The 52,290-nt window shown below is 66.6% G+C and carries 48 protein-coding genes and 1 pseudogene; 28 read left to right on the top strand and 21 right to left on the bottom strand.

Annotated features, from left to right (window positions below; genetic code table 11):
• A pseudogene (locus LDO29_RS26635) lies at positions 1-138 on the bottom strand (2-methylcitrate synthase); the annotation flags it as partial.
• Between the two features lie 34 nt (positions 139-172).
• A complete protein-coding gene (prpB, locus tag LDO29_RS26630; protein WP_224082737.1) occupies positions 173-1,084 on the bottom strand; it encodes a methylisocitrate lyase in 912 nt (303 codons plus the stop codon).
• 256 nt (positions 1,085-1,340) lie between these two features.
• Here prpB and prpR point away from each other — a divergent pair, with 256 nt between their 5' ends.
• Entirely contained in the window at positions 1,341-3,329 is a 1,989-nt protein-coding gene (prpR, locus tag LDO29_RS26625) for a propionate catabolism operon regulatory protein PrpR (RefSeq protein WP_224082736.1), read from the top strand.
• 18 nt (positions 3,330-3,347) lie between these two features.
• Here prpR and LDO29_RS26620 read toward each other — a convergent pair whose 3' ends face one another.
• The 4 genes from LDO29_RS26620 to LDO29_RS26605 form a co-directional block, all read right to left on the bottom strand.
• Positions 3,348-3,785, bottom strand: a complete 438-nt coding sequence (locus LDO29_RS26620; protein ID WP_224082735.1) for a carboxymuconolactone decarboxylase family protein — start codon at positions 3,783-3,785, stop codon at positions 3,348-3,350.
• A 162-nt stretch (positions 3,786-3,947) separates the two neighbouring features.
• Positions 3,948-5,390 carry a MocR-like pyridoxine biosynthesis transcription factor PdxR gene (gene pdxR / locus LDO29_RS26615; RefSeq protein WP_224082734.1) on the bottom strand — a complete coding sequence of 481 codons (1,443 nt, stop codon included), beginning with the start codon at positions 5,388-5,390 and terminating at the stop codon, positions 3,948-3,950.
• A gap of 75 nt (positions 5,391-5,465) precedes the next feature.
• Positions 5,466-6,470, bottom strand: coding sequence for a cysteine synthase A (locus tag LDO29_RS26610; RefSeq protein ID WP_224082733.1), 1,005 nt, complete (start codon positions 6,468-6,470; stop codon positions 5,466-5,468).
• 104 nt (positions 6,471-6,574) lie between these two features.
• On the bottom strand, positions 6,575-6,868 hold the full coding sequence (locus tag LDO29_RS26605; protein ID WP_224082732.1) for a putative quinol monooxygenase: 294 nt from the start codon (positions 6,866-6,868) through the stop codon (positions 6,575-6,577).
• Between the two features lie 227 nt (positions 6,869-7,095).
• Between LDO29_RS26605 and LDO29_RS26600 the strand changes: the two genes are divergently transcribed.
• Positions 7,096-8,343: an HD-GYP domain-containing protein gene (locus LDO29_RS26600; protein ID WP_224082731.1), complete on the top strand. Its 1,248-nt coding sequence runs from the start codon at positions 7,096-7,098 to the stop codon at positions 8,341-8,343.
• Here LDO29_RS26600 and LDO29_RS26595 read toward each other — a convergent pair.
• Positions 8,276-9,211 (bottom strand): LysR family transcriptional regulator, encoded by a 936-nt coding sequence (locus tag LDO29_RS26595; protein ID WP_224082730.1) that lies wholly within the window; start codon positions 9,209-9,211, stop codon positions 8,276-8,278. The genes LDO29_RS26600 and LDO29_RS26595 overlap by 68 nt on opposite strands.
• A gap of 116 nt (positions 9,212-9,327) precedes the next feature.
• Here LDO29_RS26595 and LDO29_RS26590 point away from each other — a divergent pair, with 116 nt between their 5' ends.
• Together LDO29_RS26590 and LDO29_RS26585 are read left to right on the top strand one after the other, a co-directional pair.
• Positions 9,328-9,645 carry a DMT family transporter gene (locus tag LDO29_RS26590; RefSeq protein ID WP_224082729.1) on the top strand — a complete coding sequence of 106 codons (318 nt, stop codon included), beginning with the start codon at positions 9,328-9,330 and terminating at the stop codon, positions 9,643-9,645.
• Positions 9,646-9,712: 67 nt separating this feature from the next.
• Complete coding sequence (locus LDO29_RS26585) at positions 9,713-11,029, top strand: mechanosensitive ion channel family protein (protein WP_224082728.1); 1,317 nt, start codon at positions 9,713-9,715, stop codon at positions 11,027-11,029.
• Positions 11,030-11,032: 3 nt separating this feature from the next.
• Here LDO29_RS26585 and purT read toward each other — a convergent pair whose 3' ends face one another.
• On the bottom strand, positions 11,033-12,238 hold the full coding sequence (gene purT / locus LDO29_RS26580) for a formate-dependent phosphoribosylglycinamide formyltransferase (RefSeq protein ID WP_224082727.1): 1,206 nt from the start codon (positions 12,236-12,238) through the stop codon (positions 11,033-11,035).
• A gap of 262 nt (positions 12,239-12,500) precedes the next feature.
• Here purT and LDO29_RS26575 point away from each other — a divergent pair, with 262 nt between their 5' ends.
• Together LDO29_RS26575 and LDO29_RS26570 are read left to right on the top strand one after the other, a co-directional pair.
• On the top strand, positions 12,501-13,298 hold the full coding sequence (locus LDO29_RS26575) for a hypothetical protein (protein ID WP_224082726.1): 798 nt from the start codon (positions 12,501-12,503) through the stop codon (positions 13,296-13,298).
• A gap of 21 nt (positions 13,299-13,319) precedes the next feature.
• A complete protein-coding gene (locus LDO29_RS26570) occupies positions 13,320-14,507 on the top strand; it encodes a BamA/TamA family outer membrane protein (RefSeq protein WP_224082725.1) in 1,188 nt (395 codons plus the stop codon).
• A gap of 19 nt (positions 14,508-14,526) precedes the next feature.
• Here LDO29_RS26570 and LDO29_RS26565 read toward each other — a convergent pair whose 3' ends face one another.
• From LDO29_RS26565 to LDO29_RS26540, 6 genes are all read right to left on the bottom strand, one after another.
• Positions 14,527-15,981, bottom strand: coding sequence for a PQQ-dependent sugar dehydrogenase (locus LDO29_RS26565; RefSeq protein WP_224082724.1), 1,455 nt, complete (start codon positions 15,979-15,981; stop codon positions 14,527-14,529).
• Positions 15,982-16,057: 76 nt separating this feature from the next.
• Positions 16,058-17,227 carry an MFS transporter gene (locus LDO29_RS26560; RefSeq protein WP_224082723.1) on the bottom strand — a complete coding sequence of 390 codons (1,170 nt, stop codon included), beginning with the start codon at positions 17,225-17,227 and terminating at the stop codon, positions 16,058-16,060.
• A gap of 265 nt (positions 17,228-17,492) precedes the next feature.
• On the bottom strand, positions 17,493-18,494 hold the full coding sequence (locus LDO29_RS26555) for a Bug family tripartite tricarboxylate transporter substrate binding protein (protein WP_224082722.1): 1,002 nt from the start codon (positions 18,492-18,494) through the stop codon (positions 17,493-17,495).
• Positions 18,495-18,614: 120 nt separating this feature from the next.
• Positions 18,615-19,379 carry a crotonase/enoyl-CoA hydratase family protein gene (locus LDO29_RS26550; RefSeq protein WP_224082721.1) on the bottom strand — a complete coding sequence of 255 codons (765 nt, stop codon included), beginning with the start codon at positions 19,377-19,379 and terminating at the stop codon, positions 18,615-18,617.
• 37 nt (positions 19,380-19,416) lie between these two features.
• Positions 19,417-20,184 carry an SDR family NAD(P)-dependent oxidoreductase gene (locus tag LDO29_RS26545; protein ID WP_224082720.1) on the bottom strand — a complete coding sequence of 256 codons (768 nt, stop codon included), beginning with the start codon at positions 20,182-20,184 and terminating at the stop codon, positions 19,417-19,419.
• A gap of 85 nt (positions 20,185-20,269) precedes the next feature.
• Positions 20,270-21,448, bottom strand: a complete 1,179-nt coding sequence (locus tag LDO29_RS26540) for a thiolase family protein (protein ID WP_224082719.1) — start codon at positions 21,446-21,448, stop codon at positions 20,270-20,272.
• A 228-nt stretch (positions 21,449-21,676) separates the two neighbouring features.
• Between LDO29_RS26540 and LDO29_RS26535 the strand changes: the two genes are divergently transcribed.
• The gene (locus tag LDO29_RS26535) at positions 21,677-22,501 is read left to right on the top strand and encodes an IclR family transcriptional regulator (protein WP_224082718.1); all 825 of its coding nucleotides are present in this window, start codon (positions 21,677-21,679) and stop codon (positions 22,499-22,501) included.
• Between the two features lie 87 nt (positions 22,502-22,588).
• Here LDO29_RS26535 and LDO29_RS26530 read toward each other — a convergent pair whose 3' ends face one another.
• Entirely contained in the window at positions 22,589-23,386 is a 798-nt protein-coding gene (locus tag LDO29_RS26530) for a crotonase/enoyl-CoA hydratase family protein (RefSeq protein WP_224082717.1), read from the bottom strand.
• A gap of 37 nt (positions 23,387-23,423) precedes the next feature.
• Positions 23,424-24,404, bottom strand: a complete 981-nt coding sequence (locus LDO29_RS26525) for a Bug family tripartite tricarboxylate transporter substrate binding protein (RefSeq protein WP_224082716.1) — start codon at positions 24,402-24,404, stop codon at positions 23,424-23,426.
• A 229-nt stretch (positions 24,405-24,633) separates the two neighbouring features.
• Between LDO29_RS26525 and LDO29_RS26520 the strand changes: the two genes are divergently transcribed.
• Positions 24,634-25,854, top strand: a complete 1,221-nt coding sequence (locus LDO29_RS26520) for a CaiB/BaiF CoA transferase family protein (protein ID WP_224082715.1) — start codon at positions 24,634-24,636, stop codon at positions 25,852-25,854.
• A gap of 89 nt (positions 25,855-25,943) precedes the next feature.
• On the top strand, positions 25,944-26,888 hold the full coding sequence (locus LDO29_RS26515) for a Bug family tripartite tricarboxylate transporter substrate binding protein (protein WP_224082741.1): 945 nt from the start codon (positions 25,944-25,946) through the stop codon (positions 26,886-26,888).
• A gap of 354 nt (positions 26,889-27,242) precedes the next feature.
• On the opposite strand, the gene LDO29_RS26510 is transcribed toward LDO29_RS26515, so the two are convergent.
• Positions 27,243-28,232 carry a SphA family protein gene (locus tag LDO29_RS26510; protein WP_224082714.1) on the bottom strand — a complete coding sequence of 330 codons (990 nt, stop codon included), beginning with the start codon at positions 28,230-28,232 and terminating at the stop codon, positions 27,243-27,245.
• Between the two features lie 191 nt (positions 28,233-28,423).
• A complete protein-coding gene (locus tag LDO29_RS26505; protein WP_224082713.1) occupies positions 28,424-28,642 on the bottom strand; it encodes an EAL domain-containing protein in 219 nt (72 codons plus the stop codon).
• A gap of 272 nt (positions 28,643-28,914) precedes the next feature.
• On the opposite strand from LDO29_RS26505, the gene LDO29_RS26500 reads away from it, so the two are divergent.
• From LDO29_RS26500 to leuA, 9 genes are all read left to right on the top strand, one after another.
• Positions 28,915-31,734, top strand: a complete 2,820-nt coding sequence (locus tag LDO29_RS26500; RefSeq protein WP_224082712.1) for a monovalent cation/H+ antiporter subunit A — start codon at positions 28,915-28,917, stop codon at positions 31,732-31,734.
• A complete protein-coding gene (locus LDO29_RS26495) occupies positions 31,734-32,105 on the top strand; it encodes a Na+/H+ antiporter subunit C (protein ID WP_224082740.1) in 372 nt (123 codons plus the stop codon). The genes LDO29_RS26500 and LDO29_RS26495 overlap by 1 nt, the downstream gene beginning before the upstream one ends.
• Positions 32,102-33,643 carry a monovalent cation/H+ antiporter subunit D gene (locus LDO29_RS26490; protein ID WP_224082711.1) on the top strand — a complete coding sequence of 514 codons (1,542 nt, stop codon included), beginning with the start codon at positions 32,102-32,104 and terminating at the stop codon, positions 33,641-33,643. The genes LDO29_RS26495 and LDO29_RS26490 overlap by 4 nt, the downstream gene beginning before the upstream one ends.
• Before the next feature lie 4 nt (positions 33,644-33,647).
• Positions 33,648-34,151 (top strand): Na+/H+ antiporter subunit E, encoded by a 504-nt coding sequence (locus LDO29_RS26485; RefSeq protein WP_224082710.1) that lies wholly within the window; start codon positions 33,648-33,650, stop codon positions 34,149-34,151.
• Positions 34,136-34,408 carry a K+/H+ antiporter subunit F gene (locus tag LDO29_RS26480; protein ID WP_224082709.1) on the top strand — a complete coding sequence of 91 codons (273 nt, stop codon included), beginning with the start codon at positions 34,136-34,138 and terminating at the stop codon, positions 34,406-34,408. Before LDO29_RS26485 ends, LDO29_RS26480 begins: the two co-directional genes overlap by 16 nt.
• A 2-nt stretch (positions 34,409-34,410) precedes the next feature.
• The gene (locus LDO29_RS26475; protein WP_224082708.1) at positions 34,411-34,836 is read left to right on the top strand and encodes a Na+/H+ antiporter subunit G; all 426 of its coding nucleotides are present in this window, start codon (positions 34,411-34,413) and stop codon (positions 34,834-34,836) included.
• Positions 34,837-34,867: 31 nt separating this feature from the next.
• Entirely contained in the window at positions 34,868-35,749 is an 882-nt protein-coding gene (bla, locus tag LDO29_RS26470) for a class A beta-lactamase (RefSeq protein ID WP_224082707.1), read from the top strand.
• Between the two features lie 172 nt (positions 35,750-35,921).
• Entirely contained in the window at positions 35,922-37,028 is a 1,107-nt protein-coding gene (locus LDO29_RS26465; RefSeq protein ID WP_224082706.1) for a CapA family protein, read from the top strand.
• 368 nt (positions 37,029-37,396) lie between these two features.
• A complete protein-coding gene (gene leuA / locus LDO29_RS26460) occupies positions 37,397-39,064 on the top strand; it encodes a 2-isopropylmalate synthase (RefSeq protein WP_224082739.1) in 1,668 nt (555 codons plus the stop codon).
• Between the two features lie 21 nt (positions 39,065-39,085).
• On the opposite strand, the gene LDO29_RS26455 is transcribed toward leuA, so the two are convergent.
• Complete coding sequence (locus tag LDO29_RS26455) at positions 39,086-39,967, bottom strand: LysR family transcriptional regulator (RefSeq protein ID WP_224082705.1); 882 nt, start codon at positions 39,965-39,967, stop codon at positions 39,086-39,088.
• Positions 39,968-40,068: 101 nt separating this feature from the next.
• Here LDO29_RS26455 and LDO29_RS26450 point away from each other — a divergent pair, with 101 nt between their 5' ends.
• The 10 genes from LDO29_RS26450 to LDO29_RS26405 all read left to right on the top strand — a co-directional run bounded on the left by LDO29_RS26450 (position 40,069) and on the right by LDO29_RS26405 (position 50,566).
• Entirely contained in the window at positions 40,069-41,193 is a 1,125-nt protein-coding gene (locus LDO29_RS26450) for a muconate/chloromuconate family cycloisomerase (RefSeq protein WP_224082704.1), read from the top strand.
• Between the two features lie 26 nt (positions 41,194-41,219).
• Complete coding sequence (catC, locus tag LDO29_RS26445) at positions 41,220-41,498, top strand: muconolactone Delta-isomerase (protein WP_224082738.1); 279 nt, start codon at positions 41,220-41,222, stop codon at positions 41,496-41,498.
• 55 nt (positions 41,499-41,553) lie between these two features.
• Positions 41,554-42,549: a tripartite tricarboxylate transporter substrate binding protein gene (locus tag LDO29_RS26440; RefSeq protein WP_224082703.1), complete on the top strand. Its 996-nt coding sequence runs from the start codon at positions 41,554-41,556 to the stop codon at positions 42,547-42,549.
• Between the two features lie 35 nt (positions 42,550-42,584).
• Positions 42,585-43,394, top strand: coding sequence for a 3-oxoadipate enol-lactonase (pcaD, locus tag LDO29_RS26435; protein ID WP_224082702.1), 810 nt, complete (start codon positions 42,585-42,587; stop codon positions 43,392-43,394).
• Positions 43,395-43,856: 462 nt separating this feature from the next.
• Positions 43,857-44,501, top strand: a complete 645-nt coding sequence (locus tag LDO29_RS26430) for a response regulator transcription factor (protein ID WP_224082701.1) — start codon at positions 43,857-43,859, stop codon at positions 44,499-44,501.
• A 232-nt stretch (positions 44,502-44,733) separates the two neighbouring features.
• Positions 44,734-45,291 carry a fimbrial protein gene (locus LDO29_RS26425; RefSeq protein ID WP_224082700.1) on the top strand — a complete coding sequence of 186 codons (558 nt, stop codon included), beginning with the start codon at positions 44,734-44,736 and terminating at the stop codon, positions 45,289-45,291.
• A gap of 63 nt (positions 45,292-45,354) precedes the next feature.
• Entirely contained in the window at positions 45,355-46,128 is a 774-nt protein-coding gene (locus LDO29_RS26420) for a fimbria/pilus periplasmic chaperone (protein ID WP_224082699.1), read from the top strand.
• A gap of 95 nt (positions 46,129-46,223) precedes the next feature.
• Positions 46,224-48,857 (top strand): fimbria/pilus outer membrane usher protein, encoded by a 2,634-nt coding sequence (locus LDO29_RS26415; RefSeq protein ID WP_224082698.1) that lies wholly within the window; start codon positions 46,224-46,226, stop codon positions 48,855-48,857.
• Positions 48,841-49,875 carry a fimbrial protein gene (locus tag LDO29_RS26410; protein WP_224082697.1) on the top strand — a complete coding sequence of 345 codons (1,035 nt, stop codon included), beginning with the start codon at positions 48,841-48,843 and terminating at the stop codon, positions 49,873-49,875. The genes LDO29_RS26415 and LDO29_RS26410 overlap by 17 nt, the downstream gene beginning before the upstream one ends.
• 307 nt (positions 49,876-50,182) lie before the next feature.
• A complete protein-coding gene (locus LDO29_RS26405) occupies positions 50,183-50,566 on the top strand; it encodes a hypothetical protein (protein ID WP_224082696.1) in 384 nt (127 codons plus the stop codon).
• Positions 50,567-50,637: 71 nt separating this feature from the next.
• On the opposite strand, the gene LDO29_RS26400 is transcribed toward LDO29_RS26405, so the two are convergent.
• Positions 50,638-51,894, bottom strand: coding sequence for a hypothetical protein (locus LDO29_RS26400; protein WP_224082695.1), 1,257 nt, complete (start codon positions 51,892-51,894; stop codon positions 50,638-50,640).
• A 193-nt stretch (positions 51,895-52,087) separates the two neighbouring features.
• On the bottom strand, positions 52,088-52,290 hold a 203-nt coding region (locus LDO29_RS26395), incomplete at its 5' end, for a hypothetical protein (protein ID WP_224082694.1).

Below are 52,290 nucleotides of genomic sequence, written 5' to 3'. Positions count from 1 at the left end.
CAGGATGTCATAGCCGCGGTAGTGCAGGTCATTGCCGGTACGGCCGACCGTGCACAGCGCGGTATTGCCGGCGGTCACGCCCGACAGGGCAACGGATTTCTTGGGCTTCGGGGTGACGATCGCTTGTGCTTCGGACATCAGGTTCTCCTTGTGAGGTGCGGGTCGGCTGGCCTTACTTGGCCTTGCCCTGGGCAAACAGGGCGTCGAGTTTCTGTTCGTAGGCGTGGTAGCCGATGCTCTCATAGAGTTCGGCGCGAGTCTGCATGGTCTCGACCACGTTCTTCTGGGTGCCGTCGCGGCGGATGGCGGTGTAGACGTTCTCGGCGGCCTTGTTCATCGCGCGGAAGGCCGACAGCGGGTACAGGACCATCGACACGCCGGAGCCGGCCAGTTCGTCGGTGGTGAACAGCGGCGTGGCGCCGAATTCGGTGATGTTGGCCAGCACCGGCACCTTCACCGCGTCAACGAACTTGCGGTACATGGCCAGGTCCGTCATGGCTTCCGGGAAGATGGCATCGGCGCCAGCCTCGACGCACGCCACGGCGCGCTCGATGGCGCTTTCCAGGCCTTCCACGGCCAGCGCGTCGGTGCGCGCCATGATCACGAAGTTCTCGTCGGTACGGGCATCCACGGCGGCCTTGATGCGGTCCACCATCTCGGTCTGCGTGACGATTTCCTTGTTCGGGCGATGGCCGCAGCGCTTGGCGCCAACCTGGTCTTCGATGTGCATGGCGCCGGCGCCTGCCTTGATCAGCGAACGCGTAGTACGGGCCACGTTGAAGGCCGACGAGCCGAAGCCGGTGTCGACATCGACCAGTAGCGGCACATCGCACACATCGCTGATGCGGCGCACGTCGATCAGCACGTCTTCCAGGCCAGAGATGCCCAGGTCGGGCAGGCCCAGCGAGCCTGCGGCCACGCCGCCGCCCGAGAGGTAGATCGCACGGTAGCCGGCGCGCTTGGCCAGCAGGGCGTGGTTGGCGTTGATGGTGCCCACCACCTGCAGCGGGTGCTCTTCGGCCAGGGCCTGGCGGAAGCGGGCGCCGGCCGAGCGGGCCAGGTCGGAAGCGGAATAGGTCGTCATGATGGCGGTGTCTCGTTTTCAGGCAATTGAAAGAACGGGGCCATTACCGCAAAGGGTGTGCCAGCCAAGCTCCGTCTCCGGAAAAATGCGTTTAACCTATTGATATCATTGACTATCTCAATGCGATGGGTGGGCGACGACACGCATTTCAGCTTGCGTTATTCCATGATTGCATTGCGCGGGCGCAATTTGCATTTCATCATTGAAATTCAATCAGGTCACGCGCACAATAGCAGCACTTTACGCCTGAAGCACCATGCCACCCCCAGTAACCCCTCCCGGCCTGCCGCGCATCTGGGCGCTCGGCATCAGCCGCCTGCAGCGCGCTTTTGCCGAGCTGATCCCCGCCTATTCCCACCTTGCCGAGTTCCGCATCGTCGGGCGAGCCTACGATTCCGCGGCCGACGCCATCCGGCGCGAGGCGCGCGAAGGCAAGCTCGATGTCGTCGTGTCGGGCGGCTCCAACGGCGCCTACCTGCGCCAGCACGTGGATGTGCCGGTGGTGCTGGTCAAGGTGACGGGTTTCGACGTGATGAGCGCGCTGGCGACGGCTCGGCGTATTTCGCCCCATGTGGCGCTGGTGACGCATGCGTCCACATATGCGGAGGTGGACGAGTTCACGCGCGCGTTTTCGCTGTCGATTCCGGCCTACACCTACCTGACCGAGGACGATGCCACCGCACGCGTCCAGACGCTCAAGCAGGAGGGTGTGAAGGTGGTGGTAGGCCCGGGGCTGGTGACGGACCTGGCGGACCGCCTCGGCCTGATCGGCGTCTTCTTGTACTCCGGCAATTCCGTGCGGATGGCGCTCGAAGATGCGATCGAGGCGGCGCGCCTGCGGCGCATCGAGTCAGGGCGGCGCGACTATGTGAACAACATCCTCGCGCACCTCAACGAGGGCGTGGCGGCCGTCGACGGAGAAGGGCGCATCCAGTCGTTCAACCCGGCGATGGAGCGTTTCCTCGGCACGCCCGCCGCGAGCGCGGTCGGGCGCAAGCTGCAGGCGCTGTCACCGGGCCTGTCGCTGGACGACGTGATCCAGAGCGGCGCGAAGGAACTCGAAGCGATCCAGAAGGTGGGCGACCGCATGGTGGTGGTCAACCGTATCCCGCTGGTCAACGAGTCCGGCACGACGGGCGCGCTGCTGACGCTGCAGGACGCCACGGCGATCCAGCGCGTGGACCGCAACCTGCGCTCGCGCAGCCGCACGCGGCTGCCGGGCGTGCGCTACAGCCTGGAAGACCTGGCTGGCACCTCGGCCGCCATGACGCATCTGCGCGAACTGGCGCGCCGCTACGCGGCGGTCGATTCGACCGTGCTGATCGGTGGCGAGAGCGGTACCGGCAAGGAGGTGCTTGCCCAGGGCATGCACGACGCGAGTCCGCGCCGCGCGTTCCCGTTCGTGGCGGTCAATTGCGCGGCGTTCCCCGAGGCGCTGCTGGAAAGCGAACTGTTCGGCTACGAGGAGGGTGCCTTCACCGGCGCGCGGCGCGGCGGCAAGGCGGGCCTGTTCGAGTCGGCGCACAACGGGACACTGTTCCTGGACGAAGTCGGCGACATGCCGCCCGCGCTGCAGACACGCCTGCTGCGCGTGCTGCAGGAAAAGCAGGTGCTGCCGATCGGCGGGCTCGAGGCCGTGCCGGTCAATGTGCGCGTGATCGCCGCCACGCACCGGGACCTCGCGCAGCGCGTGCGCGAAGGCAGCTTCCGTCAGGATCTTTACTACCGCCTGAATATCCTGCGCATCGAGGTGCCGCCATTGCGCGAGCGCGCCGAAGACCTGCCGGAGCTGTCCGATCTGCTCTACCGGCGTGCGCTCGAACGATTGGGGCTCGAGCATCAGGAAGGCCTGCCTGAAGTGGCCCGCACCCGCCTGGCCGGCTACCACTGGCCAGGCAACATCCGGGAGCTGGAAAACGTGACCGAGCGCATTGCCGTGCTGGTGGCCGGCCGCCCGCTGGAGCCTGTCGAAATGTTGAGCGAACTGCACTCGGCGGTACCCGAATTGTTTGGCGATGAAGGCGAAGCGCCCGAGGCGCAAGTTGCCGTCGACGTACCGGCACAGGAGCCCGCGCGCGGTGGCCGGCAGCGCCGTGTCAGCCGTTCGCTGGCCGGCGTCGCGCAGGCGAGCGAGGCCGAGCATATCCGTCGCGTGCTGGCCGAGTGCGGTGGCGACCGCAACGCGGCGTGCCACATCCTGGGGATCAGCCCGACCACGCTGTGGCGCCGGCTCAGGGCCGCCTGAGGGCGTCCGGCCACCGCCTCAGGCCGGCGTCTTGCGGAACGCAATCGCGAAGCGGTTCCACGTGTTGATGGCGGCTATCAGCAGCGTGAGGTTGACCAGCTCGGCATCCTCGAAATGCGGGCGCACGGCTTCCCACACCACGTCCGGCACATGGTCCTGCGACACCAGCGTCACAGCCTCGGTCCACGCCAGCGCAGCACGCTCGCGGCCTGTGAAGAACAGGGTTTCGCGCCACACCGACAGGGTGGCCAGGCGGCGGTCGTCTTCGCCGCCCTTGCGCGCATCGCTCGTGTGCATGTCGATGCAGTAGGCGCAGCCGTTGATCTGCGAGGCGCGCAAGCGCACCAGTTCGACCAGCGGCTTTTCCAGCCCGCTCTTGCCGATCTGCTCTTCCAGCCCCATGACGGCCTTGATGGCGGCCGGGCTGGCCTTATAGAAATCCAGACGTTGTTGCATCGCTTCTTCCTGTTCGGTGTGTCGGTATCTGTTGCGCGGTGCCGCGCAGGGCGCCGCCACGGGAACAAGAGTAGGACGCGAGGTGGTTATCTGAAATGGCCGATTCTCAGGAATTTCTGGTAACCAGCGAATATGGGCTGCCAGCGATGCTACAGCGTACGTTCAGGCGGTACCCCGGTGCTGGCCGGCGAGGACGTTTGCCAGCCGGCCTAGTCCGGTATGGATCGCGGCGACGCCAATGCCGCCGTAGCCGAACAGCAGGCCCGGTCGCGGTGCCTCGCTCGCAAACATGCCGGCCGTGCCGTAAAGCCCGACTGACTCCGCCGCTGCCCGCCGGATCACATCGGCTTCGTCGTGCGGCGCCCGGAGCACCGCCACGAGATGAATGCCTGCCGCGCACGGAAGCGGCGTGAGCCACGGTGCCAGGTCGCCGCGCAGGTGTTCCAGCAGCGCGGTACGGCGCGCAGCGTACTCCTTGTGCATGCGCCGCAGGTGCTTGGCGAAATAGCCATCGAGCATGAACTTCGCCAATGCTGTCTGGGTCATGGTGCAGCTATGCCAGTCGCCCACCTGCTTGGCCCGGCGCAGCGCGAGGCCGAGCGGAGCCGGCGGAATGACATAGCCCACGCGAAGCTCCGGAAAAATGGTTTTGGAGAAGGTCCCCACGTAGGCCACCACGCCCGCCGTGTCCAGGCTCTTGAGCGACTCCATGGGCCGGCCTTCGAAGCGGAATTCGCTGTCGTAGTCGTCTTCTGCCACCAGCACGCCATGGCGTTGCGCCCATTCCAGCAGGGCCAGACGGCGTTCCAGACTCATGGGCATGCCCAGCGGAAACTGGTGTGATGGCGTGACGTAGACCATCCTGGCATTGGCCGGCAGCGCGTCGACAACCAGGCCTTCCTCATCCACGGGCACCGGCACCACCTGTGCGCCAAGCACCGCGAAAATGATGCGCGCCGGTGGATAGCCCGGGTCTTCCATGGCGATCACGTCGCCGGGGCGCAGGGCAATCCTTGCCAGCAGGTCCAGCGCCTGCTGCGCGCCTTGCGTGATGATGACATCCTGCCAGTCGCTGACCACGGCGCGGCTGAAGGCCAGGTAGCGCGCTACGGCCAGGCGCAACTCCTGTTCACCGGCCGGGTCGTGGTAGGCGCCGCGTCCGCGTGCCTGCACGCGCAGCGCGTGGCTCACGCAGCGGCGCCACTGGTCGAATGGAAACAGTCCCTTGTCGGTCACGCCGCCGACGAAGTCATAGGCCGGCGGCGTGACCGTCGGCGTCATCGGCAACGCGCCCTCCATTGCCTCCCAGATCGCCCCCATTGCCGGTGACGTGGCTGGCTTGGGCGGCGGCGGTGCCAGCCGCGTCATGGCATCTGCCACGAAGGTGCCATCGCCGGCGCGCGAGCGCAGGTAGCCCTCGGCGATCAGCTGCTCGAACACGTCGAGCGTGGTCTTGCGCGAGACGCCGAGCTGCAGTGCCAGTTTGCGCGTGGACGGCAGGCGCTGGCCGGGCGCGAGGCGGCCATCCATGACGCCAGCGCGCAGTTGGCGGTAAATCTGGCCGGCGAGGCCCTGGCGGCCGTGGATTGTGAGGTGGACATCCATGAGAGGTCTGGCATGCAGGCTGTTTGTGCAGGGCGCGAGCCGTGTAGCCGCCGGCGCGGGCGACGGGACGCCCGACTAGCCTGCATGCGATGCCGCGCGCGCGAACGGTGCAGGCACCAGCCCCTTTCCTGCCAGCCAATCCTGATTGAAGAGCCGTCCGAAGTAAAGGTCGCCGCGGTCGCAGAGCAGCGTGACAATGGTATGCCCTGGTCCCATTTCGCGCGCCAGCGCGACTGCCGCTGCGACGTTGATGCCCGTGGACCCGCCCAGGAACAGCCCCTCCTCGCGCAACAGGCGATAGACCATGTCGACGCAGGCCTGGTCGTCGACCCGCACGGCGTCGTCGATCATGGTGTCCTGCAGGTTCGCAGTGATGCGGCTGGAGCCGATGCCCTCGGTGATCGAATTGCCTTCCGACTTCAGTTCGTGGTGCTTGACGAAGTGGTACAGGCTGCTGCCATAAGGATCGGCCAGCACGATGCGCACATGCGGGCTGCGCTCCTTCAGGAAGCGCGAGACGCCCGCTAGCGAGCCGCCGGTGCCAGTGGCGCAGACGAACGCGTCGATACGGCCGGCGGTGTCGTGCCAGATTTCCGGCCCGGTGGTTTCGTAATGGGCCTGGCGGTTGGCGAGATTGTCGAACTGGTTGGCCCAGATGGCGTTTTCGGTCTGCTCCGCGAGCCGGCCGGCAATTTTCTGGTAGTTGTCGGGGTCGGCGTACGGCTTTGCCGGGACGGCCCGTACCTCGGCGCCCAGCATGCGCAGGCGCTCCATCTTCTCCGGGGACTGGGTATCGGGAATGACCACGATGCAGCGGTAGCCGCGCGCTGCGCAGATGTGCGCCAGGCCGATGCCGGTATTGCCGGCGGTGCCTTCGACGACCGTGCCGCCCGGCCGGAGCGTGCCGCGGCGTTCGGCGTCACGGATGATGTAGAGCGCCGCGCGGTCCTTGACCGAGCCGCCGGGATTCAGGAATTCCGCCTTGCCGTAGATGTCGCAGCCCGTCGCGGCGCTCAGGCCGCCGAGCCGGATCAGCGGCGTGTGTCCGACCGTGCCGACAAAACCATCCCTGACATCCATGGCGCACTCCTGCCACGCCCCGCTGGGGTTGGGGCGTCATCCAGAGTGATAGACCGGGCAGGGGAGATTGACAAGACAGGTGGCGCGTACAGCGCTGGTGCCCCTTAAGCGGCGTTCAGCCAGCGGAACCTGAAGTCGCCTTCCACCAGTTCCTGCTGTGTGGCGTGAAAGTCACGCATGTATTCGCGGTTCAGGTGCGATTCCAGAGCGCCCCTGGAGTCCCAGACCATGTAGACCACGAAGACTTCGGCGTCTTCGGCGTCCTGCCCGACGTGGTAATTCAGGCAGCCGGGCTCGGTCAGCCCGCGTGTGCGCAGCGTATCGAGCGTGGTCACCAGGGCTTCCCGGCGGTTGGCCTTGGCGCGGGCGATGCCGACTAGCGTGTACGTTCTGGACATGGATGACCGGCGAGCGTCTGCGGGCGTCTGGTAAGCGTTTGGCGCGCCATTGTAGCCGGGCCGGGCCGGGTGGCCCGGAATGCCCGACGAGCCTGTCCGGACATTTCCCGGTGGAGCTTGACAGCGGCTGCCGGGTCGGTTCCTGACATCGCAATTTTCCTAAAGTATTGGCTGCGAGTGCCGATATGGGGCCGAGGACGAGAGCACCATTTCACACGGGGCATTGCATGTTGAGACGAATCAAGGCGGAGCAACTGCAGGTCGGCATGTTCGTTGCCAGGCTGGGCGGACCCTGGCACGCGCGCGCATTCACGCGATCGAAATTCCTGCTGACCAGCGAGGATCAGGTCAGCCAGCTCCGGTCTTCGGGCGTGCAGGAGGTCTGGATCGACATCCTCAAGGGCCGCAACGCGCCGACCCCGCAGGCGGCACTGAGCCCATGGGAGACGCCGGAGCCGGAGCCGGAACCTGCGCCGGTAGCCGCCACCAGCCTGGAAGCCGAGTTCGGCTACGCGCGGGAGCTGATCCAGTCGGGCAAATCGGTGATCGGCTCCATGTTCACCGATGTGCGCATGGGGCGCGCGCTGGAGGTCGACGGCGCCTTGCTGCTGGTGGACTCGGCGTCGAAGTCGCTGTCGCGGCATTCACAGGCGCTGATCGCGCTGGCGCGGCTGAAGGCGCGCGACGACTACAGCTATATGCACGCGTTCGCCATGTGCGCGCTGATGGTCGCAGTCGGGCGGACGATGGAACTGCCGCCCGAAGAGGTGCGCGATCTGGGGCTGGCCGGGCTGGTGCACGACATCGGCAAGCTGACGCTGCCGGAGGCCGTGCTGCACAAGCCTGCTTCGCGCAGGCCAGGCGAGGATGAGGAGATCCGGCGCCATCCGTCGACGGGCTATCGCATCCTGAACGAGGCGCGCGTGAACGCCAATATCGTGCTGGACGTCTGCGTGCACCACCATGAGCGCGTGGACGGCCGCGGCTATCCGTTCGGGCTTATGGGGCGCGAACTCAGCGTCCACGCCAAGATCGCCGCCATCTGCGATACGTACGATTCGCTGACTTCGAGCCGGCCCGGACACCAGGAATGGTCGCCGGCGCGCGCCATGGAATACATGGCGGTGCGCGTCGACACGCTGTTCGACCGCCACGTGTTCAAGGCCTTTACGCGCACCGTGGGCATCTACCCGCTCGGCACGGTGCTGCGGCTGCGCTCGAACCGGCTGGCGGTGGTGTGCGCCCAGCATGAATCCGAACCGCTGCGCCCGCGCGTGATGGCGTTCTACTCGGTGCCGGACTCGAGCCCGCTGACGCCGCAAGTCATCGACCTGCGCCACAGCAGCGACACCGTGGTGGCCTTTGAAGACCCGGCCGACTGGGGCTACACCGACGAGCAGTTGCTGGCTATCTACGCCGGGCAGGGGCAGCCTGGCGCGGCGGGGGCAACAGCCATGGCGACGCCTGGAGCTTAGCCAGCAGGAAGTCGCTGAAGGCTCGCACGCGCGCGCTGCCGCGCAGGTCCGGATGCGTCAGGATCCAGAGCGGCGTGTCCAGCGCCGGATCGGGCGGGGCCAGCCGCACCATGTCGCGGTCCGGGTCGGCCAGCAGGCAGAGCAGCATGCCAGCGCCCATGCCCTGGCGCACGGCCTCGGCCATCGCAACCAGGCTGTCGGCGTACACCGCCCGGCGTTCCTCCGGCACGTTGGCGGCCACCCAGCGCGCCTGTGCCAGGTGCGACAGGGCGTCGTCCGGCACCACCCAGTCATAGGTGTCCCAGGCTTCGTCCTGGCGCGGCGGCCGCCCGCGGCCGAACTGCCGCAGGTAGCTGCGTGCCGCGTAGGGGGCTGTCTGCAGCAGGCCGGCCAGGCGCCCGACCAGGTGTTCCGGTGGCGCAGCAGCAGGGCGCACGGCAATGTCCGCTTCGCGCCGGCTCAGGTTCAGGAAGGTGTTGTTGACCGCGACCTGCAGCTGGATGCGCGGGTGCTGGCCGCGGAACTCCGCCAGCATCGGCATCAGCAGGGGGCCGAGCAGGGTGTCGGTGGTGGTGATGCGCAGCGTGCCGCTCAACTGCGCATCCAGCCCGCCCAATTGCCGTTGCGCGGCATCGATCAGTTCGCCCACGGTGGTCAACTGCGTGGCCAGCGCTTCGCCGGCCGCGGTCAGGGCATAACCACCCTGGTGCCGGTCGAACAGGCGCGTGCCAAGGTCATCTTCCAGGCTGGCCAGCCTGCGCAGCACGGTCGAGTGGTTCACCTGCAGCGTCCGCGCCGCCCCGGCCAGTGACCCGGCGCGGCTCACTGCCAGGAAGTACCTCAGGTCGTCCCAGTCAGCATCGTGCATCTTTGCATAACTCCAGCGCAGGATTGGCGAATTGATGTGCCGAAGTGCACAGACTACATTGGCATGGCGCTGGCGGCAATGCAGGCAGCCGGCTCCGATACTGACTGATACCTACCATGGCCTGGACCCTCCTGATCCTCGCCGGCCTGATCGAAATCGTGATGGCCCTGGCGCTCAAACACACAGACGGCTGGACCCGTCCCTGGCCCACCACGCTGGGCATCGGTGCCGCGCTGGCCAGCATCTTCTTGCTTAGCGCGGCCTTGCGCGAGCTACCGGTGGGTACTGCCTATGCCGTGTGGACCGGCATCGGCGCCATCGGGGTGACGCTCGTCGGCATCGTTTTCTTTGGCGAAAGCGCGGCGCCAGCGCGCCTCGCACTGATCGCGCTCATTTTCGTCGGCATTGGCGGGCTGAAGCTGCTGCCGTCATGACAGGGTGGGGCAGGCCCGCGGCGTTTTGTACACTGTGCGGCTGAGTGAGCTGCTTCTCCTGCCTGTCATGGATTTCGATACCCTGCCGGACCTGATCCAGCAATACATGCCCACCCGTCCGTGGGCGCAGAACCTCGTCTACGTGGCGATCCTCGTGCTGGTCGCCACCGTGGCCCAGTGGCTGGTGGCCAAGGTGGTCTCGCGCATGGCGCACCGGCTGCTGGTGATCGCCGGCAACGGCCACTGGAGCAAGGCGCTCATGCGCCACCGGGTATACCGGCGCTTTGGCTATGCGGTGTGGTTTGCCGTGATCACCGTGGGCGTCGGGGAGGTGCCCAACCTGGGGCGCTACGCACTAGCCCTCGAACGGATCACGCACGCAGGCACCTGGGTCTGCATCTTCATGATGATGATCGGCGCGCTGGGCGCCTGGCAGGACGTCTATGCAGGCAGCACACGCGCGCAGACGCGCTCGATCAAGGGCTATGTGCAGGTGGGGCGGCTGGGCCTGTGGCTGGTGTGCGGCGTCCTGGTACTGTCGATCCTGATCGACCGCTCGCCGCTGTGGATGCTGTCGGGCCTGGGCGCGCTGTCCGCGGTCCTGCTGCTGGTGTTCAAGGACACGCTGCTGTCACTGGTGGCCAGCACGCAGCTCACCTCCAACGATATGCTGCGCATCGGCGACTGGATCGAGATGCCGCAATGCAATGCAGACGGCTACGTCAAGGACATCGCCCTGCATACGGTGAAGGTGCAGAACTGGGACAACACCGTGACCACGGTGCCCACCTACAAGCTGTTCTCGGAAAGCTACCGCAACTACCGCCAGATGTTCGAATCCGGCGCGCGCCGCATCAAGCGCACCTTGCGTCTCGACGCGGGCAGCGTGCGTTTCCTGAGCGACGACGAAGTCCATGCGCTGATGCGCTTCCGGCTGCTGCACGACTACCTGGAGCAGAAGCAGGCCGAGGTCGACGAGGCCAACCGGCTGCTGATCGAGGCAGGCAGCGACCCGGTCAATCGCCGCCGCCTGACCAATATCGGCACATTCCGCGCCTATGGTATTGCCTACCTGAAGGCGCACCCGGAGATCCACCAGAACCTTCTGCTCAACGTGCGCATGATGGAGCCGGATTCGCAGGGCATTCCGGTGGAGGTGTACTGCTTCACGCGGCTGACCGCGTGGATGGACTATGAACGCATCCAGGGCGATATCTTCGACCACCTGCTGGCGATCCTGCCCGAACTGAGCCTTCGCCTGTACCAGGCGCCGTCGGGCGCGGATCTGACAGGTGCCCGCATCAATCCCGTGCTGGCGGCGGCGCAGGTTGCGGCAGCGCAAGCGGTGATGCCGCAGCCCGAGAAAGCATCGCCGATGCGATAGCCCTCAGCCGGCCACGCGCGGCTTGACGCACCCGGCGGCTTCCTTCGCTCGCTGGCGTGCCGTGTCGACATCGTCGGCATAGGACAGTGCCACGCCCATGCGGCGCTTCGCGAAGCTTTCCGGCTTGCCGAACAGGCGCACCTCGGTCTGCGGCACGCGCAGCGCCTCGTCCACGCCGTCGAACACCACGCCCTGTGCGTCCACGCCGCCGTAGATGACGGCGCTGGCGCCCGGGCACTTCAGTGCCGTGCTGACCGGCAGCCCCAGGATGGCGCGCGCGTGCAGCTCGAACTCGTTCTGCCACTGCGTGGCCATGGTGACCATGCCGGTATCGTGCGGACGCGGGCTGACCTCGCTGAACCAGACCTGCTCGCCCTTGACGAACAGTTCCACGCCGAACAGGCCCTGGCCGCCGAGGTCCGAGGTGACTGCGCGGGCAATGTACTGGGCCTTTTTCAGCGCCGCCGGGTGCATCGGGTGCGGCTGCCAGCTTTCGACGTAGTCGCCGCTGACCTGGAGATGGCCGATGGGCGCACAGAATTGCGTCTCGACCTGGCCATCAGCGCCCAGCGCGCGCACGGTCAGAAGAGTGATTTCGTAGTCGAAGTCAATGAAGCCTTCCACGATGACGCGGCCGTGGCTCACGCGGCCACCGGCCATCGCGTAGTCCCACGCGGCCTTGACGCCGTCGGGCCCGTCGATCTTGCTCTGGCCCTTGCCCGAGCTGCTCATGACCGGCTTGACCACGCATGGGTAGCCGATGCCGCCATCGATCGCGGCTTGCAGTTCTTCAAGCGAATCGCAGAACTTGTACGGGCTGGTCGGCAGTCCCAGTGTTTCGGCGGCGAGCCGGCGGATGCCTTCGCGGTCCATGGTGAGGCGCGCGGCCCGCGCCGTGGGGATCACGCGCACTACGCCGGCGGCTTCGAGCATTTCGAGCATGGGCGTGGCGATGGCCTCGATCTCGGGCACCACGAGTTGCGGCCTTTCCGCTTCGATCAGCGCCTTGAGCTGATCCGGGTCGCTCATTGCGATGGTGCGGGCATGGTGGGCGACCTGCTGGCCGGGCGCGTTCTCGTAGCGGTCCACGGCAATGGTCTCGACGCCCAGCCGCTGCAGCGCAATCAGCACTTCCTTGCCGAGTTCTCCGGAGCCAAGCAGCATGACTTTGGTGGCCGAAGGGGAGAGGGGGGTTCCGATGGTGGTCATGGGGGCGTCGTGGCTTGCGAAGCAGGGAAAGCCCGCATTGTAGTGCAGGCGGGCGCCCGCGAGCCTGCGCTCCCCTATGCGGGCCAGGCCGCCCGAGGCGTTGCCATGCGGCGAACGGATTGTGCTGTCCAACGAGGCCTGGGCAGGCTGCGGGCGCGCACACGATTGAATTCACCACGTCGAAAAGTTTCATGACGGGATGCCGCCCCAAGCCAGCATGCCGCGATACAGTCGGCAGCAATGACAGGCAGAAGGAGCACGCATGCCCACCCGTCGACTGGCCGCAATGCTTGCCGCCGCGTTCTGCGCTGCCGGCATGGTGCGTGCGGCGGCCGCCCAGGACAAGGCAGACGACGCCAACAAGAGCAACAACCCGCTGAACCTTGCGGCATCGTTCAACATCCAGAACTACTACACGCCACGGCTATACGGCAGCAACGCGCATACCAGCGATTTCCTGCTGCGGCCTACCATCCCGCTGGCACCGGGCAGCCTCGTCGGCGTGCCACAGATCGTGCGCGGCACGGTTCCCGTCAGTACGCGGCCGCGCGCGGATGGCAGCTATGAAACCGGGCTGGGCGACATCAACCTGTTCGATATCTTCCTGCTACGGGAGAGCGGCACGCAGCTCGGCGTCGGTCCGCTGCTGACCATTCCCACCGCCACCGACCCAAGCCTCGGCACCGGCAAATGGCAGGCGGGCGTGGCCGGCGTGGCCGTGCATGCCACGCGCGCGCGCCTGCTCGGCATGCTGCTGCAGTGGCAGCACTCGTTCGCGGGGCAGAGCAGCCGGCCGACCGTGCAGTCGCTGACGGCCCAGCCGTTCGTGATCGTCAACCTGCCCGAGGGCTGGTACCTCCGCTCCACCGGCATCTGGACGTTCGACCTGCAGCGCGACACGTTCTACATTCCCGCGGGCCTGGGCGCCGGCAAGGCGTGGAAGGAAGGAACGACCATCTTCAATGCCTTTGTCGAGCCGCAATACACGATTGCGCACCATGGCAGCGGCGTACCGCAGTGGACGGTGTTCGCCGGCCTGAACATGACTTTCGGCAAGTAGCCGGACAAAGCCCATACCAGCATGAAGATTCCGCCAAGATCCGCCCGGAACACGCTGGCCGCGCTGCTGGCGGCGCTGGGCCTGTCGGCGTGGGGCACGGTACAGGCCCAGGACGCCGCGCCTGCCACGCCAGCGGAAGCGAAGCCGGCCCACAGCCTTTCGTTTTTCGACCCCGAAGACGGCATGCTGGACGCGAGCGACTTCCTGCTCAACCACAAGGGCGCGCTGCCAGTGCCGACCATCATCACGGAGCCCGCCGTGGGCTATGGCTTCGGGCTCGGGCTTATGTTTTTCTCCGAGTCGATGGCCGAGGCTGCGGCCAACGCGAAGGCCTCCGGAAAGGGGCCCGCACCGCCGAACATCACGGGTGTTGGCGGCGCCTATACGGAAAACGGCACATGGGGTGCCGGCCTGGTGCATTTCCATACGTGGGACGGCGACCGGTACCGCTATCTCGGCGCCATTGCCAAGGTCGATGCCCAGCTCGACTACTACGGCCTGTTGAACCAGCCGCGTGCCTATGAACTGCAGGGTAGCTTCCTGGTGCAGCAGTTCCTGGTACGCCTCGGCGATTCGCGCTGGTACGTGGGGCCGCGCTACGTGCTGTTCGATTCGTCGGCCAATTTCAAGTTCGGCAATGCGGACGAGCTGGGCAGCGTCGAGAAAGACCAGCGCATCGGCAAGGGCGGCATCGTCGTCGACTACGACTCGCGCGACAACATCTTCTATCCGAGCCGCGGCAGCTACGCCGAGCTGGAGGTACAGTTCGCGCGCGCGGGATTCGGCAGCACGCAATCGTTCAATATGTACAACGCGCGTGGCTTCACATGGCTACCGCTGAGGCGCACGCTGATCCTGGGCCTGCGCGCCGACACGCGCTTTTCCAGCGGCGACGTGCCGTTCTACGCGCAGCCGTACATCGACCTGCGTGGCGTGCAGAAGGGCCGCTACCAGGACCGCAACGCGGTCATGGCCGAAATGGAGTTGCGCTGGGATGTCACGCCACGCTGGTCGCTGCTGGGTTTTACGGGTACCGGCAAGGCCTACGGGCGCTGGCATGACTTCTCGGATGCCAGCAACGTCTACAGCATCGGCGCGGGCTTTCGCTACCTGATCGCGCGCAAGCTCGGCATCTCCATGGGCATCGACGTGGCGCACAGCAAGGGGCAGGATGCTTTCTACATCCAGGTCGGCAGCGCGTGGCATTGAACCGGCGCGGCGCGAAGGGTCACGGTGCGCTGCGCTCGACAATGCGGTACACCTTGCCGCTGCCTGAGGATGCGAAGGTGTCGGCCAGCACGTAGATCTCGCCCTGCGCATCCGTCCCGAACGACAGTACGCTGCCCGGGATAGTGACGCCCCAGTCCAATTGTTCTGCCGCCGCATCGCGAAAGGCGAAGCTGCGCAGCCAGCCGCTGCACAGGTCCGAATACAGATAGCGGCCGCGCAGTGGCGGCATGGCGCTGCCGCGATAGACATAGCCACCGACCACCGCGCATCCGCCGTTCGCATCGTGGCCGTATTCGAGCTGCGGTTGGGAGATGCCCTGCGTGCTGCAGGTTGGCGCCCCGAAGCATGCCGAGCCCTCGAGCCGGTTCCAGCCATAGTTCTGGCCACCCGTGGCGGACGCGACCACGTCGATTTCCTCGCGCAGGGCCTGGCCCACATCGGCAATGTAGAGCGTGCCTTCCGCGCTGTCGAATGCAAAGCGCCAGGGGTTGCGCAAGCCGCTTGCCCAGATTTCTCCGCGGCGCCCGGGCTGGCCCGCGAACGGGTTGCCGGGAGGGATCGCGTAGGGCTGGCCGCCATTGACGTCGATGCGCAGCAGTTTGCCCAGCAGCGAATCGAGGTTCTGCGCATTGCCGGACGGGTCACCCGCGCCGCCGCCATCGCCCGTGCCCAGGTAGAGCATGCCGTCAGGCCCGAAGGCCAGCAGCCCGCCATTGTGGTTACTGAAGTCCGGGTGCGGGATGGTGAGCAGGACGGTAGCGGCCGGGTCCGCGACATTGGGGTTCGACGCGGACACCTGGTAGCGTGCGATCGTAATATTGCCGGCCGTGTCGGTGTAGTAGACGTAGAAGCGGCCGTTGGCCGCATACGCGGGATCGAATGCCATCGACAGCAGGCCGCGCTCGCCGTCGGTCGTCGTCAGCGTTGAAATGTCGAGGAAAGGCGTGGCCAGCAGCGTGCCGCCCTGCATGATGCGGATGCGGCCCGCGCGCTCGACGATGAACATCCGCGCATCATTGGCCGGCGCTGTCAGGAATACGGGTGCCGCGAGGCCGCTTGCAACTTCCTGCAGCGCCAGTGCGAAGGGCTGTGACGCCCCGTATGTCACGGTGACGCTTGCCGTGCCGTTGCCGACAGTCACCTGCTGCGTGGCAGGCTGGGGCGTGAATGCCGCCGAGCCGGACAGCACGCCGGCCGCCGCCACGGTGTAGATGCCGGACGCCAGGCCCGAAAGCGTGGCGCTGCTGCCCAGGCGCTGGCGAAACCCGGCTGGCCCGTTCACGGTCACATCGCCGCTGGTGCCCGCGGGCAGGCCGGTAATGACGACTGCCAGCGCGCCAGCGGCTGGCGTGCCGATATTGATGGACACCTGCCCGCTACCGCCACAGGCTGCCAGGATGAAGGCGATCAGCAGCAGGGCGGTGCACCGGATGCCGATTCGCGCACGTGCCATGGGTTGCTCCCTTGGGGATCTCCCAAGGAAGACTAGTTCACGAAGCTTGGGAAATCACACCGTACACACCGTAGCGCTATGGCGTGGCGAGTGCCGGCGGGCGACGCTGCGTGGCCACGGCAAAGGCAATCTGGGCCAGGCCCGCGGTCAGGCCCAGTCCCACGCCGACCTGCCAGGCCAGCGTGTAGGACCCGAGCGCGTCATACACCACGCCGCCGCCGAATGCGCCGACAAAGCTGCCGATCTGGTGGCTGAAGAAGGCCATGCCACCAAGCATGGCCTGCCAGCGCAGGCCAAAGGTCTCGCCGATCCAGCCTGCCACCAGCGGTGCCACGCCCAGCCACAGGAAACCCATCACGGCAGCGAACACCAGCGTGCTGGCTGGCGTTGGCGCCGACGAAAAATACCAGGTCAGCGCCAGCGAGCGGATGGTGTAGATGCAGCCCAGCAGCATCAGCTTGTTGACGCGCCCGCCGGCCCAGCCGAAGAAGATGCTGCCCAGCACGTTGAAGCCGCCAATCACGCCAAGCGCCTTGGCGCTCAGCATCGGGTCCATGCCGCAGATATCGAGATAGGAGGGCAGGTGCGTGGTCAGGAAGACCAGTTGCATGCCGCACACGAAATAGGCCATCGCCATGACCAGGAATGGCACGTGACGCAGTGCCGTGCCCAGTGCCTGTCGCGCGTTGTCCTGGTCCGCGCCTTGCGGCACGGCGATGGGCAGGCGGTCTACCCGGCCGGCAAACCAGGCCGCGGGCAGCATCACCAGCGCCAGCACGACGAACGCTGCCACGCCGGTACGCCAGCCGAACGATTGCGCGACGACCTGGCCGATCGGCGCGGCGATCAGCGCACCCAGCGATCCCGCGCCCGACACCAGCCCCAGCACCGTGCTGCGCATCGCCGCCGGCACCGGCCGCGCCGCCACGGCCATGGAGATCGCGCTGCCCGTGCAGGCCATGGATGCGCCAATGGCCACGCCTGCGCCCAGCGTCACGCCGACCATGCCGTGCGAGGTGGACAGCAGGACCAGTCCGATCACATAGAGCAGCGAGCCGCCCATCATCAGCGGCCGGAACCCCACGCGCGTGGCCCACGCCCCCGCGAGCGGCTGCAGCAGCCCCCAGGCCAGGTTCTGCACGGCAATGGCCACGGTGAAGTCGGATACCGAAATGCCGATGTCCTTCGTCAGCGGCGGCATGAAGATGCCCAGGCTCTGGCGCAGGCCCATGGCCAGGCTCAACATGACAGAGGCGCCCAGGAGGATAGGGAGCGCAGGGCGGAGCGCGTTGAAGGGGGATGGCACGGAGGGAGTGTCTCGGGTCGTTATTGTTGTCCCGGCGGGCTCGCGCCGCTCCGCATGAAGATTAAGCAGACGCTGAATTCACCAGGTGAAGCCAGCGTAGGGGCTGGCCAGGCGGGTGTCAATGTGTCGGGCACCCGCCTGGCGGCTGGCAGCGCATGTCCTGTGCGGCTATCGGCCAGGCCGTCGCAGGCGCTGCGCATGCGCCTCAATCGAGGCTGACTTTCGACGCCTTGATGGTCTCGCCCCAGCGCCTGACCTCGCTGTCGACAAGCGCGGCAAACTTCGCCTGCGGCTCGCCGCCGGGAATGCCGCCCATCTCGCGGAACTTGGCCACGACCTCCGGATTGCGCATGGCCTTGGCCAGCGCGTTCTGCAGCGTGGCGACCACGGCGGGCGGCGTCCTGGCCGGCGCGAACACGCCCAGCCAGCCCATCACGACGAAATCCTTGATGCCCGCCTGCTCCATGGTCGGCACATCGGGCAGCCCGGGCAGGCGCTCGGCACTGGTCACGGCCAGCGCGCGCAGCTTGCCCGCGCGGATATGCGGCAGTGCCTGCGTCATGTTGTCGAACATGAAGGTGGTCTCGCCCGCGAGCAGCGAGGTGGTGGCCGGCGTGGAGCCCTTGTAAGGCACATGGATGACTTCGGTGCCGGTGCGCAGCCGGAACAGTTCCGAGGTGAGGTGCGTGGTCTGGCCGATGCCCGCCGAGCTGTATGAATACTGTCCCGGTGATTTCTTCAACTGCGCGACCAGGTCGCCCACGGTCTTGTACGGCGACTGCGCGTTGACAACCAGCACGTTCGGGAAGGAGATCATGTCCGTGAGCGGCACGAAGTCCTGCGGCTTGTAGGTGAGCTGCTTGTAGGCGCTGTAGTTGATGGCATGGGAACCGGTGTTGCCGACCAGCAGCGTGTAGCCGTCCGCCGGCGCGCGCATGAACGTCTGCGTGCCGATGATGCCGCCGCTGCCGGGGCGATTGTCCACCACGACGGGCTGGCCGAGCAGGGCCGAGAGTTTCTGCGCGACGAGGCGCGTGGGGATATCGGTGGTGCCGCCGGGCGCGCCGGGCACGATGATGGTGATGGGCTTCTCGGGCCACGCGGGCGCGGCGTGCGCAGCGTGGGGCAGGGCGGCCGCGCCCAGCATGCCCGGGAGCAATAGCGCGGCGGAAGTCTTGAACAGCGACTGTGGCAGCCAGGTGGTCATGGGTGTCTCCTCCATGGTTTTGTGTGGTGGGTGTCGTGTGTGGGTGCTGCGCGGCGTGGATGGCAATGCGGCCGACGCAATGGCCGGCCGCACAGGCAAGGGCTTACCCCTTCATGCCCCTTACTTGCCGGTCCATACCGGCTTGCGCTTCTCGGCGAACGCGGCGGCGCCTTCGCGGGCATCGGCCGACGAGAACACCGGTGCGACGATCGGGCGCTGGCGCTCGAACATCTCGGCCGCCGGCCAGTCGGCGGATTCGCTGACGATCTGCTTGCTGACCGCCACGGCCATCGGGCCGTTGGCGCCGACTTCTTCGGCCAGCGCCAGTGCGGCTTCGAGCGCCTGGCCCGGCTCCGTCAGGCGGTTGACCAGGCCATAGGCATGCGCCTGCTCGGCGCCGAGCATATTGCCGGTCAGCGCGTACTCCATGGCGATGTGGTACGGGATCCGGCGCGGCAGGCGCATCAGGCCGCCGGCGGCAGCCACCAGGCCGCGCTTGACTTCGGGCAGGCCGAATTTGGCTGCCTTGGACGCCACGATCAGGTCGCAGGCCAGCGCCATCTCAAAACCGCCGGCCAGCGCATAGCCTTCTACCGCGGCGATCAGCACCTTGCGCGGCGGCGCTTCGGTCAGGCCGCCAAAGCCACGGCCCGGCAGGCTCGGGCGCTTGCCGGCCAGAAAGCCCTTCAGGTCCATGCCGGAGCAAAATGTGCCGCCGGCGCCGGTCACGATGGCCACGCTCAGGTCGTCGCGCGATTCGAACTGGTCGAGCGCGGCAGCCATTGCCGTCGCGGTCTCGAAGTCCATGGCGTTGCGCGCCTCGGGCCGGTTCATCGTAATCAGCAGGATATTGCCGCGTGTTTCGAGTTGCAGCGTTTCGCTCATGCTTGTCCTTGTGTTCGTTTGAGGAGAGACCGGCAGCTCAGCGCGGGGCCATGCGGATGGCGCCATCCAGGCGGATGGTTTCGCCGTTGAGCATGATGTTCTCGAGGATGTGCACGGCGGTCGAGGCATACTCGTCCGGCGCACCGAGGCGCGCCGGGTGCGGAACCATGGCGCCCAGCGACGCACGCACGTTTTCCGGCAGCTTGGCCAGCAGCGGCGTGTCGAACAGCCCCGGGGCGATGGTGCAGACGCGGATGGCGCGCTGTGCCAGGTCGCGCGCGGCTACCAGCGTCATGCCGACGATGCCGGCCTTGGCCGACGCATACGGAATCTGGCCGATCTGGCCTTCATAGGCAGCCACCGAAGCGGTCAGCACGCAGGCGCCGCGCTCGCCATCCACCATTTCATTCTTCGCCATGCGTGCGGCACCCAGGCGCAGCGCGTTGAACGTGCCGATCAGGTTGATGCGCACGATCGACTCGTACTTTTCCAGCGAACCGGGTGAGCCGTCCTTCTCGACCACGCGCACCGGGCCGCCCAGGCCGGCGCAGTGCACCAGCGCGCGCAGCGGGGCAAGTGCCTCGGCCGCGTCATAGACGGCATTCATCTGATCGGTGTCGCAGACATCGGCCTTGACGAAGCGTGCCTTGGGGCCGAGTTCGTCCACGGCGGCATTGCCACGTTCTTCGGACAGGTCGGCGATCACCACGCTCACACCACGCTCGATGAGGCGGCGTGCGGTGGCCAGGCCCAGGCCGGACGCGCCGCCCGTGACGACTGCGGACATATCTGCGGTCAGTTTCATGTTGAGTCTCCAGTTCTGATTCAGGGATTCGGTAAATACGACATACGGGTACGAACCGGGCGGCAACCCGGCCCGTGCGCAGGCCTTACAGGCGTTCGATGATCGTGGCGTTGGCCATGCCGCCGGCCTCGCACATCGACTGCAGGCCATAGCGGCCGCCGCTGTCTTCCAGCGCATGCAGCATGGTGGTCATCAGGCGCACGCCCGATGCACCGAGCGGGTGGCCCAGCGCAATTGCGCCGCCACGTGGGTTCAGGCGCGCCGCGTCGGCACCGAGCGCCTTCTGCCAGGCCAGCGGCACGCAAGCAAACGCTTCATTGATCTCGTAGTGGTCGATCTGGTCCAGCTTGAGGCCGCTCTTCTTGATGGCGCGCTGGCTGGCCGGGATCGGCGCGGTCAGCATCATCATCGGATCGTCGCCGCACACGTCGAACGCCACGAAACGTGCGCGCGGCTTCAGGCCAAGGCGCTGCGCAGCCGACTCGCTCATCAGCAGCATGGCCGAGGCGCCGTCGCTGATCTGCGAGGCGTTGCCCGCCGTCACGTTCCAGCCGATCTGCGGGAAGCGCGCGCTCAGTTCGTCATTGCGGAACGGGGACTGCAGCGTGCCGAGCTTTTCCACCGACGTGCCGGGGCGGATGGTCTCGTCGTGCTCGATCACGCCGTTGGGCGTCACGATCGGCAGGATCTCGCGGCGGAAGGCGCCGGCTTCGCGCGCGGCGGCGGCCAGTTCGTGCGAGCGGGCGGAGTAGCTGTCCATATTCTGGCGCGACAGTTCGTACTTCGCGGCCACCAGCTCGGCCGCCACGCCCTGCGACACCAGGCCCGGTGCGTAGCGTGCCTCGATCGACGGGCCATAGGGGTTCTGGCCGATGCGCGCCGAGCCCATCGGCACGCGGCTCATCGACTCGATACCGCACGCGATGACGATGTCGTAGGCGCCGGCCATGATGCCCTGCGCGGCGAAGTGCACGGCCTGCTGGCTGGAACCGCACTTGCGGTCGATAGTGGTGGCCGGCACGTGGTCGGGGAAACCCGCCGCCAGCCAGGCCACGCGGCCCGGGCCGGCGGACTGCTCGCCGGCCTGCGTGACGCAGCCCGTGATGACGTCGTCCACCAGGCCCGGATCCAGCTTGTTGCGCTCCACCAGTCCCTTGAGTACCTGGGCCAGCAGTTCCGTGGCATGCAGTTCGGTGAAAGCCGAACCCGGCTTGGAGCGGCCCATCGGGCTGCGGATGGCGTCAACGATGACGGCTTGTTGCATGGGGGTTGTCTCCTGTAAATCAGTGCTGCGGAATTCGAGAGGCCAGACAAGTCAGATATTGAGACTTAGGTGCCGAAAATTGATCGTCGGATACGATGATTTGGGATTCTCGCGTCGGAATTGCGACAAGTAAACTCAAAAATACGGAATTTGACTTCGGAAAAAACGAAGGGCAACATCCGGGTTTCGAGACGCTGGTATCAAAAAATACGAGACTCAGACGTTTATATGGCTAATGATCCACATACATCGATAACCGCGCCAACTGCTGGCGGCGCCGACTCCGAAGGCGAAGCCCGGCTTGTCAGCGCGCTCGCGCGCGGCATTTCGATCCTCAATTGCTTTTCGCCGACCGTGCAGGAACTCAGCAGCCGCGAGCTGATGGAACGCACCGGCCTGGCCAAGCCGACCTTGTTCCGCCTGCTCGACACCTTGTGCGAGCTGGGCCTGCTGCACTATTCGGAGCGCCTGTCGCGCTACGTGCCGGGCGTCGGACTGGTGAACCTGGCCGCGCCGGCGCTGGCCCGCATGACAGTGCGGCAGCTTGCGCGCCCGCTGATGCAGGAGTTGGCCGACCACATCGAGGGGCAGGTGGAGCTCATGGTCGGATACGGGCACACGCTGACCTATGTGGAGATTGCGCAGGGCGTCCGCAGCCGCGTATTCCGTCCGGAAGTGGGCACGCGCGTGTCGATGTCGCGCACGGCATCCGGGCGCGCCTACCTGTCGATGATGGGCGCGGCGGAACGCAACGCCTACCTGGAACACCTGCGTGTCACGGATCCGCAGCGGGAAACGTGGCTGCAGGGTCGGCTGGCCGAGGCCGTGCATGACATGGAGGAGCACGGCTTCTGCCGCGGCCACCGCGACCTGCATCGGGAAATCGAGGCGATTGCCGTGCCGATGCGTGCGCGCCGGGATGGCGAAGCCTGGCTGTTCGCCGCATCGGTGCCGGTGTTCAGCCAGCAGAGCAAGCAGCTGTTCGAAGACGTCGGGCCGCGGCTGGTCAGCCTGGTGCGCAACGTTGAAGGTTCGCTTGGGGCGGCGGGATAGCGCCGTTCGCCGCTGACCGATCCACTCGCTCGTGGGCGCAGCACGCTGAAGGGCGAGGCGGGCGGGCCGCCTCGTGATATATCGGCCTCAGTTCCCCGAGAACACCGGTTTGCGCTTCTCCAGGAATGCCTGCACTGCCTCGCGGTGATCGGCGGTCTGATGCGACAGCGCCTGGAAGCCCGCGGAAAGCTCGAGCAGCGTGTCCAGCCGCGTCTGCATGCCTTCGCGCATCAGCCGCTTGGCCAGGCGCACGGCATGCGGCGGATTGACGGCGATGCGTTCAGCCAGCGCATTCGCTGCCGGCAGCAGTTCCTCCGGCGGCACCACGCGCGACACCAGATTCCACTCCAGCGCCTGCTGGGCGCTGATGGGCTCGCCGGTGAAGATCATTTCGGCGGCACGCGACAGACCGATCACGCGCGGCAGCAGCCATGCGCCGCCATCGCCGGGGATGATGCCCAGGCGCACGAACGATTCCGCGAACTGTGCGCGTTCGGACGCAATGCGGATGTCGCACATGCAGGTCAGGTCCAGCCCGGCGCCCATGGCCGCGCCGTTGACCGCGGCGATCACCGGCACTTCGAGGTTGAACAGGGCCAGCGGCAGGCGCTGGATGCCGCAGCGGTAGTCCTGGCGGATCTCCATGCCGCTCACCTGGCCCGAGGCCTGGCGTTCCATATCGTGGATATTGCCGCCCGACGAGAACGCGGTGCCGGCGCCGGTGATGATGACGGCGCGCACGCTGCGGTCGCCATGGATGCGGTCGATGGCCGCCAGGAATTCGTCGACGGCGGTGTTGCCGGTCAGCGGGTTGCGGCGCTCGGGCTCGTTCATGGTCAGGGTGACGATGTGGCCCTGCTGCTCGTAGCGAAGGAAGTCAGCCATGGTGTGGTCTCTCCGTTTCTGAAGTTCTGAAAACTGGTTATTGCTTCGGGATGCCGGCCTGTTCGGCCGCGTCCGACCAGCGGCGGATATCCGCAAGCTGAAAGCGGCGCAGTTCGTCCGCGCCGGAGACAAAGACATCCCAGTTGGTGCGCGCGAGGAATTCGGCGGACTCGCGCGTGCTGTAGATCTCGACAATGGCCTGCTCCAGTTTATGCAGCACCGGCTTGGGCGTGCGGGCCGGCGCGAACGCGGCGGTCCAGTTCACCATGAAGTAGCCGGGAAAGCCGCTTTCCTGCAGCGTGGGCGTGTCGGGGCGGCTGGCCAGGCGCTTGTCGCTCGTCACGGCCAGGATGCGCAGCTTGCCAGCCTGCAGCAGCGGCAGCGTGGCGCCGTAGTCGGCAAATGCGAAGTCGATCTGGCCGGCGGCCACGTCGGTCAGCGCCGGCGCCGCACCCTTGTACGGCACATGGTTGGCCTTGACGCCGGCGCGTGTCAGGAACAGTTCGGTGGCGATCTGGTAGGACGCGCTGCCGCCACCGTAGTTGAGCTTGCCGGGGTTGCGGCGCGCGGCGTCGACCAGCCCGGCCACGTCGCGATAGGACGATGCGGCAGGCACCACCAGCGCCATGGCGCCCGCGCCAAGCCGCGCAATGGGCGCGAGGTCGTGCACCGGGTCATAGGGCAGCTTGCGGAACATGGCCACGTTGGTGGCGACGGGCGAGTTGCTGGCCAGCAGCAGCGTGTAGCCGTCCGGTTCGGCGCTGACCACCGCCTGCGCAGCGATGAAGCTGTTGCCACCGGGGCGGTTCTCGACCACCACCGGCTTGCCGAGCTTTTCTTCGAGCTTGCGCGCCACGTAGCGCGCATTGGTGTCAGTGCCACTGCCCGGCGGGAACGACACGACCAGCTTGATCGGCTTCTCCGGATACTCGGCCCGGGCCGGCGCCGCCGGGAGCGCCAGCGTGGCAAGGAGCGAAACGCCCGCGATGGCGAGCACGCGCCTGGTGATGGACTGCATGTTGTCTCCTCTTGTTCGAATGCGCACTGTCGATGCATCTGCGCCGCCAAGGCTAAGGGGAGCGGCATGGCTTCGTCCAATATTCATTTGTTGGCAAGTGATATTCCACGGATATCACTTGCCAACAAATGAATATTGGACACCGATGACCGCGCACTCCTAAGCTGAACTCCGGTTGTCCGCGTGGACAGGCTGCGGACGGCACAGACCAAGAACAGCAAGGAGACACATGAAGAAGGCCCTCGGACACATCAGGGTGCTTGACCTCACGCGCGTGCTGGCCGGCCCCTGGGCGACGCAGAATCTTGCCGACATGGGTGCGGACGTGATCAAGATCGAGCGCCCCGGTGCCGGCGACGACACGCGCGCCTGGGGCCCGCCGTTCCTGCGCGACGCGCAAGGGGAGGAGACGCGCGATTCGTCCTACTTCCTCAGTGCGAACCGCGGCAAGCGCTCTGTGACCGTGGACATCGCCACGCCCGCGGGCCAGGCCATCATCCGCGACCTGGCGCGCGAGGCCGACGTGGTGGTCGAGAACTACAAGGTCGGCACGCTGGCGCGCTACGGGCTGGGCTACGAGGACCTGCGTGCCATCAACCCGCGCCTGGTGTACTGCTCGATCACCGGCTTCGGCCAGAGCGGGCCCTATGCGGCACTGCCCGGCTATGACTTCGTGTTCCAGGGCATGGGCGGCCTGATGAGCATTACGGGCATGCCTGATGGCGAGCCCGGCGGCGGCCCGGTCAAGTCCGGCATCGCCATCACCGACCTGCTGACCGGCATGTATGCGACCACGGCCATCCTGGCCGCGCTGGAGCACCGCCACGTCAGCGGCGAGGGCCAGTACATCGACATGGCGCTGCTGGACTGCGTGGTGACCATCAACTCGTACCAGGCCATCAACTACTTCCTGTCGGGCAAGATCCCGCAGCGCATGGGCAATGCGCATTCGAACATGGTCCCGTACCAGGTGTTCCGCTGCAAGGAAGGGGACGTCATCGTCGCGGTCGGCAACGACGGCCAGTACCGCGCGCTGTGCAAGGTGATCGGGCGGCCGGATCTTGCCGAGGACGAGCGCTTTGCCACGGCCGGGCAGCGCAACCGAAACCGCGAGGCGCTGATCCCGCAGGTGGCCGAGGCCATGCTTGCGCGCACGATGACCGAATGGGTCGATCTGCTGGAAGCGTCCAACGTGCCGTGCGGTCCGATCTACAACATGCAGCAGGTATTCGAAGACCCGCAGGTGCGCCATCGCGAAATGCAGCTTTCCCTGCCGCACAGTGCCGGCGTCAAGGCGCCCGGCCTGGCCAACCCGATCCGGCTATCGGACACGCCAGTCACCTACCAGCATTCCGCGCCGACGCTCGGCGAGCACACCGACGAGGTACTCGGCGAACTTGGCTACGACGCTACGCGTATTGCCGCGTTGCGCAAGGAGGGCGTGTTGTAGGAGCCGTCGATGGAGTCGCTGCAAAAACATATACCAACCAGGAGGAGACAGCAGTGAAGACCAGATTTTCGTTGCGCATGGCGGCCGCGATGGCGGCAGCCGTTCTTGGCGTCATGGCCATGCCCGCAGGCGCGCAATCGCGCGCGCAGCCGATCCGCTTTGTCGTGCCATATCCACCCGGCGGCGCGGCTGACCAGATCACGCGGCTCGTGGCGCAGCAGGCGAGCGTCAGGCTGGGCACCCCCATCGTGGTGGACAACAAGGGCGGGGCGGGCGGCATCATCGCCGCCGAAGCCGTGGCGCGGGCCGAGCCAGACGGCAAGACCTTTCTCGTGGGTTCCAACGCGCCGCTGGTCATCAACAGCGCGCTCTACACCACGCTGCCGTACGACCCGGTCAAGGACTTCAAGCCGGTCGCGGGCATGGGCAAGTCGCCGCTGCTGCTGGTCACGCGGCAGGACCTGGAGGTGAAGTCGGTCAAGGACCTGGTGGCCCTGGGCAAGCAGTCGCCCGGCAAGTTGACCATGGGCTCGGCCAGCAGCGGCAATATCACGCACCTGGCCGGCGAATACGCAGCTTCGTCGCTCGGCTTCAAGGTCACGCACGTGCCATTCGCGGGCAGCGCGCCGGCCATCATCAGCCTGATGGGCAAGAACATCGACCTGATGTTCGATGCCTTGCCTTCATCCATGCAGCAGGCGAAGAGCGGCAAGCTGCATGCACTGGCGATCCTGGACCGCAGCCGCTTTCCGCTGCTGCCCGATGTACCCACCATGCAGGAGCTGGGCTATCCGGGCCTGGAGGCCAGCGCATGGTTCGGCGTCGTGGCGCCGGCGCGCACGCCTGATGCGGCCATTGCTGGCCTGAACCGAGCTATCAACGAAGCGCTGCAGCAGCAGGAATTGCAGGACAAGCTGCACGCGATCGGCGCGCAACCGATGCCGGGCTCGGCGGAGGCCTTCGGCCAGTTCGTGCGCGATGAGCGTGCGCGGTGGATTCCGCTGGCGAAGACGCTAGGGGTGAAGGCGGATTAGGTGAGGGAGACCGGGTGCTTGTTTTCTCCCCTCTCCCGCAAGCGGGAGAGGGGAGCAACCCGGCGCGCGTCATCCAGGGCACCGCGGACGCGATCCGGCCGATGCCCTGAGTCACCGTCGGGATTGCGCATCGTGCACGTTCCTACACGGCCTTCAGTCTTCCGCAACGAAGCCAGTCGCCTCCACGATGGGCTTCCACGCGGCGCGTTCCACGGCATCCCAGCCGATCGACACATTGCCGCTGATCACATCGACCAGCATCGGCGATGCCCCGCGATAGGCAGCCGGTGTGATATGACCGCCAGGCCTCAAGGATACACAGGAGCAAGTTGCGCAGGCCGCCCTCCGCCGATCTCAGAAGACCAGCGTCGCCGTCCCCATGAAGGTCTTCGTACTGTCGATGCGGTTCTTGCTCGCCACGGTGGGGACCCAGCGCAGGCCGAGCGACAACTTGCTCCTGGCGCCCACCTTGGTGTCATAGGTCACGATCGGGCCCAGCGCCCAGTCATGCCCGCGGAAGCCGTTGAGCCGGTCGGCGGTCGGGCCGCTGTCGTCGCCGAGCTGCTGCGTGGTGCCCGCCACCAGCCCCGCGCCGAAACCGTTGGCAAAGCGCTTGAGCACCATGGCGTCGAGCGTGAAGAGCGGCGCGTTCTGGTAGTCGGTGGCGTTGTTGCGCGTATAGAACTGGATGCCCGCCACCGCGTCGAATTCCAGGCCGTGCTCGGGCATCAGCTTGGTAAAGGCCACCTGCGGAATGAAGGTCCAGTTGTTCAGGCTGGGGTTGGCCAGCGCGTTCTTGTCATACTGCCCGGTCGGCGCCCAGATGTTCAGGCTCAGCGCCATGTGGGCCGTCTTGGAAAAGTGATAGCCCGCGATCAGCGGCGTGAACATGATGTCGAACAGGTTGGACGCCCGGTCCTCCGTGCGTCCCTGCAGCCGCCCAGCGCTAAACGTGGCGCCGACCTGCGTCCAGACATAGGGCAGGGTGAAGCTGGAGGCAAAGTTCCACGCGCCCGGGCCGGTGTCCCAGACCTTCATGATGGTGGCCAGCGTGAAGGCAATCTCTGCGTCGATACCCAGCGATGTCTGGCCAATGACCGGCACCTGCCGGCTACCCCCGATCGAACCGTTCAGGTAGATCTCGCCAAGGTTGACCACGGTGATCGGCTCCGGCGCCACGATGCCGGCATTGGGCAGCACGCTGGTGCCCGTGACCGGCCGGCCCAGCCCGCCCTCGGTGGCCCGGGCGGGCACCCAGGCGATGCCGAGGCAAGCGGCCAATGCGGCCACCAACGGACGGGGCGACAGGAAGCGTCGCGCGGGGCGGGCTGGCACGTCTTGCATGTTCGGTCCTCCGTTGCCGGCCGCGCAGGCCGGGACTTGGCAAATCGAGGCTTCTGGATAGCACTAAATTTAGTTTTCCAGTTACCCGGCCATTGTCGCCGTGGCGGGACCGGTCATGAAGTTAATGTTTTTATGTCCGCGTTAAAAGTGTCCCAATGATGCAACATGGGGCTTCCCGATGCGGCAGGCGATCACGCCGCATCCGGGACGGGCTGCCACTCCCGCAGGACGTGCACCTGCCCTGGAGCAGGCAGCGCGCGCGAAGGCAGCCAGCCCTGCGCATACTGCGCGCCGCGCTTCCGCACGTAGCGGGCCTGCTCCTCGTGCTCGATGCCGTCGGCGACGACTTCGAAGCCCGGTTCGTATGCCATGGCAATGGCGTGCACCGCCACCGGCATCAGCAGAGGCAAAGGACGATTCCTCGGCGTACCAGAAGACCGTTTTGCAATGGTCGCGCAACATTGCTACGCGCCCTTGGCGGCGCTGTGGGCGTTGCGTATTCAGAATCTTTTCCGCGGTAGTGAATTTTTTTGTGCGCTGAGCGGATATGGACCGTTTGGCGAGCCAGGCGGGCACAATTCAAGCGGGTTGGGAGCAGTATGGCTCACGTCTGCGTGGCCCAGCCGGTCGTGCATGGCGGCAGTGCCTGCGCCCGCCGGCCGCGAACTGACGGAGGATATCGATGGTGATAGTCCTGCTGATCGCGCTGCCGCTGGTTGCCGCCGTCCTGACATGGCTGGCCGGCAAGCATGCCGTCCGGCTGGTGGCGCCGATCATTATCGGCTTTCCGCTGGCGGCGCTCGCACTGCTGTTCCGCGCCCGCGAAGCAGTGTTCGACCAGCCGGGGCATGCGCTGGCATGGCGCCTGAACTGGCTGCCCGACATTGGCCTGAACCTCAGCCTGCGGCTGGACGGCCTGTCCTTCCTGTTTGCGTTGCTGGTCATCGGCGTGGGCCTGCTCGTGATCCTGTACGCGCGCTATTACCTGCCGCGCAATGCGTCGGCGGTACGCTTCTTCTGCCTGCTGCTGCTGTTCATGGCCGCCATGCTGGGCGTGGTCCTGGCGGACAACCTGCTGCTGCTGGTGATCTGCTGGGAGTTGACCAGCATCCTGTCCTTCCTGCTGATCGGCTTCTGGTCCTGGCGCGAGGACGCGCGCCAGGGCGCGCGCATGGCGCTCACCGTCACCGGTGGCGGCGGGCTGGCGCTGCTCGCCGGCGTACTGCTGCTCGGGCGCATCTGCGGCAGCCTGGAACTGTCCGACGTGCTGGCCCAGGCGGGCAGCGTGCAGCACCATCCGCTGTACCTGCCGATGCTGGTGCTGGTGCTGCTGGCCGTGTTCACCAAGTCCGCGCAGTTTCCGTTCAGTTTCTGGCTGCCGCACGCCATGGCCGCGCCCACGCCGGTATCGGCCTACCTGCATTCAGCCACCATGGTCAAGGCGGGTGTGTTCCTGCTGGCGCGGCTGTATCCGGTGCTCGATGGCACCAACGCGTGGTTCTACCTGGTCAGCATGACGGGCCTGGTCACGCTGATCATGGGGGCGGCGCTGGCGCTGCTGCAGCGCGACCTGAAAGGCCTGCTGGCGTATTCGACCATCAGCCACCTCGGGCTGATCACGCTGCTGTTCGGGCTCGACACGCAGCTGAGCACGGTGGCCGCGCTGTTCCACATCATCAACCATGCGGTGTTCAAGGCGTCGCTGTTCATGGCTGCGGGCATCATCGACCACGAAACCGGCACGCGCGACCTGGACCGCCTGCGCGGCCTGGCGCGGTACATGCCGCATACCGCGGTGCTGGCCATCGTGGCGTCGCTGTCGATGGCGGGCGTGCCACTGTTCAACGGCTTCCTGAGCAAGGAGATGTTCTTCGGCGAAACGCTTGCGCAAGGCCTGCTCGGCGATTTCAACTGGGTAATCCCCGCCGCTGCGACGATAGCCGGGGCCATGACCATGGCGTATTCGCTGCGCTTCAGCTACGGCGTGTTCTTTGGCGGCGACCAGCCCGACGTGCCGAACTATCCCCCGCACGAGCCACCGCGCTTCATGAAGCTGCCCGTGGAACTGCTGGTGGTGATCTGCCTGGTGGTGGGGCTCGCGCCGACCTATACCGTGGGCAACCTGCTCGCGGCCACCGCGCTGGCCACGCTGCGCGCGCCGCTGCCCGATTACAGCCTGCACCTGTGGCACGGCTTCAACCTGCCGCTGGCCATGAGCCTGGTCTCCATGGCGGGCGGCGCCGCGCTGTTCTTCCTGCGGCGCGGTGCGCTGCGGCGCTGGCAGCAGGTGATCGAGCCGCTCAGCGCACGCCGCTCGTTCGAGGCCGCCATTGCAGCGCTGGAGCGGCTGGCCCGCGCGCTCACGCGGCGCATGGAGAACGGTTCGCTGCAGCGCTACATGGCGTGGATGCTGGCGGCGCTGCTGGCGGTGCCAGCGGCATTCCTGGCTGACCTTGACGCGCTGGTCGGTACGGCCCCCGACGGGGCCGTCGATCCGATGGGCGCCGCCTGCCTGGCCCTGCTGGCGCTGTGCGCGGTAGCCGTGGTCGCCGCGCGGCGGCAGCGCGTGGTGGCGCTGGTGTTCCTGAGCGCGTGCGGCCTGCTGGTATCGCTCGTCTTCACGCGCTTTTCCGCGCCCGACCTGGCGCTCACGCAGATATCGGTCGAGGTGGTCACCGTGCTGCTGCTGGTGCTCGCACTGTTCTACCTGCCGCCCGAGCCAGCCGCGGCGCCTCCGGCCGGGAGGCAAGTGCGCGACATCGTCCTGGCGCTCGGCGGCGGGGGCATGCTGGCCGCCTGCGCCTACGCGGTGATGACGCGGTCCTACGACCCGGTGTCCGGCTTCTACGTGGACAACGCGGTGCCGGGTGGTGGCGGCCATAACGTGGTCAACGTGCTGCTGGTGGACTTTCGTGGCTTCGACACCATGGGCGAGATCTGCGTGCTGCTGATCGCGGGGCTGGCCGTGCAGGCGCTGCTGCGCGGCATGCGCCTGCCCATGCCCGATGCCGGGCCGGACGGCAAGCCCTGGTCCGCGCAGCGGCATCCGCTGCTGCTGGCCATGCTCGCGCGGCTGATGCTGCCGCTGACGCTGCTGGTGTCCGTGTTCCTGCTGCTGCGCGGGCACAACCTGCCGGGTGGTGGCTTCATTGCCGCGCTGATCACGTCGGTGGCGCTGCTGCTCCAGTACGTGGCCAGCGGCGTGCGCTGGACCGAAGCACGCATCGCCTCGGACTACCGCGCGCTGGCCGGTGCCGGCATCCTCATAGCCGGGCTGACGGGGCTGGGCAGCCTGGTGTTTGGCTTCCCGTTCCTGACTACGGCATTCGGCCATTTCCACGTACCCGGACTCGGCGAAATCGAACTCGCGACAGCCATGGTCTTCGACCTGGGCGTCTACGCCACGGTGACGGGCACTACGTTGCTGATCGTCTCGCACCTGGGGGTGCGCAATACGCCGGCAGCGTTCGGCCGGTCACGGCGCGGCAAGGAGGGTGCATGATGGCAGCGCTCTATGCCGGTGCCATCGGCGTGCTGGCCGCGTGCGGCATCTACCTGCTGCTGAGGGCGCGCACCTTTACGGTGGTGCTCGGGCTGACGCTGCTGTCGTACGCGATCAGCCTGTTCCTGCTCGGCATGGGCCGGCTCGTGGTGGGCAGGCCGCCGGTCATTGCGGACGGCGCGCGCTACGCCGATCCGCTGCCGCAGGCGCTGGTGCTGACCGCCATCGTCATCGCGTTCGGCATGACGGCATTCGCCGTGGTGCTGTCGCTGCGCGCGCTCGGGCTGACTGGCAGCGATCACGTCGATGCCGCGCGCCAGGGCGATAGCGAAGACGTGCGCGATATGCAGGGCACGGTGCCGCGCCCGTGAACCACGTGCTCCTGCTCCCCATCCTTCTGCCGATGTTCGCCGGTGGCGTGCTGACCGCCATGCCGATGCACCGGCTGCGCGCGCAACGCGTGGTGTGCATGACCGCCACGCTGCTGCTGGTGCCGGCGGCAGCATTGCTGGTCGGGCGCGCGGCTGGCGGTGGCATTGACGTCTACCAGCTCGGCAACTGGCAGGCGCCGTTCGGCATCGTCCTGCAGCTCGACCGCCTTGGCGCGCTGATGCTCGCGTTGACCGCGCTGCTGGCGCCCGCGGCACTGGCGGCAGCGGGCCCGGAGCTGGTGCGCGCAGGGCGCCATTTCCATGCCTTGTTCCAGTTCCAGCTGATGGGCCTGAATGGCGCCTTCCTGGCCGGCGACCTGTTCAACCTCTTCGTGTTCTTCGAGATCCTGCTGATCGCTTCGTATGCGCTGCTCATCCACGGCGCGGGGCGCGAACGGATCGGCGCGGGGCTGCACTACGTGCTGCTCAACCTTGTGGCCTCGTCGTTCTTCCTGGTGGCCATCGGCATGCTCTACGGGCTTACGGGAACGCTCAATCTGGCGCATATGGGCCTTCGCCTGCAGGGCCTGCCCGGCGCCGACGTACCACTGGCGGTTGCGGCGGGCGTCATGCTGATGCTGGTCTTCGGGCTCAAGGCCGCGATCTTCCCGCTGTACTTCTGGCTGCCGCGCGCCTATGCGGGCACCGCCGGCCCGGTCGCCGCGCTGTTCGCGGTCATGACCAAGGTCGGCCTGTACGCCATGCTGCGCTGCGATGCACTCGTGTTCGGCGCCGCGCAAGGGCTGCTCGCGACATTCATGCAGGACTGGCTGCCGGTGCTGGCGCTGGCGACGCTGGCTGCAGGGGCCGTGGGCGCACTGGCGGCCGCGAGCCTGCGTGCGCTGACAAGCTACCTCGTGCTGGCATCAGTAGGACTGCTCGGGATTGCCGTGGCCATGCAGACCCAGGCAGCCTGGGCCGCCGCGTTGTACTACCTGCTGAGCACGACACTGTGCACGGCCGGACTGTTCCTGCTGGCGGACGCGCTCGAGCCCGCCGATGCGACCGGGCGGGGCTCGGTCATGGCCGGCACGCGGCTCGCCGGCGTGCTGTACCTGATCGGCGCGGTGGTGGCCGTGGGCCTGCCGCCGCTGTCGGGATTCATCGGCAAGGTCATGATCCTGCGCGCCGTGCCGCCGGGCGGCGCGATCGTCTACTGGCCTGCCATCCTGGTGTCCGGACTGGTGTTGCTGGTGGCGGCCTCGCGCACGGGAACGCGCTTGCTGTGGCGCCTGCCGCATGATGGCGCGAACGCGGCGCACGACGCAGGCGCGCCCGTGCCACTGCGCGTACGATCGCACCCGGAAGGCCGAAAGCTGGCCTGCAGCGCATTCCTGCTGGCCTGCAACGTGATGCTGACGGCGTTCGCGGCGCCGGTCAGCACCTATGTTTCGCAAGCCGCGGCACAGTTGCAGGACCGTGCTGCCTACATCCGTGCCGTGTTGCCTGGCGGTGTGTCGCCACAGGCGGGGAGGTAAGGCCATGCTCGCGCGCCAGTTCCCGCACCCGTGGCTGAGCCTGATCCTGCTGGCCATGTGGCTGCTGCTGTCCAACAGCCTCGCGCCTGCGCACTGGCTGCTTGGCGCGCTGCTGGGCTGGGCGCTGGGGCGGCTGGCGGACCTGTGGCTGGTGCTCGGGCCGTTCCGGCTGTCGCGGCCGGGCCTGATGCTGCGGCTGGTTTTCCATGTACTGATCGACATCGTGGTGGCCAATGTGGAAGTCGCCATGCTGGTGCTCGGGCGCGCCGCGCGGCTGCGGCCGGCTTTCATCGTGGTACCGCTCGATGTCGAACACGAACTCGCCACCACCGCGCTGATCAGCATCGTCTCGCTGAGCCCCGGCACGCTGTGTGCGGAACTCAGCGATGACCGCCGCAGCCTGCTGGTGCACGTGCTGGACCTGGACGATGAGGCTGCGCTGGTGGCGCGCATCAAGTCCCGCTATGAAATGCCGCTGAAGGAGATCTTCCTGTGCTTGCCATCGTGATACCGGTCTGCCTGGCGATCCTGGGCCTGGCTTTCCTGCTGACCTTCGTGCGCCTGGTGCGCGGGCCCGCCCTGGTGGACCGCATCGTGGCGCTGGATACGCTCAATATCAACGCCATCGCGGTGATCGTGGTGCTCGGCATCGGCCTGCGCTCGGCGATGTTCTTCGAGGCGGCACTGCTGATCGCGGTGACGGGCTTTGTCGGCACGGTCGCGCTGACCAAGTACCTGCAGCGCGGCGACATCATCGAGTACTAGCCATGCCCGCGAACCTTGATGCCTCGCTGGGCACCCTTGCCGAACTCGCGGTCTGCGCGCTGCTGCTGGTGGGCAGCCTCTTCACGCTGGTCGGCGCCATCGGCCTGTTCCGGCTGCCGGACGTCTTCATGCGGCTGCACGGGCCCACCAAGTCCACCACGCTCGGCGTGGGCGGCGTGGTGGTTGCGTCGGTGGTGTATTTCAGCTGCCAGGGGGAGGGCGGCAGCCTGCATGAACTGCTGGTGACGGCCTTCTTGTTCCTGACGGCGCCGATCAGCGCGCACATGCTGGCGAGGGCTGCCATCCAGCGGCAACTGCCGGTCGATCCGCGCACGCGCGGCGGTCCGTGGGCGGCGGTGGGGCGAGAGCAGGCGGACCTGGACGCTTCGGCAAAGACCGCGGAAACCAGCAGTCCCGCAGGCGGTTAGAATGCGCGGCTGACTTCCATTGCCGCCGCCCATGGTTCCATCAAGATCCCGTCGTACATTGCTTCTGGCCGCCGCCGCGGCTCCGTTCGCTTCCGCATGCGCCGGCCCGGCGCGCGTTCCCACCTCTGATGCCGAAGCACAGCTCGCTGCGCTGGAACGCAGTGCCGGAGGCCGCCTGGGCGTGTTCGCACGCCATACCGGCGATGGCCGCCAGGTACGTCACCGCGCCGAAGAACGGTTCCCGGTATGCAGCACGTTCAAGGTGATCCTGGCCGGCGCCATCCTGCAGCGCAGCGCCGCCACGCCTGGCCTGCTCGAACAGCGCGTCCGCTACACGCGGCAGGACCTGGTGGCCTATTCCCCGATCACGGAGAAGCACGTCGCGGACGGCATGACGGTGGCGCAACTGTGCGCCGCCGCGATCCAGTACAGCGACAACGGCGCCGCGAACCTGCTGATGCGCCGCATTGGCGGACCGGCGGCGGTCACCGAGTTTTCCCGCTCCATCGGTAACCAGGCATTCCGGCTCGACCGCTGGGAAACCGAACTGAACACCGCCATTCCGGGCGACCCGCGCGATACCTCGACGCCAGCAGCGATGGCAGCCAGCCTGGAGGCACTAGCCCTGGGCAACGCATTGCCCGCCGCACAGCGCAGCCAGCTCCAGGCATGGCTGCGCGGCAATACGACCGGCGCGGCGCGCATCCAGGCGGGAATGCCCGCGGGCTGGCAGATCGGTGACAAGACCGGCAGCGGCGACTATGGCACTACCAACGATATCGCCGTGCTGTGGCCGCCAGCAGGCGCCCCCGTCGTCGTCGCCATCTATTTCACGCAGACAGCGCCGGACGCGAAGTGGAGCAACGAGACAATCGCCAAGGCGGCGCGCATCGTGCTGCCGGTGCTGGGCTGACATCAACGCCGGTTCGCTTTTTTTCGGCTGGTGGCGGCGTTACCATGCGGACAGGCCATTGGTCGTGCGGCTGAGCGAGTGAGCGCAAAGGCGCCTCGTCCCTGGGGGGCCTCTCTCACGGGATGTCCTGCGCCAGAAGGCTGTGGCCAAAGACTTGCCGACGGAGTCACGGATGAGTGCAATCCGGTTGTTCCTTTGCGGCGATGTGATGACCGGACGCGGCATCGACCAGATCCTGCCAAGGCCGGGCAAGCCTCAATTGCATGAATCGTTCATCCGTTCGGCGAGCGACTACGTCGACCTGGCCGAGCGCAAGAGCGGGCGAATCGCGCGCGCCGTACCGCCTGGCTATGTCTGGGGCGAGGCGCTGCGCGAACTGGAACGCCAGCAGCCCGACGTGCGCATCGCCAACGTCGAAACCGCCATCACCACCTGTGACGACGCATGGCCCGGCAAGGCGATCCACTACAGGATGCATCCCGCGAATGTCACTTGCCTTGAGGCGGCCGGCCTGGATTGCGCGGTGCTGGCGAACAACCACGTGCTGGATTGGGGGCGGGCGGGCCTGGAGGAAACGCTGGCGACATTGCAGGCCGCGGGGATCTCCGTGGCCGGAGCAGGGCGCAATGAATATGAAGCCACCAGACCGGCTGTGCTTGCTGTCCCCGGCGGACGCCGGGTGCTGGTGTTCGCCTTCGCCATGACAAGCGCGGGTACCCCGTCAGGCTGGGAAGCCACCGGCCATCGCCCAGGTGTCGCCCTCCTGCGAGACTGCTCCGCCGCGAGCGTCGAGCGCCTGCGCTCCCGGATCGTCAACGCGCGGCACAGCGGCGATCTGGTGGTGGTATCGCTCCACTGGGGGCCGAACTGGGGTTACGGCGTGGAACCCGAACAGCGCTGGTTTGCGCGAGCCCTGATCGACGAGGCTGGCGTGGATGTCGTGTACGGGCATTCCTCCCACCATCCCATGGCAATCGAGTTCCATGCAGGCAGGCCAATCCTCTATGGCTGCGGCGATTTCATCAACGACTACGAAGGGATCGGCGGATACGAAGCCTATCGCCCGGACCTTGCGCTGATGTACTTCGTCGCGCTCGATTCCGCTAGCGGCGCTGCTGACCTGAGGCTGGTCCCGCTCATGCGGAAGCAGTTCCGGCTCCGCCACGCAACGGAAGCAGACCTCGTCTGGTTGCAGGACATGCTGGGCCGGGAAGGCGGCGCGTTCGGAACCCATGCGGCACGTTCCGGCGAGCATGAGTTGCAGATCCAGGCTGATTGAGGCCGGGCGCCGGTTTGCGAATCGGCTAGCGGCCGGTCCGCACCGGCAACCGTGGCGCCGGAAATTCTCGTTCACGTTTTCACGTTTTCGCAAAGCCTCTGCTAGAATCCATCGCATGTCTCGCAAGCGTCTCACCTCTCTATCCCTGCGCCGCCTAGCCCTAGTGCTCGGCCGGGGTCCGCTTGCTTGAGTCCTCTGGCGCCTGAATCGACCGATTCGCTGCGCGCCTCCTGATTTCCCCCTGATCCCGGCCCACGAACCAGCCTTCGCCAAGCGAAGGGCTGCAGGGGAAGTCACATTGTCTTTTGCCTGATTGACCCCGGCACGGCCCGCAGCGGACCGTCCGGCACCCGGATTCGTGGACCATGATGATTGCCCAGCCCTCCGCCAAGTACCAACCGTTCCCGCCCGTCGGCCTCACTGACCGCACCTGGCCGAATCGCGCCATCACAACCGCACCCGTGTGGCTTTCGACCGACCTGCGCGACGGCAACCAGGCGCTGTTCGAGCCGATGAACGGCGAGCGCAAGATGCGCCTGTTCCAGGAACTCGTGCGCATTGGCTTCAAGGAGATCGAAGTCGGTTTCCCGTCCGCATCGCAGACCGATTTCGACTTTATCCGCCGACTGATCGACGAGGACCTGATCCCCGACGACGTGACCATCATGGTCATCACCCAGTCGCGCGAGGAACTGATCGAACGCACGGTGGAGGCGCTGAAGGGCGCGCCCAAGGCGATCGTCCATGTGTACAACGCCATCGCCCCGGCCTGGCGCCGCATTGTGTTCGGCATGAGCGTGCCCGAAGTGATGGGACTTGTGCGCCATCACATCGGCTACCTGAAGCAACTCACCGACCAGCATCCCGAAACGAAGTGGACGCTGCAGTATTCGCCTGAAACCTTCAGCGCGAGCGAGCTCCAGGTATCGCTGGAGGCTTGCCATACGGCCATCGAGACATGGGGCGTCAACGCCGACCGGCGCGTGATCATCAACCTGCCGACCACCGTCGAGAACGCCACGCCCAACGTCTTCGCCGACCAGATCGAATGGATGCACCGCCGCCTGGTGCCGCGCGAGCATATCGTGCTGTCGGTGCACCCGCATAACGACCGCGGCACCGGCGTGGCCGCCGCCGAGCTGGCGATGATGGCGGGCGCCGACCGCGTGGAAGGGTGCCTGTTCGGCAACGGCGAGCGCTGCGGCAACGTGGACATCGTCACGCTGGCGCTCAACATGTACACGCAGGGCGTGCATCCGGGGCTCGATTTCTCGCATATCAATGCCGTCGCGCGCATCGCGGAGGAGTGCACCTCGATCCCCGTGCATCCGCGCCATCCCTATGCCGGCGACCTGGTCTTCACGGCGTTCTCGGGCTCGCACCAGGACGCGATCAAGAAGGGCTTTGCCGCGCAGGACCCGAACGGCGTGTGGGAAGTGCCTTACCTGCCGATCGATCCGGCCGACCTCGGCCGCACGTATGACAGCGTGATCCGCGTCAACAGCCAGTCCGGCAAGGGCGGTATTGCCTTCATGCTCGAACGCGAGCACGGCGTCGTGATGCCGCGCCGCATGCAGGTGGAATTCAGCGCGGTCGTGCAGCGGGCGACCGACGCGAGCGAGACCGAGATCAGCGGCCCGGAACTCTGGGAACTGTTCCGGCAGACCTACCTGTCGTCCGACGCGTCGGGGCAGGGCATCGTCTATCACGCCTACAAGCTCGACGAGAGCGGGGAGGGCATTGCGCTGGACGTGATGGTCGACGGCGTGCGCAAGACGCTGCATGGCAAGGGCAATGGCCCGATCGCGGCGGCAGTCCATGCGCTCGACTTGCGCATGCGCATTGATGCCTACGAAGAGCGCGCTACCGGCGCCGGTGCCGATGCACAGGCGATGGCCATCGTCGAAGCTGCGCTGGAAGGTGTGCCCGGCGCCAGCTTCGGTGTGGGCATGAGCCACAACATCGTCGAAGCGTCAGTGCAGGCGGTGATCAGCGTAGCGAACCGGCTGGTGCGGCAGCGACGCTCGCAGGCCTGACCGCGGGCTAGCGGCCGGCCCCTACTGACCTTGACGCATGACCCAGGCTACCGCCTGGGCCAGGAACTCTGAGCTATCACCAACCCGATAGCTCATGATGACCGGGGACACGAACCCCGGCGCATCGATCGGGCAGTACCGGACATCGTCGCGATGCAGGCGTTGTATCGACGCCGGCACCAGCGTGATGCCCACGCCGGCAGCGACCAGCCCCAGAGCGGTCTGCAGCTCGTTGGCCTCCTGCGCCACGCGCAGTTGCAGACCCTGTGCCCGGAACAGCGACAGCAGGTGGTCGGCATAGCTCGGCCGCGGCCGCGCCGGGTAAAGGATGAAGGGCTGCGCGGCCAGCCCCTGCGGCGTCAGCGTGACAAGGGCCGGTGCCGGTTGGCTGGCAGGCAAGGCCGCCACCAGCGGCTCCGCCATCACCACCTCCTGGCGGATGGCCGGATCATTGAGTGCAATGCGGCCGAAGCCCAGGTCGATGCGGCCGGACTTGAGCGCCTCCACCTGCTCGACGGTAATCATTTCGGCCAGCCCGACTTCCACCTGCTGCTCCGATCCGCGCAGTTCCCGGATCAGCTCCGGCAGCACCCCATACAAGACCGACGGCACGAAGCCGATGCCGAACCAGCGCTTGTCCTGCCGGCCGATGCGGCGCGTGCTTTCGATCGTCTCTTCGAGCCGCTGGGTCAGCTGCGTGGTCTGCTCCAGCAGGAAGCGGCCCGCTTCGGTCAGCCGTAGCCCACGTCCCACGCGATCGAACAGCGCTACGCCGACCTCGTCCTCAAGCTGCCGAATCTGGCGCGAAAGCGGCGGCTGCGCCATATGCAGCCGCTCGGCGGCGCGCGTGACGTTGAGTTCCTGGGCCACAACCTGGAAATAGCGCAGGTGTCGGAGTTCCATTGGCATACCTGTAGGGTATCGATTGAGACATCATCGGTCTTGGACGCCGCCCGAGTCAAGCTTCATACTTCTTCAACAATCCTTACCCGCAGCACAAAGGTATGACAGCCACGATTACCTCGGTCGAAGCCATCCTGGTCGACCTGCCCACCATCCGGGCCCATCAACTGGCCATGGCCACCATGCAGCAGCAGACACTGGTGATCGTGCGCCTGCGCTGCAGCGACGGCATCGAAGGCATCGGCGAGGCCACCACCATCGGCGGACTGTCGTATGGCGATGAAAGCCCGGAGGGCATCAAGCTGGCCATCGACACCTACCTGGCGCCCGCGCTGGCCGGTGAAGATGCCACCAACGTCCATGCCGCGATGGCACGCCTGAACAAGGTCGCGCGCGGCAACCGCTTTGCGAAGTCGGCGCTGGAGACCGCGCTGCTCGATGCACAGGGCAAGCGTCTCGGCGTGCCGCTGGCAACATTGCTCGGCGGTGCGGTGCGCACCAAGCTGCCGGTGCTGTGGACGCTGGCCAGCGGCGATACCGCGCGCGACATCGACGAAGCCGAGCGCCTGCTGGCCGAGCGCCGCCACAACACGTTCAAGCTCAAGATCGGCCGGCGCAGCGTGCGCGACGACGTGGCGCATGTATCGGCGATCAAGCGTGCGCTCGGCGACCGTGCCCGTGTGACCGTGGACATCAACCAGGCCTGGAACGAGGCCGATGCCGCCGGCGGCATCGCCATGCTGGAAGCCGCGGGCATCGACCTGATCGAGCAGCCCACGCCGCGCGAACAGCGTACGGCGCTGGCGCGGCTGGCGGCGCGCTTCGTGGTGCCGATCATGGCGGACGAGGCCGTGTGTGGTCCCGAGGATGCGATGGAACTCGCGCGCATCGGCGGTGCCGACGTGTTCGCGCTGAAGATCGCCAAGTCGGGCGGCATCTTCGGCATGCTGCGCACGGCGGCCGTCGGCGACGCCGCGGGCATCGCGCTGTATGGCGGCACGATGCTGGAGGGCAGCGTAGGCACCATCGCCGCGGCGCATGGCTTCTGCACGCTGCCACAGCTTGCATGGGGCACGGAGCTGTTCGGGCCGCTGCTGCTCAAGGACGACGTGGTCGTGCAGCGGCCGGAATATCGTGACTTCAGCCTGCACCTGCCCGAAGGCCCGGGACTGGGTCTTGCGCTCGATGAAGACAAGCTCGCGCACTACCGGCGCGACCGCGCCTGAACAACCCGATGACAGAGAGGAATGCCATGCTTTACCTGGTACGGATGGATGTGAACCTGCCGCACGACATGCCCGCGGCGCAGGCCGATGACATCAAGGCGCGCGAAAAAGCGTATGCCCAGCAACTGCAGCACGAAGGCAAGTGGCAGCAGCTGTACCGCGTGGTGGGCGAGTACGCCAACTACAGCATCTTCGACGTGGCCTCGCACGACGAGCTGCACACGCTGCTGTCTGGCTTGCCGCTGTTCCCGTACATGAAGATCCACGTGACGCCGCTGGCCAGGCACCCGTCGTCGGTCCGCTGAAGCGCGGCACGTGGCCAGAACAACCCGCATCGAGCGGGCACGCAGAGAGGAGACCATGAAAACGTTGTTCCAGCGGCTGGCCAGCACCGGCCGCGCAGGCGCGCTTGCCCTGGCGGCAAGCCTTTCGTTCGCCGCACCCGCCGCGCACGCGGCCTATCCCGACCACCCGATCCGCTGGATCGTGCCGTTCCCCTCGGGCGGCGCCATGGACAACATCGCACGCACGCTGGGCGAGGAGATGTCGCGCACGCTCGGCCAGTCGATCGTGGTCGAGAACCGGCCGGGCGCCGGCGGCAACATCGGCGCCGAGCTGGTGGCGCGCGCGCCGGCCGACGGCTATACGCTGATCATCGTCGCCAATGGCATGGCCGTGAACCCGGCGCTGTACGGCAAGCTGTCGTACGACCCGGTCAAGGACTTCGCGCCGGTGTCGCTGCTGGCCGTCGTGCCCAACGTACTGGTCGCCAACAAGGCGCGCCGGCAGGAAACCACCGTCAAGGACGTGATCGCCCACGCGAAGGCATCGCCGGGCAAATACACCTATGCCTCGGCCGGCAACGGCACCTCGATCCACCTTGCGGCGGAGCTGTTCACGTCGATGGCTGGCGTCGACATGCTCCACATCCCGTACAAGGGCAGCGGCCCGGCCATGACCGACCTGCTGGGCGGGCAGGTGGACTACATGTTCGACAGCATCACCTCGGCCAAGCCGCAGATCGATTCGGGCAAGCTGACACCGATCGCCGTCACCACCGCGAAGCGCTCCAGCGCGCTGCCCAACGTGCCTACCGTCGCCGAGGCGGGGCTGCCCGGCTATGAGCTGTCGCCCTGGTTCGCGGCCTTCGTGCCGGCGAAGACGCCGCAGCCCGTGATCGATACACTGAACCGCGCGATGCTCGAAGCCCTGCGCAAGCCGGCCGTGCAGAAGCGCCTGGCGCTGATCGGCGCCGAGCCGATCGGCAGTACGCCCGCCGTGCTGCGCGACCACCTGGCCAGGGAAACCGAGAAATGGGGTGCGCTGATCCGCCAGCGCGGCATCCGCGCCGACTGAATCCAAACCATTCCCGCCCCGGCGGGCAGCCTGACATGACCCATTCCGTTCATCACGCCCGCACTGGCACGGCGACCAGCGCCGGGGTATCCATCCACTACACGATCGAGGGTGCCGCCGGCGCGCCGGTGCTGGTCATGTCCAACTCGCTGGGTACCACGCTGCAGATGTGGGACCCGCAGATGCCGGCGCTGCTCAAGCATTTCCGCGTGCTGCGCTATGACACGCGCGGCCATGGCCGCTCGTCGGTGCCGGAGCAGCCGTTCGGCATGGCCGAACTGGGCGCCGACGTGCTCGCCGTGATGGGCCATGCCGGCGTCGCGCGCGCGCAGTTCTGCGGCCTGTCGATGGGCGGAATGACGGGCATGTGGCTGGCGCGGCATCATGCCGATCGCTTCGGCCGCTTCGTGCTGGCCAATACGGCCGCGCTGATCGGGCCCGCATCGGTGTGGGACAACCGCATCGCCACCGTGCGCCGTGATGGCATGGCGGCCATCGTGCCCGGGGTACTCGAACGCTGGTTCACGCCGTCCTATCGCGCCTCGCACGCGCAGTCCATGGAACCGGTGCGCGACATGCTGCTCGGCTGCGATCCGGCCGGCTACACGGCCAACTGCGCCGCCGTGCGCGATGCCGACCTGCGCGCCATCCTGCCGCAGATCGACGCGAACGTGCTGGTCATTGCCGGCGAGCAGGATGCCGCCACGACTCCCGCGCAGGGCCGGGAGGTCGCGCAGGCGGTGCCGGGCGCGGAGTACCTCTCGCTCGACGCGGCGCACCTGTCGAACTGGGAATTGCCGCAGGCGTTTGCCGAAGCGGTGGTGCGGTTTGCTGGTGCGGCCTGACTGCCAACGCATAGACAGACCACCGCCGCACTCCTATGACTTTCTCGCGCAGCCGTTGACTGAACGGCTGTGCGATATGCCCTTGCCGCATCGCCGGACGTCCCGCCCCGGCTGCCGGCAAGTTCTATCTGGCGTAAATGCCTCCTCGCATGGCGCGGCCCGCGCCCGGAATGCCATGACTGGCATTCCGCTCGAGGCATAGCCCGAACCCCAACGTCCCAACTTCAACGACAAGACGTGCACAGTCATGCACGTTTCTTGCGCCCGTGTCCAATGGCTGGGAGCCATCAGACGTTCCCACCACACGCGTCTGAATTTTCCGATGGGCCATTCAGCCCTTGCCCAATGTCCCGCAAACAGTAGGAAACCTACTATCCGAGCAACACGCGGCTCCTCCCGGCCGGTGCCGCTGCGCGACCACGCAGAGCTTTCGCCATACCCATCCGCAAAGGAGACTTGGCAATGATCAAGGTACTGATTGCCGACGACCACCCGATCGTCCTCAGCGGCATCAGCCAGGAACTGGTGCGGGACGCCGACATGCAGATGGTCGGCATGGCCCGGAACTCCACCGAACTGAGCCATCTGCTGGAGACCACGGCCTGCGATGTCATCGTCACCGACTATTCCATGCCGGGCGGCGAGATCGGCGATGGTCTGCCGATGCTGCAGATCCTGCGGCGGTGCTATCCGGCTACGCGTATCGTGGTGATCACGATGCTCGATAACCCCGCGTTGGTCCAGAGCATCCGCAGGGTCGGTGTTTCCGTCATCCTCAGCAAGGCAGACCCGCTGCATCACCTGGTGCCAGCCATCCGGGCCGCGTTCAGCGGCCTGAGCTATCTGCCGCCGTCGCAGCAGCCGATGGCGGATGCAGGCGCAGCGGACACGTTCAGGCCGGGAGCGAAGCTTTCCCGGCGCGAGCTGGAAGTGCTGCGCAAGTGCGCCGCCGGCGTTTCGCTGGTGGAGATCGCGCGGCAGGCAAACCGCAGCAGCAAGACCATCAGCGCACAGAAGAGCATGGCGATGAAGAAGCTCGGGCTGACGAGCGGCTACGAGCTGTACCAGTACGCCGTCGAACACGGTCTGCTTCCCGGCGGGCAGTAACGGCCGTGGGAACGGCTGGCAGTCGCCCGGACGGCCGCGCGCAAAAATCGCCTCACGATTAAGGGATGCCTTATTCAGGCCGCAGGCGACTGTGAATACGATTCCTCTCATTCTGTGGCCCTGCGCTGCCATGTCAGCGCACGGGCCACGAATTCCGGAGCCTGAGGGCCGGGCCAGACGGACCGACCAGGGTTCCGCATTTTTCCAACCTCCAGATCCAGACATAGCCAGAATGAAAGCCAAGCTTCTTACCGTACTGCTCGCTGCCGCCGCTGCCATCGGTTCGCCGTTCGCGCACGCATCGGATGGCACCATCACCTTCAAGGGGCAGATCACGGACACCACCTGCACCATCACGACAGGCAATGCCGGCAGCTTTACCGTGACACTGCCCAATGTATCCAAGACCAACCTGACTACCGCAGGGAGCACTGCCGGCACGACGGGCTTCTCGATCGCGCTGAGCAACTGCAACCCCGCCAGCGGCAACGTCCATGCGTTCTTTGAAGCCGGCGCGAATGTGGATCCGGCCACGGGCCGACTCATCAACACCGACGACGTCGGCAGTGGTGGCGCGGCCAACGTGCAGATCGGGCTGCTCAACCCGTCGAACGGCAGCCTGATCTCGATTGGCGCTTCCGATGGTGCCGCGCAGAACTCGCTGGCGCAGCCGATCAAGCCGGACGGCACGGCGCTGCTGCCTTACGCGGCGCAGTATGTGGCAACCGGGGGCGCGGCCGCGGCCGGCTCCGTGTCGTCGAGCGTGACCTACATCCTGTCCTACCAGTAAAGCTGCGGGCCGGAACGGGCGCCGCCATCCGCGGTGCCGTGCTCCAGTCGCGATGACGTTTCCATGCCAAGTTACATCCTGTTCAGAAGGCGGCCGCTTGCCGCCATCCTGCTTGCCGTCCTGCTCGCACTGGGCCTGGCCGGCACCACCGCGGCACAGGCTTCGGTGGTCATCGCGGGCACCCGGGTCATCTACAGCGCTCGCGACCGGGAAGTCACAATCAAGCTGACCAACGAAGGCAACACGCCGGCCCTGGTGCAGTCATGGCTGGACAACGGCGACCCGACCGCGCAGCCGACAGGCATCAGTGTGCCGTTCGTGCTGACGCCGCCGGTCGCGCGCATCGATGCCGGCAAGGGCCAGAGCCTGCGCATCGTCTACACCGGAGAGCCGCTGCCCGAGGATCGCGAGTCGGTCTTCTGGCTCAATGTGCTGGAGATTCCACCCAAGCCGAGCGCCGAAGAGGCCGGGCCGAACAAGCTCCAGCTCGCGTTCCGATCGCGCATCAAGTTCTTCTACCGTCCCACCGGCCTGGAGGGCAACGCGGGAGGAGCCCCGGCGAAGCTCGTGTGGCGCGTGGCCCGCGGCGAAGGGCAGGTCATGCTGGTCGCCCACAATCCGACGCCGTTTCATGTCTCTGTCGTCAGTGTCGAACTGACGGGCGGAGGCAAGCATGCGGTCAGCGACCAGAGCGCCATGATCGCACCGGGCGAATCGACGCGCTTCACGCTGAAAGGCGACGTGCCTGCCGGCCCCGACAGCAAGGTTCGCTACCACACCCTGAACGACTGGGGTGGCTCGAACGACGGGGAAGCCTCGCCCGCAGGCACCAACTAGGCGGCGCCGGGCCGCTTGCCCCTTGACAGTCCACGGTCAGAACGATGCCGGCTGCATGGCAGGGCGGCGTTCGCTCGACCATCCGATCCATCGACATGCAAGTCAGAAGAAGACACCGAGTGTTCCCTTCGCGCCTGTGCCCGCTCTGCGTAGTCGCGTTGTCGCTGGTTGTCGCAGAGACAAGCCGCGCGGCTGCGCCGGGATCGGCGCAGGTCGAGTTCAATGACGCTTTCCTGCGGCAGCCCGGCGGCTCGAGCCTCGATGTCACGCGCTTCAACCAGGGTAACGTACCGCTACCGGGCACCTATCATGCGGACCTTCAGGTCAACGGCGTCTGGCTCGGCATGGCGGAGATCGACATGCGGCAGAGTGGGGCGGACGCTCGCAATGTGCAGGCCTGCTTTGACCGCGCGCTGCTCGAGCGTGCCGGTGTGGACATCACACGTCTTGCGGCCGAATCCGCGGATCGCCTGGCGCGCGCGGCGAATGCCGAGTGCCTGCACCTGGGCGATCTGATCCCGGGCGCCACGGCTGCGTTCGACAACGGCGAGCAGCGGCTGGACCTGAGCGTGCCGCAGTCGTTCCTGAACCGCAGCGCGCGCGGCTATGTCGACCCGCGCTACTGGGACGACGGCGTCAATGCGGCCCGCCTGCAGTACAACGCCAGCGTCTATCACGCAGACAGTGGCGGGGTGTCGTCGACCCAGGGCTTTCTCGGCCTGAATGCCGGTGTCAATGTCGGGGCCTGGCGCTTCCGGCACTACGGAAGCCTCTCGCACGATGCGGTCAGCGGCAACCGCTACCAGTCCGTACAGACCAGCCTGCAGCGTTCCATCACGACGTTGCGCAGCCAGCTTGTGATCGGCGACGCGTTCACCGATGGCGCCATGTTCGACAGCTTCGGCTTTCGCGGCGTGCAGCTTGCTACGGACGATCGCATGCTGCCGGAGTCCCAGCGCGGCTATGCGCCGACCATCCACGGCATCGCCAACAGCAATGCGCGGGTGCAGGTGCGGCAGAACGGCAACATCATCTACGAAACCACGGTATCGCCGGGCCCGTTCGAGATCGACGATCTCTACGCGACCGGCTACGGCGGTGACCTGGAGGTGCTGGTGACCGAAGCCGATGGCAGCGTGCGGGCGTCGCTGGTGCCCTACGCACCCGTGGTGAACGCGCTGCGTCCCGGGCTCTGGCGCTACAGCGTGACATCGGGCCAGTACCGGAACAGCGGCGTGCACGGCACACCGTACTTCATGCAGGCAACGGTCCAGCATGGCATCTCCAACCTCGTCACCGGCTATGGCGGGCTGCTGGCCGCGCAGGACTATATCTCGCTGGTGCTCGGCATGGCGCTGAACACGTCCTACGGCGCGTTCGGTGCGGATATCACGCATGCGAGTACGCGTCTGTCCAGCCAGCCCGACCGCAGCGGACAGAGCCTGCGCGTGTCTTACAGCAAGCAACTGGCACCGACCCGTACGAACCTGACGCTGGCGGCCTACCGCTACTCCACCAGCGGCTTCCTGAACTTTGCCGACGCCGTGGCGATCCGCTCGGTGGACACGGCAATGAATGATTCGCTGCCAGGCGGCATCCGGCGCGGCCGCCTTCAACTGACCGTCAGCCAGAGCCTGCCGACCGGCTACGGCAACCTGTACCTGTCCGGCTCCACGCAGGACTACTGGAACCGAGGCGGCCGGGACACCCAGTTCCAGGCCGGCTACAACAACAGCTACAAGCGGTTGAGCTACGGGGTCTCTGCGGCGCGGCAGATCAACCTCGGCAGCGGCCGGTGGGAGAACCGGGTCATGCTGACGCTCGGCGTCCCGTTGGGCAAGTCGCCGCTCGCGCCGTATTCGATGACGAGCATGCAGAAGGACTCCCACGGTGTCACGAGCATCCAGGAGTCGCTGACCGGCGCGCTTGGCCCCGACAACAACTTCACCTATGGGCTGAATGCCGGCCACAGCAGCGGTGGCGGCAGCAGTTCCAGCAGCGTGGCGGCGAATGCCGGGTATATCTCGCCGGTGGCAACGCTGAGCGCCAATGCAGGTACCGGCAACAACTACAGCCAGCTTGGCGCCGGTATCTCCGGCGGCATCGTGGCATACGCGGGCGGCGTGACATTCATGCCGGTGCTGGGCGACACCGTGGCCATTGTGGAGGCCGCGGATGCGGCTGGCGCGCGCGTCGCGAATGCCAACGGCCTGCGGCTCGACCCATGGGGGCATGCCGTGGTGCCTAACCTGATGCCGTTTTCGCGCAACCAGATCGAGATCGACCCGAAGGACCTGCCGTTCAACGTGGAACTGCGCTCGACCATGCAGCAGGTGGCGCCGACATCCGGCGCGGTGGTCCGCGTACGGTTCGACACCGGCAACGGCGGCCGTGTGGCGATCCTGCGCGTGCGCACGGCCGACGGCAAGCCGCTGCCGTTCGGTGCCGAAGTGTTCGATATCGATGGACACCTGGCCGGAACCGTTGGCCAGGACGGTCGGCTGTTCGCGCGGGGGCTCAGGCAGGAGGCCGGCGTGCTGACGGCAAAGTGGGGGGCGCAGGGCGCCGATACCTGTTCGTTCCCTTATGTGCTGCCCGCGCCTGCCGATTCCCGGCGCGCGGGGATGCCGTTTGCCGACAGCGTGTGCGGTGACCGGGCATCCACGGTCGAAACCGCGGGCGCATCGCCAGGGATGCACAAGGAGAACGAAGATGACGTGGTCCGATAACCGGGCAAGCCTGAAAGCGGCCCTGCATGGCCTGCTGGTATCCCTCCTGCTGCTTGCCGCGCAGGTCGCGCGTGCCGACTGCACGGCAACGCCTGCCATGCCATACCTGCAGGGCATGAGCGATATGGCGGTAGTGACCACGCTGCCGGTCGGCAGCACCATTCCAGGCACAGTGCGCAATTACACCATCACAGGAACCTGTACCAACGTGCCGCCATACGTCGTCCCAGGGGCGCAGATTGTGGCCTGCTACTACGGGTCAGGCACCGAAGGGCCAGCCGGCGTCTACTCGACCGGCGTTCCCGGCATTGGCATTCGCCTGCGCAACGCGGCGGGACAGGCCGTCGTCAATGCGGCAGGGGTCCGATGCGACACAAGGGGCGCGGGGCTGGGCAACCTGAACGCCGACATGACGTACGCAATATCGGTCTCGATCGAGTTCGTCAAGACAGGGCCGATCAGCGGCGGCGCCCTGGACCCGGCGCAGACCCGGTTCGGCTTCGGCGTCTACGGGGGGTCGACGGCCGGTGCCTTGGGCGGTCGCGACATCAACTACATCGGCTTCAGCGGCAACGCCGTCCCGCGCCCGATCACCTGCAGCGTGAACTATCCGGCTACTGTCACGCTGCAGCCGGCGCGGGCCGCCGACCTGCGTCCGGCGGGCGCAACGGCGAGTACCACGCCATTCACGATTGGTGTTTCCTGCGACACGGCGGCCAATGTCGGCGTCACGTTCGACGGTGCGCCCGGCACGCCTGTGCAGGCGGCCACGGCGGGCGTGCTGGGTCCATCGAATGCTGGCACGCCGGGGGCCGCCACCGGCGTCGGCTTCCAGATCGTGAGCGGCGGGAGCTATCAACCCGTGCCGCTGCAGACACGCAACGCGCTGGGAAGCATTCAGGCCAGCATTCCGGCCGCCTACAACTATGCGGTCCGGTACATCGGCCTGAACAACGGCCTGCCCGTCACGGCAGGAACGGTCACCAGCGCGGCGACGTTCACGTTCGACTACGAGTAGATCTGATCGAAGCGCTGTACCCGATTTGCCGCTGAGTTGCCTGAAGACCTTGCAACGCTTGCATGGCGGTGCGCGCCGGGATATAGCGCGTATCTGTTGGCTCCGGGCCAACAGGCACGGCACTGCCGCGAACATCACCGGCGCGGGAAAGACCGGCAACATCGAGCGGTGTGATGCAAACGATATGTCGCACTTACATACCGGAGAAGCGGTGCAAGAGAGCGCCCGATCAGGCACAGGGACGGTACATTGGCCGGAAACTTGCTTGTCCTACAGTGTGAAGCCACTCGCACACTCTGGAGGTTCCATGCACGCACGCATCACTGCTCACAAGGGAATTCTGGTTGTCGAACTGGTGCAGAACCAGGCGGCAGGGGACGGCGTCCGCTCAAATCTGGACAAGCTGCGCAACCTGGGCACGATCGTCCATGACACGCGACGGTACCTCGGCGTTTCGGCGGAAGCTCTGGCGCTGTTGAAGGTCGTCAAGCGCGGCCTGGACCGCATCGGTGATTTCGCGTGGTTCCGAAGCGACGACGGCATGGATCATTTTGCGTGGCTTGGCGGCCCCAAGCGGCTGGTGGATCCCAAGGAAGTTGCGACAGCCCGGAGCTACGAGATCCTCGCGCATCAGGTGATTCCCAACGAAGTGCCTGCGGGGGCGAGGGCGGCCATCGAGGCGAATTTCTGAGTATCGGAACGGCGGCAGGACACCGCATCCTGCCGCCCCTTGGCACGTGCGTCCCACACACGTGCCAACGCCTATTTCACGCAGGCAAGGTTGACGTAGAGCCCGCCCCAGGTGGTGGCCTGGTTGGTGTCAAGCTGTACCTGCAGCTTGTCGTTGTGGCTGACGGTCCCAGCCGGCATCTCCTTGCTGCAGCTCTGTTGTCCGTTACTGATCTTGCAGCTCAGGTTGCCCACCGGTGCAATGGTTGCCCCCGCACCGGATCCTGTGACCTTGTACACGTCCATATCCAGGGTTCCGGTAGCTTTGCCGAGCGTGTGCGCGGTCAGCGTGACGCGGGTGCAGTCATAGGGAATCACGACGCCGAAGTCGGACGGCAATGGAACCGCGCCGCCAGCCCCGGTCATGACGTACTTGCCGCGGCTGAGCGTGTCCGGCACGTTGAAGTTGCCATTGTAGACAGTCGGCGTCGTCATGGTTGCGCCGGTGCCCGGCCAATGACCGTCGGCCTTTGGCCCGTACAGAGTCCCCGTCGACGTATCGAAATAGAAGTCCCCGTCAACGCCAATGCCGTCGGTCGGCGCACCACTGCCATACAGGACGTGGCCGCCATTGCCGACAGTAGTACCGTTGTCGGTGCCGTCACTGCCGCCATTGCTGCCGCCTGGCTGGTTGACCAGCGAAACACCGGCAGGCCACTCGCCATTGGCCTTCGGCCCATACAGTGTCCAGGTGTCGGTATCGAGGTAGTAATCGCCATCGGCTCCGATATTGTTGCCCGGTGCCCCGGCGCCTGTCAGGACGGTGCCGCCGCCAGGCGCGCCTCCGCCGCCTAGCGGGACACCCGGCGGCCATGTGCCGTCGGCTTTGGGTCCGAACAGCGTCGAAGTCGAGGTGTTGATGTAGTAGTCGCCGTCGTTGCCGACGCCGCTGGTCGGATCCACCGAGCCGGACAGGATGGTGTTCCCGGCCGTACCGGTATTGCCCGTCGCCCCAGTATCGCCCTTTGCCCCCGTTGCGCCCGCCGGTCCGGCGACCGAAACGCCTGCTGGCCATGCGCCGTTTGCCTTGGGCCCGAACAGCATCCCGGTCGTGGTGTTCAGGTAGAAGTCCCCGTCCTTGCCGATGTCGGGCCCGGGATCGCTGGTGCCTGACAGCAGGGCACTGCTGGTGGCCGCTGTCGGTGCTGTCGCCGGCGCGGTGGTTCCCGAGCCTGGGGCGGCTGTGGTTGCAGCCGGAGCCGCGTCGCCGCCGCCTCCGCCACAACCGGCAACGGTGATGACCAGGCATGCGAGCGGCAATACCGCCAGCTTCATGTGGACGCTTTTCATGACCTCTCCCCGGATTATTCGAATGACCAAAGTTCGATGGCATTTCCAAGACGCCAGCGATGAGGTCAATCTAGTACCCGACGGAGAACACGGAAATACGCTCTTTGGACGAAGATACCCACAACGGGGTACAGCAAGAGTGTGAGTCGAGAATGAAACGAATGATCGGGCAAAGAAGGCCGCCGAACCTTGATCATCCGTTACTCGGGATCTCGCCACAAATCAATGCAAGGGGTATGACATTTCTATTTGGCTCAAATGCGACATTACTATTTGGGCGTAACATTGTTTGTCCAGGCAAAGTTGAAATGTCCGGGCAGCAGCAAAGTTGAAATGTCCGGCTGTCCTTTGTCCTTTCAGCTTGTTTGTTCAGTCTTTTGGGGTGCCCGTCGGGCG

The sequence above is a fragment of the Cupriavidus laharis genome, assembly GCF_914271435.1.
In the GTDB taxonomy this organism is placed as follows: Bacteria; Pseudomonadota; Gammaproteobacteria; order Burkholderiales; family Burkholderiaceae; genus Cupriavidus; species Cupriavidus laharis.
The sequence above is the reverse complement of the archived record's forward strand: the minus strand, read 5'-3'. Positions and strand labels throughout refer to the sequence as shown.

Bases quoted from the DNA above. Each gene is read 5' to 3' on its own strand.
- LDO29_RS26555 (WP_224082722.1), bottom strand. From the start codon at position 18,494: ATGACCACCTGGCTGCCACAGTCGCTGTTCAAGACTTCCGCCGCGCTA.
- LDO29_RS26515 (WP_224082741.1), top strand. From the start codon at position 25,944: ATGGCGGCAGCCGTTCTTGGCGTCATGGCCATGCCCGCAGGCGCGCAA.
- LDO29_RS26530 (WP_224082717.1), bottom strand. From the start codon at position 23,386: ATGGCTGACTTCCTTCGCTACGAGCAGCAGGGCCACATCGTCACCCTG.
- LDO29_RS26455 (WP_224082705.1), bottom strand. From the start codon at position 39,967: ATGGAACTCCGACACCTGCGCTATTTCCAGGTTGTGGCCCAGGAACTC.
- LDO29_RS26440 (WP_224082703.1), top strand. From the start codon at position 41,554: ATGAAAACGTTGTTCCAGCGGCTGGCCAGCACCGGCCGCGCAGGCGCG.
- LDO29_RS26610 (WP_224082733.1), bottom strand. From the start codon at position 6,470: ATGGATGTCAGGGATGGTTTTGTCGGCACGGTCGGACACACGCCGCTG.
- pcaD (WP_224082702.1), top strand. From the start codon at position 42,585: ATGACCCATTCCGTTCATCACGCCCGCACTGGCACGGCGACCAGCGCC.
- pdxR (WP_224082734.1), bottom strand. From the start codon at position 5,390: ATGGATGTCCACCTCACAATCCACGGCCGCCAGGGCCTCGCCGGCCAG.
- LDO29_RS26500 (WP_224082712.1), top strand. From the start codon at position 28,915: ATGGTGATAGTCCTGCTGATCGCGCTGCCGCTGGTTGCCGCCGTCCTG.
- bla (WP_224082707.1), top strand. From the start codon at position 34,868: ATGGTTCCATCAAGATCCCGTCGTACATTGCTTCTGGCCGCCGCCGCG.
- LDO29_RS26450 (WP_224082704.1), top strand. From the start codon at position 40,069: ATGACAGCCACGATTACCTCGGTCGAAGCCATCCTGGTCGACCTGCCC.
- prpR (WP_224082736.1), top strand. From the start codon at position 1,341: ATGCCACCCCCAGTAACCCCTCCCGGCCTGCCGCGCATCTGGGCGCTC.
- LDO29_RS26400 (WP_224082695.1), bottom strand. From the start codon at position 51,894: ATGAAAAGCGTCCACATGAAGCTGGCGGTATTGCCGCTCGCATGCCTG.
- LDO29_RS26575 (WP_224082726.1), top strand. From the start codon at position 12,501: ATGCCCACCCGTCGACTGGCCGCAATGCTTGCCGCCGCGTTCTGCGCT.
- LDO29_RS26590 (WP_224082729.1), top strand. From the start codon at position 9,328: ATGGCCTGGACCCTCCTGATCCTCGCCGGCCTGATCGAAATCGTGATG.
- LDO29_RS26620 (WP_224082735.1), bottom strand. From the start codon at position 3,785: ATGCAACAACGTCTGGATTTCTATAAGGCCAGCCCGGCCGCCATCAAG.
- LDO29_RS26485 (WP_224082710.1), top strand. From the start codon at position 33,648: ATGCTCGCGCGCCAGTTCCCGCACCCGTGGCTGAGCCTGATCCTGCTG.
- LDO29_RS26560 (WP_224082723.1), bottom strand. From the start codon at position 17,227: ATGTTGAGCCTGGCCATGGGCCTGCGCCAGAGCCTGGGCATCTTCATG.
- LDO29_RS26600 (WP_224082731.1), top strand. From the start codon at position 7,096: ATGTTGAGACGAATCAAGGCGGAGCAACTGCAGGTCGGCATGTTCGTT.
- LDO29_RS26545 (WP_224082720.1), bottom strand. From the start codon at position 20,184: ATGAAACTGACCGCAGATATGTCCGCAGTCGTCACGGGCGGCGCGTCC.
- LDO29_RS26475 (WP_224082708.1), top strand. From the start codon at position 34,411: ATGCCCGCGAACCTTGATGCCTCGCTGGGCACCCTTGCCGAACTCGCG.
- purT (WP_224082727.1), bottom strand. From the start codon at position 12,238: ATGACCACCATCGGAACCCCCCTCTCCCCTTCGGCCACCAAAGTCATG.
- LDO29_RS26585 (WP_224082728.1), top strand. From the start codon at position 9,713: ATGGATTTCGATACCCTGCCGGACCTGATCCAGCAATACATGCCCACC.
- LDO29_RS26605 (WP_224082732.1), bottom strand. From the start codon at position 6,868: ATGTCCAGAACGTACACGCTAGTCGGCATCGCCCGCGCCAAGGCCAAC.
- LDO29_RS26520 (WP_224082715.1), top strand. From the start codon at position 24,634: ATGAAGAAGGCCCTCGGACACATCAGGGTGCTTGACCTCACGCGCGTG.
- LDO29_RS26430 (WP_224082701.1), top strand. From the start codon at position 43,857: ATGATCAAGGTACTGATTGCCGACGACCACCCGATCGTCCTCAGCGGC.
- prpB (WP_224082737.1), bottom strand. From the start codon at position 1,084: ATGACGACCTATTCCGCTTCCGACCTGGCCCGCTCGGCCGGCGCCCGC.
- LDO29_RS26495 (WP_224082740.1), top strand. From the start codon at position 31,734: ATGGCAGCGCTCTATGCCGGTGCCATCGGCGTGCTGGCCGCGTGCGGC.
- LDO29_RS26535 (WP_224082718.1), top strand. From the start codon at position 21,677: ATGGCTAATGATCCACATACATCGATAACCGCGCCAACTGCTGGCGGC.
- LDO29_RS26595 (WP_224082730.1), bottom strand. From the start codon at position 9,211: ATGCACGATGCTGACTGGGACGACCTGAGGTACTTCCTGGCAGTGAGC.
- LDO29_RS26570 (WP_224082725.1), top strand. From the start codon at position 13,320: ATGAAGATTCCGCCAAGATCCGCCCGGAACACGCTGGCCGCGCTGCTG.
- LDO29_RS26415 (WP_224082698.1), top strand. From the start codon at position 46,224: ATGCAAGTCAGAAGAAGACACCGAGTGTTCCCTTCGCGCCTGTGCCCG.
- catC (WP_224082738.1), top strand. From the start codon at position 41,220: ATGCTTTACCTGGTACGGATGGATGTGAACCTGCCGCACGACATGCCC.
- leuA (WP_224082739.1), top strand. From the start codon at position 37,397: ATGATTGCCCAGCCCTCCGCCAAGTACCAACCGTTCCCGCCCGTCGGC.
- LDO29_RS26410 (WP_224082697.1), top strand. From the start codon at position 48,841: ATGACGTGGTCCGATAACCGGGCAAGCCTGAAAGCGGCCCTGCATGGC.
- LDO29_RS26425 (WP_224082700.1), top strand. From the start codon at position 44,734: ATGAAAGCCAAGCTTCTTACCGTACTGCTCGCTGCCGCCGCTGCCATC.
- LDO29_RS26510 (WP_224082714.1), bottom strand. From the start codon at position 28,232: ATGCAAGACGTGCCAGCCCGCCCCGCGCGACGCTTCCTGTCGCCCCGT.
- LDO29_RS26525 (WP_224082716.1), bottom strand. From the start codon at position 24,404: ATGCAGTCCATCACCAGGCGCGTGCTCGCCATCGCGGGCGTTTCGCTC.
- LDO29_RS26550 (WP_224082721.1), bottom strand. From the start codon at position 19,379: ATGAGCGAAACGCTGCAACTCGAAACACGCGGCAATATCCTGCTGATT.
- LDO29_RS26465 (WP_224082706.1), top strand. From the start codon at position 35,922: ATGAGTGCAATCCGGTTGTTCCTTTGCGGCGATGTGATGACCGGACGC.
- LDO29_RS26565 (WP_224082724.1), bottom strand. From the start codon at position 15,981: ATGGCACGTGCGCGAATCGGCATCCGGTGCACCGCCCTGCTGCTGATC.
- LDO29_RS26420 (WP_224082699.1), top strand. From the start codon at position 45,355: ATGCCAAGTTACATCCTGTTCAGAAGGCGGCCGCTTGCCGCCATCCTG.
- LDO29_RS26540 (WP_224082719.1), bottom strand. From the start codon at position 21,448: ATGCAACAAGCCGTCATCGTTGACGCCATCCGCAGCCCGATGGGCCGC.
- LDO29_RS26405 (WP_224082696.1), top strand. From the start codon at position 50,183: ATGCACGCACGCATCACTGCTCACAAGGGAATTCTGGTTGTCGAACTG.